Source organism: bacterium, assembly GCA_035527515.1.
Lineage (GTDB): Bacteria > B130-G9 > B130-G9 > B130-G9 > B130-G9 > B130-G9.
Map to the genome: position 1 here is coordinate 1 of DATLAJ010000053.1, position 57,671 is coordinate 57,671.

At 55.8% G+C, this 57,671-nt stretch carries 51 protein-coding genes and 1 tRNA gene (1 of these 52 running past the window's edge); 35 read left to right on the forward strand and 17 right to left on the reverse strand.

What is annotated here, in order from left to right:
• The 7 genes from VM163_03385 to VM163_03415 form a co-directional block, all read left to right on the forward strand.
• Positions 1-399, forward strand: a 399-nt coding sequence (locus tag VM163_03385) for a tetratricopeptide repeat protein (protein HUT02913.1), incomplete at its 5' end; no start/stop codon positions are given.
• A gap of 246 nt (positions 400-645) precedes the next feature.
• Positions 646-1,518, forward strand: a complete 873-nt coding sequence (locus VM163_03390; protein ID HUT02914.1) for a hypothetical protein — start codon at positions 646-648, stop codon at positions 1,516-1,518.
• Between the two features lie 9 nt (positions 1,519-1,527).
• Positions 1,528-2,214, forward strand: coding sequence for a hypothetical protein (locus tag VM163_03395; protein HUT02915.1), 687 nt, complete (start codon positions 1,528-1,530; stop codon positions 2,212-2,214).
• Positions 2,198-2,572, forward strand: coding sequence for a hypothetical protein (locus VM163_03400; GenBank protein ID HUT02916.1), 375 nt, complete (start codon positions 2,198-2,200; stop codon positions 2,570-2,572). Before VM163_03395 ends, VM163_03400 begins: the two co-directional genes overlap by 17 nt.
• An 8-nt stretch (positions 2,573-2,580) precedes the next feature.
• Positions 2,581-3,753: an FtsX-like permease family protein gene (locus tag VM163_03405; GenBank protein HUT02917.1), complete on the forward strand. Its 1,173-nt coding sequence runs from the start codon at positions 2,581-2,583 to the stop codon at positions 3,751-3,753.
• 4 nt (positions 3,754-3,757) lie between these two features.
• Positions 3,758-4,450 (forward strand): ABC transporter ATP-binding protein, encoded by a 693-nt coding sequence (locus VM163_03410; GenBank protein HUT02918.1) that lies wholly within the window; start codon positions 3,758-3,760, stop codon positions 4,448-4,450.
• Positions 4,443-5,132: an ABC transporter ATP-binding protein gene (locus tag VM163_03415; protein ID HUT02919.1), complete on the forward strand. Its 690-nt coding sequence runs from the start codon at positions 4,443-4,445 to the stop codon at positions 5,130-5,132. Before VM163_03410 ends, VM163_03415 begins: the two co-directional genes overlap by 8 nt.
• Positions 5,133-5,323: 191 nt before the next feature.
• Here VM163_03415 and VM163_03420 read toward each other — a convergent pair whose 3' ends face one another.
• Entirely contained in the window at positions 5,324-5,491 is a 168-nt protein-coding gene (locus tag VM163_03420; protein ID HUT02920.1) for a hypothetical protein, read from the reverse strand.
• A 173-nt stretch (positions 5,492-5,664) separates the two neighbouring features.
• Between VM163_03420 and VM163_03425 the strand changes: the two genes are divergently transcribed.
• Positions 5,665-7,554, forward strand: a complete 1,890-nt coding sequence (locus tag VM163_03425; protein ID HUT02921.1) for a right-handed parallel beta-helix repeat-containing protein — start codon at positions 5,665-5,667, stop codon at positions 7,552-7,554.
• 451 nt (positions 7,555-8,005) lie between these two features.
• Here VM163_03425 and VM163_03430 read toward each other — a convergent pair whose 3' ends face one another.
• Positions 8,006-9,046, reverse strand: a complete 1,041-nt coding sequence (locus tag VM163_03430) for an HD domain-containing phosphohydrolase (protein HUT02922.1) — start codon at positions 9,044-9,046, stop codon at positions 8,006-8,008.
• A gap of 646 nt (positions 9,047-9,692) precedes the next feature.
• Between VM163_03430 and VM163_03435 the strand changes: the two genes are divergently transcribed.
• Positions 9,693-10,310 (forward strand): hypothetical protein, encoded by a 618-nt coding sequence (locus VM163_03435; GenBank protein HUT02923.1) that lies wholly within the window; start codon positions 9,693-9,695, stop codon positions 10,308-10,310.
• A gap of 9 nt (positions 10,311-10,319) precedes the next feature.
• Here the strand turns inward: VM163_03435 and VM163_03440 are convergent, their stop codons facing one another.
• Positions 10,320-11,144 (reverse strand): outer membrane lipoprotein-sorting protein, encoded by an 825-nt coding sequence (locus tag VM163_03440; protein ID HUT02924.1) that lies wholly within the window; start codon positions 11,142-11,144, stop codon positions 10,320-10,322.
• A gap of 438 nt (positions 11,145-11,582) precedes the next feature.
• The gene (gene queA, locus VM163_03445) at positions 11,583-12,617 is read right to left on the reverse strand and encodes a tRNA preQ1(34) S-adenosylmethionine ribosyltransferase-isomerase QueA (protein ID HUT02925.1); all 1,035 of its coding nucleotides are present in this window, start codon (positions 12,615-12,617) and stop codon (positions 11,583-11,585) included.
• Positions 12,618-12,835: 218 nt separating this feature from the next.
• On the opposite strand from queA, the gene VM163_03450 reads away from it, so the two are divergent.
• From VM163_03450 to VM163_03460, 3 genes are read left to right on the forward strand one after another with little or no spacing between them, the layout of a single operon-like run.
• The gene (locus tag VM163_03450; GenBank protein HUT02926.1) at positions 12,836-13,435 is read left to right on the forward strand and encodes an SIS domain-containing protein; all 600 of its coding nucleotides are present in this window, start codon (positions 12,836-12,838) and stop codon (positions 13,433-13,435) included.
• Positions 13,428-14,381 (forward strand): hypothetical protein, encoded by a 954-nt coding sequence (locus VM163_03455; protein HUT02927.1) that lies wholly within the window; start codon positions 13,428-13,430, stop codon positions 14,379-14,381. The genes VM163_03450 and VM163_03455 overlap by 8 nt, the downstream gene beginning before the upstream one ends.
• Positions 14,381-15,805: a radical SAM protein gene (locus VM163_03460; protein ID HUT02928.1), complete on the forward strand. Its 1,425-nt coding sequence runs from the start codon at positions 14,381-14,383 to the stop codon at positions 15,803-15,805. Before VM163_03455 ends, VM163_03460 begins: the two co-directional genes overlap by 1 nt.
• Before the next feature lie 44 nt (positions 15,806-15,849).
• Here the strand turns inward: VM163_03460 and VM163_03465 are convergent, their stop codons facing one another.
• From VM163_03465 to VM163_03515, 11 genes are all read right to left on the reverse strand, one after another.
• The gene (locus VM163_03465) at positions 15,850-17,163 is read right to left on the reverse strand and encodes a restriction endonuclease (protein ID HUT02929.1); all 1,314 of its coding nucleotides are present in this window, start codon (positions 17,161-17,163) and stop codon (positions 15,850-15,852) included.
• Positions 17,163-19,442, reverse strand: a complete 2,280-nt coding sequence (locus VM163_03470) for an AAA family ATPase (protein HUT02930.1) — start codon at positions 19,440-19,442, stop codon at positions 17,163-17,165. The genes VM163_03465 and VM163_03470 overlap by 1 nt, the downstream gene beginning before the upstream one ends.
• Before the next feature lie 41 nt (positions 19,443-19,483).
• Complete coding sequence (locus VM163_03475) at positions 19,484-20,632, reverse strand: glycosyltransferase family 1 protein (GenBank protein ID HUT02931.1); 1,149 nt, start codon at positions 20,630-20,632, stop codon at positions 19,484-19,486.
• 65 nt (positions 20,633-20,697) lie between these two features.
• The gene (locus VM163_03480) at positions 20,698-22,032 is read right to left on the reverse strand and encodes a response regulator (GenBank protein ID HUT02932.1); all 1,335 of its coding nucleotides are present in this window, start codon (positions 22,030-22,032) and stop codon (positions 20,698-20,700) included.
• Between the two features lie 172 nt (positions 22,033-22,204).
• Positions 22,205-22,765, reverse strand: a complete 561-nt coding sequence (locus tag VM163_03485; GenBank protein HUT02933.1) for a phosphatidylglycerophosphatase A — start codon at positions 22,763-22,765, stop codon at positions 22,205-22,207.
• A complete protein-coding gene (locus VM163_03490; protein HUT02934.1) occupies positions 22,701-23,282 on the reverse strand; it encodes a hypothetical protein in 582 nt (193 codons plus the stop codon). Before VM163_03490 ends, VM163_03485 begins: the two co-directional genes overlap by 65 nt.
• 38 nt (positions 23,283-23,320) lie before the next feature.
• Positions 23,321-24,100, reverse strand: coding sequence for an ABC transporter permease (locus VM163_03495; protein ID HUT02935.1), 780 nt, complete (start codon positions 24,098-24,100; stop codon positions 23,321-23,323).
• A 126-nt stretch (positions 24,101-24,226) separates the two neighbouring features.
• Positions 24,227-24,553 carry a thioredoxin gene (gene trxA, locus VM163_03500; protein HUT02936.1) on the reverse strand — a complete coding sequence of 109 codons (327 nt, stop codon included), beginning with the start codon at positions 24,551-24,553 and terminating at the stop codon, positions 24,227-24,229.
• Positions 24,554-24,593: 40 nt separating this feature from the next.
• Positions 24,594-24,667 (reverse strand) — tRNA-Glu (locus tag VM163_03505).
• Positions 24,668-24,843: 176 nt separating this feature from the next.
• The gene (locus VM163_03510) at positions 24,844-26,559 is read right to left on the reverse strand and encodes a carbamoyltransferase C-terminal domain-containing protein (protein ID HUT02937.1); all 1,716 of its coding nucleotides are present in this window, start codon (positions 26,557-26,559) and stop codon (positions 24,844-24,846) included.
• A gap of 265 nt (positions 26,560-26,824) precedes the next feature.
• Positions 26,825-29,539, reverse strand: coding sequence for a hypothetical protein (locus VM163_03515; GenBank protein ID HUT02938.1), 2,715 nt, complete (start codon positions 29,537-29,539; stop codon positions 26,825-26,827).
• A gap of 435 nt (positions 29,540-29,974) precedes the next feature.
• Here VM163_03515 and VM163_03520 point away from each other — a divergent pair, with 435 nt between their 5' ends.
• The 15 genes from VM163_03520 (at position 29,975) to VM163_03590 (ending at position 46,180) form a co-directional block, all read left to right on the forward strand.
• Positions 29,975-30,553 carry an RNA polymerase sigma factor gene (locus tag VM163_03520; GenBank protein ID HUT02939.1) on the forward strand — a complete coding sequence of 193 codons (579 nt, stop codon included), beginning with the start codon at positions 29,975-29,977 and terminating at the stop codon, positions 30,551-30,553.
• Positions 30,519-31,406, forward strand: coding sequence for a zf-HC2 domain-containing protein (locus VM163_03525; GenBank protein HUT02940.1), 888 nt, complete (start codon positions 30,519-30,521; stop codon positions 31,404-31,406). The genes VM163_03520 and VM163_03525 overlap by 35 nt, the downstream gene beginning before the upstream one ends.
• A 49-nt stretch (positions 31,407-31,455) precedes the next feature.
• On the forward strand, positions 31,456-32,739 hold the full coding sequence (locus tag VM163_03530) for a tetratricopeptide repeat protein (protein HUT02941.1): 1,284 nt from the start codon (positions 31,456-31,458) through the stop codon (positions 32,737-32,739).
• Positions 32,736-34,454 (forward strand): type II secretion system ATPase GspE, encoded by a 1,719-nt coding sequence (gspE, locus tag VM163_03535; GenBank protein ID HUT02942.1) that lies wholly within the window; start codon positions 32,736-32,738, stop codon positions 34,452-34,454. Before VM163_03530 ends, gspE begins: the two co-directional genes overlap by 4 nt.
• 61 nt (positions 34,455-34,515) lie before the next feature.
• Positions 34,516-35,778, forward strand: a complete 1,263-nt coding sequence (locus VM163_03540) for a type II secretion system F family protein (GenBank protein HUT02943.1) — start codon at positions 34,516-34,518, stop codon at positions 35,776-35,778.
• Between the two features lie 21 nt (positions 35,779-35,799).
• Complete coding sequence (gspG, locus tag VM163_03545; protein HUT02944.1) at positions 35,800-36,219, forward strand: type II secretion system major pseudopilin GspG; 420 nt, start codon at positions 35,800-35,802, stop codon at positions 36,217-36,219.
• 11 nt (positions 36,220-36,230) lie between these two features.
• Positions 36,231-37,037, forward strand: a complete 807-nt coding sequence (locus tag VM163_03550) for a prepilin-type N-terminal cleavage/methylation domain-containing protein (GenBank protein ID HUT02945.1) — start codon at positions 36,231-36,233, stop codon at positions 37,035-37,037.
• Between the two features lie 10 nt (positions 37,038-37,047).
• Positions 37,048-37,530 (forward strand): type II secretion system protein, encoded by a 483-nt coding sequence (locus VM163_03555; GenBank protein ID HUT02946.1) that lies wholly within the window; start codon positions 37,048-37,050, stop codon positions 37,528-37,530.
• Entirely contained in the window at positions 37,527-38,312 is a 786-nt protein-coding gene (locus tag VM163_03560; protein HUT02947.1) for a prepilin-type N-terminal cleavage/methylation domain-containing protein, read from the forward strand. The genes VM163_03555 and VM163_03560 overlap by 4 nt, the downstream gene beginning before the upstream one ends.
• Positions 38,309-39,454, forward strand: coding sequence for a hypothetical protein (locus VM163_03565; protein HUT02948.1), 1,146 nt, complete (start codon positions 38,309-38,311; stop codon positions 39,452-39,454). The genes VM163_03560 and VM163_03565 overlap by 4 nt, the downstream gene beginning before the upstream one ends.
• Before the next feature lie 29 nt (positions 39,455-39,483).
• Positions 39,484-41,631 carry a pilus assembly protein PilM gene (gene pilM / locus VM163_03570; GenBank protein ID HUT02949.1) on the forward strand — a complete coding sequence of 716 codons (2,148 nt, stop codon included), beginning with the start codon at positions 39,484-39,486 and terminating at the stop codon, positions 41,629-41,631.
• Positions 41,628-42,185 carry a type II secretion system protein GspM gene (gspM, locus tag VM163_03575; protein HUT02950.1) on the forward strand — a complete coding sequence of 186 codons (558 nt, stop codon included), beginning with the start codon at positions 41,628-41,630 and terminating at the stop codon, positions 42,183-42,185. Before pilM ends, gspM begins: the two co-directional genes overlap by 4 nt.
• A gap of 31 nt (positions 42,186-42,216) precedes the next feature.
• Entirely contained in the window at positions 42,217-42,927 is a 711-nt protein-coding gene (locus tag VM163_03580) for a hypothetical protein (GenBank protein HUT02951.1), read from the forward strand.
• A 161-nt stretch (positions 42,928-43,088) separates the two neighbouring features.
• Positions 43,089-45,560 (forward strand): type II secretion system secretin GspD, encoded by a 2,472-nt coding sequence (gspD, locus tag VM163_03585; protein HUT02952.1) that lies wholly within the window; start codon positions 43,089-43,091, stop codon positions 45,558-45,560.
• A gap of 23 nt (positions 45,561-45,583) precedes the next feature.
• Entirely contained in the window at positions 45,584-46,180 is a 597-nt protein-coding gene (locus VM163_03590) for a hypothetical protein (protein HUT02953.1), read from the forward strand.
• Here the strand turns inward: VM163_03590 and VM163_03595 are convergent.
• Both VM163_03595 and VM163_03600 read right to left on the reverse strand, forming a co-directional pair.
• The gene (locus tag VM163_03595; protein HUT02954.1) at positions 46,105-46,620 is read right to left on the reverse strand and encodes a DNA adenine methylase; all 516 of its coding nucleotides are present in this window, start codon (positions 46,618-46,620) and stop codon (positions 46,105-46,107) included. The genes VM163_03590 and VM163_03595 overlap by 76 nt on opposite strands.
• A 536-nt stretch (positions 46,621-47,156) precedes the next feature.
• Complete coding sequence (locus VM163_03600; protein HUT02955.1) at positions 47,157-47,963, reverse strand: DUF3800 domain-containing protein; 807 nt, start codon at positions 47,961-47,963, stop codon at positions 47,157-47,159.
• Positions 47,964-48,468: 505 nt separating this feature from the next.
• Here VM163_03600 and tgt point away from each other — a divergent pair.
• From tgt to VM163_03640, 8 genes are all read left to right on the forward strand, one after another.
• On the forward strand, positions 48,469-49,587 hold the full coding sequence (tgt, locus tag VM163_03605) for a tRNA guanosine(34) transglycosylase Tgt (protein HUT02956.1): 1,119 nt from the start codon (positions 48,469-48,471) through the stop codon (positions 49,585-49,587).
• Between the two features lie 40 nt (positions 49,588-49,627).
• A complete protein-coding gene (gene yajC, locus VM163_03610) occupies positions 49,628-49,999 on the forward strand; it encodes a preprotein translocase subunit YajC (GenBank protein HUT02957.1) in 372 nt (123 codons plus the stop codon).
• A gap of 97 nt (positions 50,000-50,096) precedes the next feature.
• The gene (locus VM163_03615; protein ID HUT02958.1) at positions 50,097-51,236 is read left to right on the forward strand and encodes a glycosyltransferase family 4 protein; all 1,140 of its coding nucleotides are present in this window, start codon (positions 50,097-50,099) and stop codon (positions 51,234-51,236) included.
• Positions 51,226-51,981, forward strand: coding sequence for a polysaccharide deacetylase family protein (locus VM163_03620; protein ID HUT02959.1), 756 nt, complete (start codon positions 51,226-51,228; stop codon positions 51,979-51,981). The genes VM163_03615 and VM163_03620 overlap by 11 nt, the downstream gene beginning before the upstream one ends.
• 40 nt (positions 51,982-52,021) lie before the next feature.
• A complete protein-coding gene (locus VM163_03625; GenBank protein HUT02960.1) occupies positions 52,022-53,854 on the forward strand; it encodes an ABC-ATPase domain-containing protein in 1,833 nt (610 codons plus the stop codon).
• On the forward strand, positions 53,832-55,406 hold the full coding sequence (secD, locus tag VM163_03630) for a protein translocase subunit SecD (GenBank protein HUT02961.1): 1,575 nt from the start codon (positions 53,832-53,834) through the stop codon (positions 55,404-55,406). The genes VM163_03625 and secD overlap by 23 nt, the downstream gene beginning before the upstream one ends.
• 24 nt (positions 55,407-55,430) lie before the next feature.
• Positions 55,431-56,642 carry a protein translocase subunit SecF gene (secF, locus tag VM163_03635; protein ID HUT02962.1) on the forward strand — a complete coding sequence of 404 codons (1,212 nt, stop codon included), beginning with the start codon at positions 55,431-55,433 and terminating at the stop codon, positions 56,640-56,642.
• Between the two features lie 10 nt (positions 56,643-56,652).
• Positions 56,653-57,671 carry the 5' portion of a RelA/SpoT family protein gene (locus VM163_03640; protein ID HUT02963.1) on the forward strand. 1,288 nt of this gene lie beyond the right edge of the window, so only the first 1,019 of its 2,307 coding nucleotides appear in the window; its start codon is at positions 56,653-56,655; its stop codon lies beyond the right edge, outside the window.

Consider the following 57,671-nt stretch of genomic DNA (forward strand, 5'->3'; position numbering starts at 1 on the left):
GACTACCCGCCGGCGATCTCGAACATTGGCACAGCCTACTTTCTCGCTGGCGACGCCACCCGCGCTGAGGCCTTTTTATTGCGCGCGGTCCAGCTTGCGCCAAACCATGCCTCGTATCGCGCAGCGTTGGCGGACATTTACACCAGCCAGGGAAGGTTGAGCGCTGCCGAGGAGCAGCTTCTCAAGGCCCAGCAGATCGCCCCCAACAACAGGGACATCCAAAACCGACTTCTCTGGCTCCGTCGCCAGCAGGGTGACATACTCAATGGCGACTGTTTCTTAAACATGTCCCCCGCGACGAGAGGAACCGCATCGCGGAATAGGATGTTTGTACTTAAGGAACTCGAGGATGACCGAAGTGGCGCGCCTCGTCTGATAACGGCGTCTAGTGTTACTTGATAGCATGTGCCATGCCTTATGGGTCGGAAGTGAGGGGATCATTCAAGTGTGGTGTGTAGCTGGGCTTTTTTTGTGCGTATAATCTACCACAATGGTGGATTTCATCTCGCTACGAAAACAGGACTCCTTGCGGTGTTGACAGTAATTCTCACCACAGTGCCTTGTCTGGCCGCCACTGATTCCCTTTACGCAGAAGTGAATTTTATTGGGGGATATTCATCGACCGAACGGTGGCTTGGAAAGAGCATGTCGCAGAAGAACGCGCTCGGCTTGGAATACTTCCGCAGATTCTCGAACGAATACGGCGATTATTTGACGTGCGACTTTCAGGTTCGGCTCGCATACGATTCAACTGATCCCCGTAAAGACGCATGGGCAATCGAGGTCCACAACGCTTGGGCAGAATATAAGATAGGCCTGGGAAAGAAGCTCAGAGCAGGCCATTTCGCTCCAGCGTTTGGGCTGGAGCCGCTCGTTGACACGCATGGCACTATTCTTCAGACGCTGGCCCCAATGAACATCGGCTTCAAAAACGACTGGGGCGTGGGCTTTTCGGGATTCCTCGGCGACTATGACTACCAGCTCGCCGCACAGATAGGCTCTGGGATGAGTATCCGCCGGAGAGATTCAAGCTGCTTGTTCACTGCTCGCATTGGCACACCCGCCGACAGTGACCTCCAATACGGATTGAGCTTGCTCTATGGCGAGACCTTGAAAGCGAAGGGCATGGGCACGATCCCCCGGCCTGAACTCGCTCAAGACGGCGCGGTTCTCAAAAAGAGGGTCGGCATGGACGCTCAATACCTCTTTGGCTCTTATCTGTTCAAGGGCGAGAGCGTCTATGGCGAGAATGACGGGATAGAGGTTGTGGGGGCGCTAATCGAGGTTGACTATACCGTTCCCGAGATTCAAGAACTCAAAATCCAGCTGCAGGGCAGCTTCTGGGACCACGATCTCTCTGAGAGATATACCGAAAGCGTCCTGCTGTCCGCCGGTCTGGAATACCAGGTCAATTCTGACCTCGCCCTTCGAGCGGCGTGGTCCACCGATAGTCTGTCCAATAACGACATGCAAGAGGAGCAAGTGTTCTTGCAGATGTACTATTTTGCACCTTTCTAGGAGAGAAAAATGACAAGCAAGACAATCGCAGGTATCTCGACATTAGTGTTAGCTCTGTTTCTCTTGCAGGGAGTAGAGCTTCATGCCGCAGTAGGCTGCTCACTAAATGACCCGGACCGCGACATCAAACGGATTTTCCCGAAATCGACTGGCTATCGAACCCAGTTCATAACAATCGCCGAACGAGGCGGACAGCCGCTTCTGAAGCAAGTCGAGGCGAAACTGGGAGACAAGCTCGATCCTGTGTATGAGGCGATTGACGTGGGATACGCGTACTATATGGTGCTAATGGGCAAAGATGTGATCGGATACGTTCACGGAGTAAATGAGAAAGGTATGTTCGGGGGCATGCAAATAATCCTGGCGACAAACCTCGATGGCCAGATCGTGAACATGTATTACCAGAAGATCTCATCGCCCGAGTCGCGAAGTTTCAGGGACAAGGCATTTGCGGGCCAGTTCGTGGGTCTGTCGCTTTCGGACTTTGTCCATCACGACGCGATACAGGAAGGCGCACGCCCTGCGGACAAGGTGGAAGCGATCAAGGACCCCAGCAAGAAGAGTCGCAATGATTTTCTCGCAACGCTCAGAGGCGTAAAAAAGAACTTGATACTGCACAACATCTTCAACTTAAGTACAACTAACAGTGAATCCCAGGGGATACAGAAGGAGAAGAAAAATGGAACTAAAGAATAAGATAGTCGTATGGGCGTTAATGAGCTTGCTGGTTGCTGCCCTTTCCGGCTGTGGGGGCGGCGGTGAGAAGTTTGGCGCGGAGATCACGATTGTTGAGACCACCAAGGTCGGCGACATTCTCGCCCGGCCGGACGACTTCGCCGGCAAGACAGTGAAGATAGAGGGTCAGATAACTCGAGAATGCCCCGGCGGCCATTGGCTGGACGTCAAGGATGAGACGGGAGTTACATACGTTGATCTGGGCCCATCGGGTATCGTCCTCCCACAGAAAGTGGGGTCAAGGGTTACCGTTGAGGGGAAGGTCCTTAAGCGCCCAGAAAGGACCATGATAATCGGGAAAGGCGTTGAAATAGAATGAAACTCTTAATGATAGCTTACAAGAACCTAAAGCGCCGAAAGCTCCGGTCTTCTTTTACGATCGGCGGCGTCGCGATTGCGGTGGCCGTGCTCGTCAGTCTGCTCGGCTTCAGCGAGGGCTACAAGAAGGCGTTGACGAGCGACATAGACAAGATGGGCTATCAGATTCTCGTTACAGCCAAGGGATGCCCTTATGAAGCAGCTACACTAATGCTGAAGGGCGGAGGCGGGCTTCGCTACATGGAGCAGGACGTCTTCAACTCTATCGCCAATGACGAGCGCATCGACAAGCTTACGCCTCAGCTGATCCACACGATCTTTGATCCAGAGCGCCTGGAAGGGCAGGGTGGATTCGCGATGTACATAGGTATCCAGAAGTCGTATCTGGAGCTCAAGCCCTGGACCAAATTCAAATCGGGCGCGTGGTTCACGAGGGATGACGCCGACGAGGTCATCATGGGATTCGAGGCGGCCGAGCTGGAGCAGCGCTCTGTGGGCAACAAGATATTCATCCCCGGTATCGAGAAGATCCTCACCGTGGTCGGCGTCTTCGAGCGGACAGGAACGCAGGACGACGGCGTGATCTTCCTCCCGCTCAAGAGCGCTCAGACGATCTTTGCTCTAAAGGACAAGATCAGCGGCATCGGCATAAAGCTCAAGAATATCGAAGAGCTCGGGCAGTTTGAGGAGGATATGTATGCGGTTCCCGGAACTCAGGTGATCAGCATGGCTCAGGTCAAGGGCACATTGCTCAACCTCGTCTCAAGCGCCAAGATCCTCGTAACCTCCGTCGCCGTAATCGCGGTTTTCGTAGCGGCCATCGGCGTAGTGAACACAATCTTGATGTCGGTGTTCGAGCGAACCCAGGAGATCGGAGTCATGAAAGCCATCGGCGCATCCAAGCTCGACATCTTTCGCCTGATCTGGATGGAGACGGTCATCATGTGCGCGCTGGGCGGACTGGTTGGCGATATCGGCGCCCTTCTCGGCGGGAAAGTCGTTGAACGCATCGTGAAGAGCCTTCTCCCGTACGCGCCGGAGGGCCAGATTGTGCTCATCACACCGACCGCGCTTCTGATCTCACTCGTTGGCGCAATCCTTCTCGGCCTCTTCGCGGGCATCTATCCCGCGTTCCGCGCGTCCTCCATGCGCCCGATTGAGGCAATCCGGAGCGGGGAATGACGCCATGAGAGATGCCATTATTAGGGCCGAGAAGCTCACGAAAGTATATGAGCTTCCCGCTGAGAAGATCATCGCGCTGAAGGAGATCGACCTGGATGTCAGTCCGGGTGAGTTTCTTGCGATAATGGGCCCATCCGGCGCAGGCAAGACGACGCTTCTGAACCTCATCGGCTGCCTGGACGGGCCGACGTCGGGTTCGATCTACGTCCTTGATCAAGAGCTCTCCCGGCTGAAAGAGAGGCAATTGGTGCTGCTCAGGCGAAAGAACATCGGCTTCGTGTTTCAGGATTTCTTTCTTGTGTCAAGTCTGACCGCGCTTGAGAACGCGCAGCTTCCGCTGATATTCGCCAGGATGCGACATGACAACGGCCGGGCTGCGGACCTCTTGGAGAGGGTGGGCCTGGCCCGTCGGCTCGACCATCTGCCGCACGAGCTCTCAGGCGGCGAGATGCAGCGGGTCGCCATCGCGAGGGCGCTTGCCACGGGCCCTCAAATACTCCTGGCGGACGAGCCGAGCGGCAACCTCGACACGAAGACCGCAAGGTCAATCTTCGAGTTGTTTAGGCGCTTCAACGAGGAGGAGGGTGTTACCGTGCTCGTTGCGACCCACAATACCAGACTTGCCCACGCCGCGGACAGAATCGTCCACCTGGCGGACGGCAGGATCGAGGGTGAGGAGGTGTTGAAGAATGGCTAAGGTGATCGAGGCGAGCGGGCTGAAGAAGCACTATCGCCGAGGGCCTGAAACAGTCAAGGCGCTGGATGGCGTCGATTTTGAGATCTCCTCCGGCGAAATGGCAGCCATAGTGGGACCCTCAGGTTCCGGTAAGACGACCCTCATGAATCTCATCAGCTGCCTCGACTCGCCAACGGCTGGGAAGCTCTCGATAGCCGGCCAAGATGTGACCGGATTCGATGAGGCTAAATTGATAGGCATCCGCCGCAAGAACATAGGGTTCATCTTCCAGCGGCCCCATCTGATCCCTACCCTGACAGCGAGGGAAAACGTCGAGCTACCGATCATCTTCAGCAAGCAGAAGACCGATAGCGATGCCATCTCGTCGAAACTCAAGGCCGTTGGATTAATCGAAAGGGCTCATATCCAGGTCAGGATGCTCAGCGGAGGTGATATGCAGCGGGTGGCGATTGCGAGGGCGTTGGTTCTGAATCCGAGAGTACTGATAGCGGACGAGCCGACTGGCAGATTCTCCACCCAGGTGCGTGATACCATGACGGACCTCTTCAAAGAACTGGCCGCTTCCGGTCTTGCCGTATTCATCGCCACTCACGACCTCGATCTCGCCGAAAGCTGCGACCGGATGATTCACCTTCAGGACGGCCTGATCGTCCCAAAGGAGATGTCTAGCCTATACGCGTGAGGAGTGCTCGTCGGCGGTCAGTTATGGCCAGACAGATCATGACCTGCCTCCCCTTTCCTCCTTTTCGCTCTGATAACTCAGAGATGTCGCCCCTGCAGACGCCGGGCAGGTTCTAAACGCCCGTCAGTCAAGAGGGTATGAAGAGCTGCGGCAGGCATGTGCGTTCAGGATGCCTCGGTCAACTGGGCTTCTTAGCAAATGACCCACGCGATGCGTGAGATGGGCAGGTCGCCGCAGGTGGTGGAGCCGGCGACGGGGAAGCCAAAGCCCGTGAGAATCGCTGTGATGTCGGGCGCGGGCTGGTTCTTGGAGTAGCTGCCGTAGCCGCCGACGATCAGCCGATTAGAAAACCGCGTCAACGGCGTGGATGTCAAGCACCTACACAATTTGCTCGATTTATGAGTAATTAAGTCTGATTTTGCAATGAGGAGCGAGATATGCGATACTTTTTGAAACTTGCTCTAACAACTGGGGTACAATCGTTAAGATGAGTGAGGATGTGATTCGACAAAACAATCAAGGAGGTCTGAAGATGGGTCGTCGTATTTTTCCTCAAGCGAGAACCACTGCACTGGGCGCTGCTGTCCTCCTGGTTGCGTTGCTTCCTTTGATAGCTGCCGCCACGCCGACGATAACTATCGATACGGACGCTGAGACTTACGTCGCTGGCGACACGCTCGAGGCTAGCCTCTCGGCGCAGAATCATGAATATGGCGTGAACGTAGATGTTTACGTCGGGCTGATCCTGCCGGACAGCAGCATTTTAGTCTATGGTCAACGGGGATGGACGGACCAGTTCGAGCCTTTCATACCAAATATCTACATCCCATCACCATTCGATTTCGGGCCGATGACCATTCTCACGCTCGAGGTCCCGGACGGGATTCTGGGTGACTTCCGGTTCGCCGCAGGACTCACCTACGCCTCGACATCGGAGTTCATCGGCGAGATTAGTTTTGCACCATTTGGGATCGAGAGTACTCATCCAGCGCCAACGGCCTACATCGATGCCATATTGCCGAATCCAGCCACACAGGGCGAGGACGTCATTGAGTTTACGGGGCATGGCCTCGACATGGATGGCACGATTGAGGGATACGAGTGGAGTTCGGACATTGATGGCGTTCTCAGCACAGATGAGGACTTCTCTATGAGCGCGGATGACCTCTCGGTTGGAACGCACACTATTTCATACGAAGTTCAGGACAACGACGGTCAGTGGTCCGAGCCGGATACCGGCTCTCTAATAGTTCAGCAAGGCGGCCGTCATTACTTCGTTGATGCCATAGCGGGCAGCAACTCTGACCCCGGAACCGAGGCAGCTCCCTTCAAGACGATAACGCATGCGCTTGCACTAGTCGTGGGCTCCGAGGCGCGACCGGCAGTAATCCACGTGTCGGCGGGGAGATATGCCTCGGACAGCAATGGGGAGACGTTCCCGCTTAACACAAAAAGCTGGGTATCACTCCGGGGAGAGGACCGCGAGACCACCGTGCTTGATGCTGCGGCCGCGGCTGACCATGTCATCTTTTGCGAGGGCTCAAACAACCTGAGTATTGAGGGGTTTACGATAACGGGGGGCCATGCGGACGGATCGACCGAGGACAGCGACGACTGCGGCGGGGGGATTCTATGCCTTAGGAGCGCACCGAACATAAAAGGCAACGTGATTACCGGCAACTGGGCAGGTTACGACGGCGGTGGGATAGGCTGCCTTGAGGAGAGTTCGCCCACGATCGAAGACAACACCATCAGTGGCAACTCCGCCCTTGCCAGCGGCGGGGGGATTATCTGCAAACGAAACAGCTCACCCGACATCTCGTACAACACGATTGAAGATAACCATGCAGAGGACGCCGGGGGTGGCATCCGCTGTCTCACTTATAGTTCACCGACGATCTCATGCAACACAATCCTAAACAACTCCGCAGATGTATGGGACGGAGAAGGCGGGGGGATAGCTTGTGAAGACCACTGCTCCCCGAGGATTTCCAATAACGTAATTGCCGGAAACGAGGCTTACTCGGGAGGTGGGGTCTTCTCCCTCAATAGGTCTTCGCTAACGGTCTCCAACAACACGGTCGCGGACAACTCAGGAACTTATGGGGGTGGCATATTCTGTGCGGACAGTTCGCCCAAGATCACTGATTGCATATTTTGGGGTAATGGGATCGATCTCTGGAGCTGTTCTGCGAGTTATTCTTGCATAGAGGATGGGGATGAAGGAAAGGGAAACATCAGTGGCAATCCCCAGTTTGTGAGTGGCCCTCATGGCGATTATTATCTCAGCACGAAAAGCCCATGCATAAATACCGGTAGCAGGTCAGCCAAGGACGCAGGCCTCTCCGACCGGACAACGCAGACCGACGGCACGCCCGACTCGGGGACCGTAGATATGGGCTACCACTATCGGTTACCCTAAGATTCCCCCTAAACCGGCGTGCGGCCTGTTCGGCCACGCCTACGTGAGGGCAGTTGGCATCACCGCGTAAATGGCCAGTGCGATGGAAGTTCCTTTTCTGTTGCTCTGTCTTTTACCGCTATGTGATTCCCTGCTTCCGGGATGCCCCCTCGGTCACCCCAATAATCAGTTTGAGCAAAGCGAGCGGTATCCATTTGGGGCGCGGCGCCTGGCAGTGCCGGTTGGCCAATCGCAGCAATTCGATTCACACGGCCAAGGAACTCGCCCCGAAAATGGCCCCAGACAAGTAGACGGGCGCCTGAGACGTAACAGACTCCCGTAACTGATTCAGGTGATTCTAAGCCGGGGCCGGACACAAGTTGCGCCAGTCTCAGTCGAGGCTTTCCTGTGCTGCGCGAAGCTTGCGCAAATGATTCACCTCGACATTCACTCAAACGGGGATCGCTGAGCTCTATGGGGTCATATCCCCATACTTCTGGCTAACCTCCAGAAACACCTGTAAGGACTGCGCAAATGCTTCCAGGACACTCGGATCGAAATGCGCTGGCATTGTCCTTCCATCACCCTCAAGAATGATTCTCGCACTTTGTTCATGGGTAAGAGGCCCTTTGTAAGGCCTCTTGGACCTCAGCGCGTCATAGATGTCAGCCGCTGCGAATATCCTTGCAGCGACAGGGATATCTTCTCCCGCCAGACCGTTATAGCCGGTGCCATCATATTTCTCATGATGGAAATAGGCTATGTCTCGCGCCATCACCAGTTCTCCCCTGGTTATCTCCAGGTCGCCCACGACTGCATTTAGGGTATCGCCTCCCTTCTTGGCGTGCGTTCTCATGATCTCGAACTCATCGTTGGTTAGCCCACCGGGCTTCAGAAGCACAGAATCAGGGATGCCCACCTTCCCGATGTCGTGCAATACACTCACAGCATAAATGTTCTCAACGAAATCGGCGTCATGTCCCAAACACTCCCCAATCACTCTCGAGTACTCGCGGGTCCTTTCGAGGTGCGCCCCGGTCTCAGGGTCCCTTGATTCAGCCAATTTGGCCATAGCGAAAATCGTAGCATCCTTTGTCGCTGCGTATTCCTTGGCAAGAATAGCTATCGTCTTGTGATGTAACTGGTCCAGAAGGCAAATTGGCTTCAGAATATCGTTACTGTATCTCCCCCAAAGAACGCCGGCATACGCATCCTCGAAGTCGTGAAAGGCATCGAAGAATACGTTCGGGCGAACATCCGCAGCAGCCGTCTTCTTCCCAATTACGGAATTGGCGTTGAAATACGCCTCAAGATCGCCCCTAGAAATATGCTCTATGAAGGCATCCACCAGCATCTCAATGCCTTTCTTCAGAGGCGCGAATTTCGGAGAATCTCTGTCAGTCTGCTCCCGTACCCAGTTCTCTACGATCTCGCCTCGTCTCTCACGAAACAAGGAGCCAATCTCCTTCAGAAGCGCTATCCTGTCTTCTGCAAAAAGGTCCTTCCTACCCATTTACTCACCTCGATTTGTGTATGCGTGTATGTTAGTCTGTCATTGACCCGTGAGCTTCGCGCGCTCAGACGAGCTTGCCTCATTGTAACACAGATTCTATCATCCCGGTCTCCAAATGCAGTTTCAGCGCTCCACCCCAATAGTCAAGTTGGTCGGGATCGGGCGTTGACCCTGGATTGTGGGTAATGTTGGATTGATTCATGCCATGTGGTGTGCGAAAGATGCGCCGCACGCTACGATCTCCGACGCGCGATGAGCTGACGAGTCCCTCATCGCCCGGCGCAAGCGGTGGCGATGCAGACGGCTATCATTGTCCTGACCCCCGAATTCATTCGGGGGATCTGGGGCAACCCGACACCCCCTCTCTATCCTCTTCAGATGAGGATTTGGGGGAGGGCGAGGAGGTGCCTCGCATCCTCAGGCCACCCGACTGGAAGTCGGGTGTTAATATAATGAGAGCGATCTATATCACCGCGTTGAAACGCGGTCGAGCTGACCACGAAACTCTACCTACAATCCAGGGTCACACCCGGGATCGGGCGTTTTGCCGCTGCCACGCGCTTGAGATTCTCATGCGAGGCAACTATCTTGCTGATCGCTCTCTGAAGAGAGAGAAGACGTAAACGTTTACAGAGACATCCCTGCCGTGAGCCAGCCCATCAAATCAACTGGCGCCACCAACTATAACAACCTGGCGTATATAGCCATCGCCGAGCAATACTTCAGAGATTCCATACAGGTAATTCGGTATCGCCCCAAGGCCTATCTCAACGGTGTGATGAAATCCTGGCTAATCTACTTCACGCCTCATGGGCATTTTGCCACTCTGGAGGCGCCCCCGGCTCTTTCTTTGCTCAGCCGCATCTACGACACGTTCTTCTACGGCAGAATACCTTACGATATGTCCAAAACAGGAGTTCTGCCCTTTTGCCTTATGCCGGGCTATCACGTTTACCTACTTCTGTTTGTAGGTCTGCCGTTCTTACTCGCCTACGGGCTGATGCTATCTCTGAGCGGAAGGTCTGCCGGCGCTGCGCTCAGCCGCAACCGACGAATCGTGATCGTTTATATGTGCGTTACCATAGCCTTCGTAGCGGTCCCCGCAAACCTGCTAGAGCTGACGGAGAACAACCGGTATAGGTTCTCGACAGAACCGTTTTCGTTGGTATTGCTGGGCCTTTTCATCCAGCTCTTTCTAATACCCCGCCTGAGCCGAGCTCTGTCGAAAAGACGCCCGTCTGTGCCAGAAGACTCAGACCTCTGACAGAAACCGTCAGTTGCCCTGCATGCGCTTGATCATCTCTTGCATCTGCTCCATGTTCATCTCCTGCTTGCCCTGCTCGCCCTCCAGCTTGCTCGCATCAAACAAGTCATCGGACAGGCCCACGTTCGTCTTGATGCTCTTGGTGACTATCTTGGTCTGGGGCACGCCTCCGACGAACACCTGTTGCAGGAACGGCATGGTGAAATCACCATAGACCTTCCGGAAATCCGAAAAACGCATCTCGGCCGGCTTGTCCTGCATCTTCAGCTCACCCTTGAGCATCTGATAGTTGGCGGTATCTACCCATACCTTCGAGAAAGGCAGAGACCCAGAAGCCTCCGCACCGGTTTGATTCACATCGATCACGTAAGCCTCTCGACCATCGACTTTCTCCTTGCCGACCAGCCGAACTCTGTCCTTCAGCTTATCAGACCATTGAATGCGCGGCGTCGCGTCCTTCACCTCACTTGGCTTCAGACGCCTCTTGCCCACAAAGGGGCTCACCGTCCAGGTGTCCTTCCCGTCGAAGACCACAACGGTCGTCATCTTCGGCATCTGGCCACCACCAGCACTGCCCGAGGACGTCATCTCGACGCGATACTTATCCCCCTTCCACATTGATTTCATCGCCGAAGTAACCTCTTGCCCGCCCTGAACGATGATCATCTCCTGCTCGATCTGCCAGTCCTTGACAGACGACATGAACTTATCATGCCTGGCCGATACCCTCTTAAGAATCTCGGCGCCAGTAATGCTCATCGCGCAATCGCAAAGCGCAAAGCTCACCGCAAGGGCGACAACCAAGCTCACAACATAACGTCCTGTTGGTCTCATAGCACAGCTCCTTTCAAACTCAGTTGCAATTCAACAGCACCCACTATATCACATTTGATACATAAAAAGCAGGTTCGAAGGCCGCCCCAATAATCAGATTGATCGTTTCTGAAGTTGAGTTCTGAAGTTGGCTGGCAGATAGGCACGGGAGTTCATGTTGAAAGCCGAGTTGCTGCTTCTTTCAGCTAACGGGTGCGAACGAGGGGTGCAGACTGTAATCCCCGATAGGGGATACCGTGGGTAGCCGTGCGTGCAACGCAACGGGGAGGTTAGAAAGAGGGATTGTAGCGCTATTCGCACCGTCAGGCTACGCCTGCGGCTACCCATGGTCTGCCCTTCGGGCAGGAGCTTCTGCCCTCCATCCGCGAGGCAGCCCCAACGTTCCCCGCTCCAATCTGATTACTGGGGGCCCGTATATCGCCACTGCCGCTTTACAACCTAAGTGATAAGCATCGCGTCCCCGAAACTCAGGAATCGATAGCCGCTCTCGAGCGCCTCCGCATACGCCTCAAGAATCGCATCGCGCCCCGCGAATGCACTCACGAGCACGAGCAACGACGAGGCGGGCTGGTGGAAATTGGTGACCATCGCATCCACGATGCTGAACTCATAGCCCGGAACGATGTAAAGGTCAGTCTCGCCCTCGCAGGGCACAACCCTCTGCCCCTGTGCGATCGTCTCAAGCGCGCGAACGCAGCTGGTGCCAACAGCTATGACGCGCCGGCGCTCATCCCTCGCGCGGTTGATTGTGTCGGCCGCGAGCTCGCCCATATAAAAACGTTCCGCCGGCATCCTGTGGTCTTCGATGTTCTCCGTGCGGATCGGCCTGAACGACCCAAGCCCAGTGTGAACGGTGATCGACGTGAACTGGATGCCTAGGCTGCGCAGCTTGCGCATGTAGTCGTCCTCGAAATGAAGCCCCGCTGTGGGCGCCGCTACCGCTCCAGGATGCGCACAATAGACAGTTTGATAGAGCTCCTCGTCCGCCTCGTCCGGACCATCTGGCCGCCTAATGTATGGAGGCAGCGGAACCTGAGCCACTCGCTCGAGCGCCTCCTCAACCCTCGCACCGTCCGCCGAAAGCGAGACGATGAGCCTGCGCTCTTTTCTATCGAGCACACGGGCGCGCAGGGCGCCCTCGCCGAAGATGAGCTCAGAGCCCGGGGTGAGCCTTCGCGAGGCCTTCCCAAGCGCCTCGAACGTGCCGTCATCAAGCCGCCTCAACACGAAGAGCTCCACCTTCCCACCGGTCGGGGCACGCCGGCCCAACATGCGACACCTGAGAACTTTCGTATCGTTCAGAACCAATAGGTCGCCTGGACGGAGGAACTCGTGCAGCGAGTAAAACCGGGTGTGCACAACTCGGCCGCTCGCCCTGTCAAGCACGAGCAGTCTCGCAGCAGTTCGGCTCTTCAGCGGAAATTGCGCGATCTGCGATTTGGGCAGACCATACTCGAAGTCGCTTCGCCTCATCCAACGCTACCCTTACAGTTATCCAAGCCAATCAACCAGTAATTCTTTAACTCACGCAGAGGCCGACATGATACAGACACATGATGCAGACTAAGAGGAGCTCGGAACCGTATCAACCGCGATTCATTATCGTGCTTGCCCAGTAACGGCTCAATGGCTATATTGGATGGCAGCTATTGTTACAAGTATCAACCAGATGAACACAGGGACATCAGTGCATGAAAGACCTTGACCGGAGCGGGCTTGAGCGGCTCGCGCGGGAGAAGTCCGAGGAGTCCTCGGCGCTTCTAAAGAGCTTTTTGGACCGAAACGCCGGCACAATCGCACGGGCCGCAGAGCAGTTGGCCAGCAGATTTCAAGATGGCCAGAAGCTGCTGATATTCGGAAATGGCGGCTCGGCGGCCGATGCGCAACACATCGCGGCAGAGTTTATAAATAGGCTCTCGATGGAACATCGCGCCTTGCCCGCAATCGCGCTCACAACTGACACTTCCGTCCTGACCGCAATCGCCAACGACCGCTCTTTCGCACAGGTTTTCTCGAGGCAGATCGAGGCGCTGGGCCGAGAGAACGACGTGGCGTGGGGTATCTCTACGAGCGGGCAGTCGGAGAACGTCCTAAGTGCTCTTTTAACGGCTAGGCAGAGAGGTATGCTGACGATATTCTCGACCGGCGAGGGCGGCAAAAGGGTCGAGGCCGATTTTCTCTTCGCCGTGGAGCATAGCTATTCCGCCCGAGTTCAGGAGGTCCACCTCGTGCTTGCGCACATTCTCTGCGAGCTTGTCGAGACGATAATGTTCGGTGGCAGCAATGGCTAGGAAACCAATCGAGCCGTTTGACCTGAGCCGGGTTCGTCCGACTAGCCTCTCAGACCGCAAGAGCAAAGTTAGTCTCACAACGTTGGCTAGGCCCTACACAAAAGGAGCGTTTTTTGAGGATTTCCTGGACTCCCTTCCGGATGTGCTCGCAGCCAACGATTTCAAGAGTGTGGTTGACGCCATTTGCGAGGCGCGCAGGCACGGGCGGCATTTCGTGTGGGCCATGGGGGCGCATTCGATCAAATGCGGCCTTTCGCCAGTCATCTGCGACCTGATTCGTCGGGACATCATAACGGCGGTGGCGCTGAATGGGGCGGGGATGATCCATGATTTCGAGCTGGCGTTCATGGGAAAGACGTCGGAGGACGTGGCCTCGCAGCTCGACACTGGCGAGTTCGGAATGGCGAAAGAGACGGCGGAGTTCTTGAATGGCGCTGCCATTGCTGCCGCCAACTCGAACCAGGGCCTCGGCCTGACGGTGGGCAAGAGCATCCTTGATCAGAAGCTGCCGTATGCGGAAAAAAGCATACTGGCCACGTGCGCCCAGGCAGCGATTCCCGCGACCGTTCACGTCTCGATCGGCACGGACATCATTCACATGCACCCGTCGGCCGACGGCGCAGCTATCGGGAAGTCCTCATTTCTCGATTTCAGGCTCCTGACGTCCGTCGTAGCGCAGCTATCGGGCGGAGTATTCTTCCACGTTGGCTCGAGCGTTATCTTGCCCGAAGTTTTCTTGAAAGCGTTCGCAATCGCCCAAAACACCAGCGCCAACCTCAGCAATTTCACCACAGTGAACGTCGACTTCATCCAACATTACCGCCCGACGCAGAACGTGCTGAGGCGCCCAACGGCTTCCGGCAGGGGCAAGGGCTACGCCATCACCGGGCATTTCGAGATAATGCTGCCTCTCTTCGCCGCGGCCATAATCGAAAAACTTACCTGATGGCGCGAGTCGCCTTCATTCAATTCACGATGATCGACAACCTCGGCCCGATGATTCTGTGCGCCGAGCTGAAGAGGCATGGACACGAGGCCGAGATAGTCATCGCTCCCGAGGAGCCAGGCTACCAGCGGCGACTCCGAGCGAATCCGCCGGACATCCTAGCATTCTCCTGCACCACTGGAGCACATCTCATTGCTCTCAAAGAGATAGCCCGCCTCAAGCCTGTTTTCCCCAACGCCATAGTGGTGATGGGCGGGCCGCATCCAACGTACTTCCCCGAGGTCGTTCGGACGAATGGCATCGACGTAATCTGCCGCGGCGATGGCGAGGAGGCGATGGTTGACCTTGCCAATGCGATCGATTCGGGCTCAGACTTCACGCACGTCGAGAACTTGTGGGTGAAAATCGACGGCGAGGTCTTTGAAAACCCACTCCGCCTGCTGAATCAGGACCTCGATTCGATTGCCTTCCCCGACAGGGAGTTCTATCACCGCTATCGGTCCGTGCGTGTCTATCCCAGCAAGCTGTTCATCGCCAGTCGCGGCTGCCCATTCGAGTGTTCATTCTGTTTCAACCACAGCCTCAAGAAGATGTACGAGGGCAAGGGGCGCTACGTGCGACACCGAAGCCCGGAGAACGTGGTAGAGGAGGTAGCCACGGTCAAGAAAGACTGGAAATGGCTCAAGACACCATACTTCGCGGACGATTCGTTCCTTCTCGACAAAAAATGGGTTGAGGAGTTCTCCGAGCTATACCACAAACGTATCGGCCTACCGTTCTTGTGCCAAATCCGCGCAGACCTGCTCGACGAGGACATCGCCAAGACCATCAAGGCCGCCGGCTGCCATTTAGTGTCGCTGGGCGTTGAGAGCGGCAACGATTTTCTCCGAGAGGAAGTGCTTGGCAAAACCGTAACGCGTGAGCAGATCGAAAGCGCAGCCGAGATTCTGAAAAAGCACAACATCCTGTTCAGAACCTACAACATGCTGTGCCTGCCCGGCGAGACGCTCGATATGGCCCTGGAGACTGTCTCCATCAACGTCAAGATCAGGGCCGACTGCCCCTGGGCCTCGATCGTGCAGCCCTATCCCAGAACACAGCTTGGCCAATACGTTGTTGAGCACGGCCTCCTCAATGCAGATTTTAACATGACCAAGATGAGCGCATCGTTCTTCAAGGGCACCCTGTTTAACCTACCTGAGAAAAAAGAGATCGAGAACCTTCAGAAGCTCTTCTACGCAGCCGTCAAGTGGCGCATTCCTCCGCGCGTGCTAAAGCGCCTCGTGAAGCTCCCCCACAATCCGCTATTTGAGGCGGTATTCCGCATAACGTATCTATTGAACACAGCCAGGGCGTATAGGATGCCGCTCTGGTTCACCGCCTGGCTAGCGTTCGAGATGAGAAAGCTCTACACAGAGAACTAAGCCCGGATCACTCATAAACGGCGAAGGCGATGCCGCCGATGGGATTAGCAAGAACCAAAGGCGAGCAATTGTGCGTACCGTGTCCGATTCCTTCGTGCCTGGGCAGTATTCGGTTCAGTAACATACTTCTCGAGGCGAGAGAGATTGACCGCTCTGATAATCACTTGGCCGCGCCCGCTGCCATCTATCGGGTTTCGGACCCAAATCCTCTGCTCGCGCCGCTCATGAAGCGCGGGGTAGAGGATTGTGGCCGAGCCATCTTGACCCCGAGTCAGGGCATAGATTGCGAGCTGGTACAGCATATTTGCCGTCGGCGGATTTGCCCAGAGGTCACGGTATTTGGCGTCCAAAAGCGCCATCGGCTTGCCATTTCTCGAGACGGCATAGTCCGGACGCGGCGTAGGGTCACGGCGCCTCATCGGGTTGTAGGAGGCGTAGAATCCCATAACGTTCTTCAGGCGGAACTGTTCCATGACAACGCAATTTGGAAGATTCTCTCGCAAGAAGCGGCCAAGAAGCGCTTGAAAGAAAAGATTCATGTCGAAAAGGAAACCGGGCAGCTCGATCCTCTGATCGGTAGATTCGAAATAGATGCCCTTCGCGTCCAGAAGCATCTGGATGATCGCAATTGACGGCTCGTATGCCACCGTCAACCTGCTCGATCTGCGTCGCAGGCGCCTCATGACGTTTTGGTCGAGGCGATCAATGGCCGAGACATTCTCTCTTATCTGAATGATTAGCCCTGCCAGGCGACGTTTCAGCCGCGGATCATCCGTGAGCGAGGCGCCGAGGTAGAGACCCTTTAATAGAACCTGGTTTATTAGACAATCTTGCAGTCTCGGATGATATGTGCAGGGAAGTGTTGCGGAGGTTGTTAAGCCCTTCTGACGCACGAATTGCTGAAAGTCGATCCTGCCGCGAGGGCTTGCGAGGGCGGCGTTCCTTCGGACATATCTGCGGTGCAAGCCTCTGGCTACCAGTTCGCTGGCCTCCTGGGCCAGCTGGTGCAACAGAATATCCTGAAAAGCAGAATCCGCAATTTGAAACTCGGTGTCTGGCAGGAGCTTCAGGTCCCGCAGACCATAGGCATACCGCAGCAGCCTCAACAGCGGCATTCCCTCGATCTTGGGACGAATCGTTATTGAGAGGTTCCCGAGGCGCAGCCTGCCGACGTACGAAAACGACTGGAGCCATAGCCCTTTATTGTGAACATCAACGATGCGGAGAACGTTGGACTTCGAGAGCTTTTCAGCCAGTTCGAGATCAGCGCTGTCTTGGCCGAGATGTTTGCTATGCAGAGCGCTCCCTGGTTCAGGCGAAAGCGTCTCCCATTCCTTGAGCTCCACCGGGATTCGCATCAGTTGTCTTGGCCCTCAGGCCCGCTACCCCCGTCGTCTTCATCGTGGTCCTCTTCAACTTCGCCTTCCTCCAAAGCAATAGCTTTTGCAGACGCAGCCAAATCTTGCGTTATCGTAAAGAGCGCCTGGATCAGTCCGTCTTGATTCCTAGGCTCGAAGATGTCGTCGCTAAGCTGTTGATTCTCCGCATCAACAAAGTCCGGTCCAAGAATCGCCTCAAGTTTGGCGTAGTCCTCGTAACAGTATTCCTGAAGAAGCGGCAGAATATCATCCCTGAGCACCCTGGAGAACGTAGCGAAGTCGGGCACAGGCCGCTCGCTCTGCATAAGATAAGCGTGCCCAACCTGAAGGTTGCGAGCATCGCGCCCGATATGGTCAAGGATGCGCCGGTTCAAAGCGTCAAGCCACAGCTCAAGCGATAGCCCCTCAATACGCGGTCCTTTCAAAAGCGAGCTGTCCGGCATGAGCTCCACAAATCCGAACCTGCGCCTCAACGCTGTGTCCAAAAGGGCAATCGAACGGTCGGCAGTATTCATTGTCCCGATCACATACACGTTTGCAGGCACACTGAAGCGCTCGCCTGAGAGCGGCAGGATAAGTTCCTGGCCTCGCTTGTCCTTCTCCAGAATGGTGAGAAGTTCGCCGAAGATGCGGGGTATGTCTCCCCTGTTGATCTCGTCGATAATCAGATAAAACTTGCTGTTCGGTGAGGCCTCTGCATCTTTGCAGAGCTTTTTGAATATCCCGTCCCGCAGCTCAAACACCAGCTTGCCATCAATCTCGCTCGGCCGAAATCCCTCGATGAAGTCCTCGTATCCGTAAGCCGGATGAAAGCAGCAAGTCCGCACGGTGCCCTCTTGGCCCTCAATTGTCGCCTTCTCCTGATCTGAAAGCTGATCATAAGGTTTTCCGTATGACGATCGTGCCGCCAATTCCCGTGCCGCGCGAATAGCCCAGTAGGTCTTGCCCGTGCCGGGTGGACCATACAGGATCACCTGCCCCTTACGCCGGAGAATCGACTCAATCCTCTCAACGATTGGATGAGGCCTCTCAACGATTGAATGGGGCCGCGGAGGCGGTATGATAACGCGAATGCGCTTTTCGATTGCCACGAGGTTTTCTGGATACTTCCCTAGCTTCCAAACCGTGGTCCGCAGACCTTCATTTTTGTTCGGCATCTGCCATTGGTCCAAAGAAAGCCACTCAACCGGGCGTCGATGTGGGAAACCGGATGACGCGTCGTACTCGTATCCTCCGGTTACGCGCCCAACGCCAAGCACTTTTCGGCCTTCGCACGCAACGACCAGGTCGCCTTCCAAGATATGAGCAAGAAACTTGAAGACCTGAGCAGCCCCTATTCCAACACTTTGGGCAGTTCCTGGGTAGTTCTCGGCCATGAGCTCTTTCAACGCATCTTTGGATCGTTGGTCGCATGCGTAGTCCCTGAGGTCCCCGAGCTTTGCCCAACCGATTGAGACGAACTTCCCATCTCTCATCTCGCCCCAATAGCTCCGTCCAGTCCGCCCGTCCGTCGTGCCGATTCGCCAATAACGGTGCGGCTTTCCGTTTCTCGCGTTTAGCACGCTCGTGAGATGGTTGATCGGCATCTCTAGTTCCGCAGCCAAGTCCACATATCTCCCCGCACAGAGAAAACGGCCTTCGCCCTCTGGCGGCAACTGAAGCAGCTTGATCAGGTGGAAACGCTGGTAATGGGCAGTATGGAAATCGTCAAGCTTGTTGGGATAAAGCAGACTGAAATACTTGTGGGACCAGGCCTTGTCCGCCACGGTGGGAGCCTGTTCGCTTAGGTCGCGCTGAAGCTGCTTGTAGTCATCGTCCGAGGCGTTCGTGGGCAGGGCGTCAAGCACCTTGCACGCGTTGACAAGCTCACCCCGCTGGCGACGGGCGATCTCAACAGCCTCCTCAGTCGAGATAGCGACTTGCTTGGTCGCGGTTCCTGTCGTCCATTCATGTGTCTCTTTCCTCAGGAAAATCTCGAATTTCAGGGCGTTGCCACCTGCAATGCTCCCGAACCTGGCAGGAAGCTCATCATCATTCTTGAACTCTAACCAGAACATCAGACTGTCGGGCTTGGGTTCCCCGTGCATCGTGTTTAGTAGCGCTTCCCCGTCAAGCTGAAGAAGTTTCTCAGGGCCGAATCGCTCGCGAAAAAGGTCATAGCACTGTTTCAGCTTGTCCTTCGAAAGCAGCTTGCCCTCGTTATTCAGCTTCTCGTAAGTAGCGAGGAGCTCCTTCTTCAGCTTCTCATTCAGTTCCATCTTGCCTCACTCCTTATCAGTCGTCGTTGCGGCTACAAGTATCATACACGACCTAGCACCTCTTGATAGACCGCAAGCGTCTGTTCAGCCGTCCGCCTCCAGGAGAAGGTGCTGGCCCTTTGCAGGCCGTTTTCCTTGAGCGCGTCGTATATGTCAGGGTCCATTATGACGGAGGCCATGACATCCGCCATGTCCAGCGGCTCGTAGGGTCTGAAGAAGGCGGCGGCGTCTCCTGCGACCTCCCTCAAGGCGTGGATGTCCGAGGCGCAGACCGGCACGCCGCAGGCCATCGCCTCGAGCACAGGCAGGCCAAAGCCCTCGTAGAGCGTCGGGAACACGAAGAGATGCGCTCCGGAATAGAGAACGGGCAGCTTGTCGTGAGGCACGGCGCCGAGAAAGCGGACAGACTGGGCGAGACGATTCCGTTTCACGTAGTTTTCCAGCACCGCCCTTTGCTTGGGGTGGTCTCCAACGATAACGAGGCTGTGGTCGCACTCGAGGCTCATTTTTAGGTTCTTGAACGCCTCGAGCAGTCGGGCAACGTTCTTGTGCTCACGGAGGCTCCCCACGTAAAGGATATAGGGCGGCTCGATTGCGTAGTCGGTCTTTAGCCGCTGGATAACCTCCTCAGGAGGCTGCGGCTTGAATATCTCTGCCACGCCATTGTAGATGACGCTTATCTTATCCTCTGGGACGTGCAAATGCTTGACGATCTCGGCCTTGCTGGTATTAGAGGCCGTGATGATCCTGTCGGCGACGCGAGTGGCGAGGCGCAGCATCGACTTGGCATAAAGCCGCGCCGTTTTTGAGCGCAAGAGCTCCGGGAAGAGCAGGTGATTGATGTCGTGAATTGAGATCACGTAGCGGCACGGCTTGAGCGGCGATGACGCGTAGTGCAACCAGTGCAAGAGGTCGAGGCGCAGCTTCCTGGCCTTTAGCGGGAGACGAATGCTCTCCGAGATGGAGTAGCGTTTTGCGCTCTCTCTCACCACAGTGAAGTTGTGCCCGGGCTTCTGAATCTGCGCCGGATCGCCGAGCAGAGAATACTCGTCTTCGGTATCTACAAGAGCGAGGTTCTTGATGAGGTTCGATGTGATCGTCCCGATGCCGTAGTCCAGGATTTTTCTACAATCGATGCCGATTCTCGCTGGCGTCATAGGCTCTGAGGTCAGAAGGTCATCTTCGGGCATAGCTTCCGCAACGTTGTCGGGGCTATTGTGGCGGCATGATTGTTCTGTCCGCCCGGCGCCCTTTGTCAGTTTTCCCCGAGGTTGGACATAATCTCATCGAGGTCGAACATCTTGCCGTCCGTGTTGGCGGCGCTTGGCGCCGTGCGCTGAATGTTTTCGAGCTTGCTGACGATCGAGGCGATGCGGTCGGCGTTCTCCAGAATCGATTTTGCCTTCTGCTTAATCGCCTCGTCGCTCGCGGCAAGCATAGTTTGAAGCATTTGAGCCGAAAGCAGGATGCTGCACAGCGGGTTGTTGATCTCGTGATTGACGGTGGCCACCATCCGCTCTATCGTCTTGAGCCGCTCGGTCTCGATTAGCTTCTCGTGCGCCTGTTTGAGCTCATTCTGGGCCTCGACCGCGCGCATGTAGAGCTTGGCGTTCATGATGGCTATCCCAGCGTATTCGGTGAAGCGCTCCAGAATGGCCGTGTGCTCCTCGGTTATTGGCCGTCTCGACTTGTGGTTATCGACCGTAATAGTGCCGACCACGACGTCCTTCACGACGAGTGGGATTTTGGCCATCGGCCCTGGGAACAGCCTCTTGGCTTTATTTGCGGTTTCGCCCTCGCCGAAGTCGCCGTCAGAAAAATACTTCGCCTTGTGGTGGACGACCTGCTTGGCCCACGGCGCTATCTTGTCGTCTGAAAGTGGCCACACCTTCTCCGCCAGCACCACCTCATACTTGTCCTCGGGGATGCCCATCCCCATCACTGCCTCCTCGAGCTTCCGGTCCCAATCAATCAGCGAGAGAACTACGCGGTCAAACTGCACCGCGTTGGCTATGCTCAGGAGTATCTCCTTCAGGACCTTGTCCAGCTCGAGCGAGCTCGCAATAGATTTGGCGATATGCTCAAAGGTCTCGAACTGCTCGGCCTGCCGCGCTAGCTGTTGGTTTTCGCGGCCAAGCTGCTCGTTTGCCTTTTCTAGGTCTTCGATCCTGGCGACCACCCGCTCGTAGAGCCGCTTGTTGTCAACAGCGTCTCTCAGAGAAGTCACTGTCCGCGAGAGCTCAAGCGGCTTCTTGAGGAAGAACGATGCGGCGTTGTTCCACGCTCGCAGGACCTTGCCAAGCGTGGGTTTGGCCGACGCAACGATCGTGGGGATGTGTCCCTCGGAGGTTGCGCTCTCGGCGAACATGTCAAGCCCGATGCGGGCGGCGAACTCAACGTCAAGCAGGACAACGTCGCAGTCTCGCTGCCTCAGGCAAGCTCTTATCTCATCCGCCGACGAGAAAGACACCACCTCAAAGCCTGCACCCGCCAACGCCGGCTCAATATGGGCGACCGATTCCGGCGTATCTACGATCAGGACTCTTGCTGGAGCATCTGTCGTCTCGGTGGTCTGCATTTTGTCAGCCAAGTTTCCCTCTTCACAGAATCACGTACAGCCTTGCTCAATTAGGTTACTACCCACTCACCCATAGTCAACCCTTTTGCTCGCAGCATAAATACGAGCTGGCGGAAACGCTGCCATTCACGCTTGCCGAAGCTCCAACGAGTGCAGCAGCACACCCCCAAGATAGAGAGTGTGGTCAATAGAAGAGCGAGATGAGCCACATGAACAGCCACAGCGAGGCATTGGCCATGACGCCGGCGATGACGTCGTCGATCATGACACCGTGTCCGCCCTCTATTCGCTGGACCTTCCTAAACCCTGGCTTGACAATGTCGAAGAACCTGAATGCGAAGAACCCCGCGATGACGAGACGCCAGTCCAGCGGCATGTAGAACATGGTTATCATTGCGCCGACAACCTCGTCGATGACGATTCGGCCGTCGTCCTTCTTGCCTGATATTCTTTCCGCCCGGCCCGCGGCCCACACGCCGACAAAGTAAACAGCCAGAATGGCGATGAGATAACCCCAGGCTGGCACGCCGAGCACCGACGCCATGATGAAGATAAAAAGGCCCGGGATTGTCCCGAACGTGCCGGGCACCATTGGTATCTCGCCGACGTAAAAGGAGGTTGCGAGGACCTCTGCGATGTGGTCGCTAGGCGTAAGCGCGGTTTCTTTGTTCGGCACGCTGTTACTTGGGTCCTTCGTCTTTGTCCAGTTCCTGATTGAGACCCTCCAGATACACGTCCCCCTCAATCTCTTTCGTCTCCGACGCGACCCTCGTTTGCCACTCCTTGATCTTGGCCGTATAGGAGGTCAGGTAAAGGTATGTCCCCAGCGTCAGAAACGCCATCGCAATAAGCCCGTACACCAGCAAGTTGTAGTTGTAGGACAGCACAAAGATCACGAAATCAAGAAAGAGGCAAAGGCCTATCCCACGCCGATTCGTAGCCCTGATCATTGTCCGCGCCTCGGTGTTTCTCATCCTTAGGTCAAACAGTTCCGTCTGTTCTCTCTTGCGGACTTTCTTGGCCTCCTCGTCGGCAAGCTGCGCCCCGATCTGAGTCTCCTTGAACGCAGCATCAAGCTCCTCCCTCATCTCGGCGGCGCTTCTTTCGCCTGTCGGCCCTGAGGCCTGCGCGACTTTCTTCACCAGCTTGCCGTTGCGCTCGCCGAACTCCTCCCCACAATACGGGCACAAATATATCTTGTTGGCGGCAGAGTAGTTCATCTTGTTGCCGCATTCGGGGCAAGGTTTTCTGTCATTCTGCATGGTTACTTATCTCCTATGGTCTCAAACAGCTCGAAACGCTAAAGCAACATGAACGCCTTCGTCAGGACCAAATCACTGAGCAAAACCAGCACTGAGGAAAGAACCACGGCCCTCGTGGTGGAAATGCCGACGCCCCGCGTGCCGCCCAGCGTCGTCAGCCCCTGATAACACCCTATTCCAGCGATTATCAACCCAAAAAAGAAACACTTGCCTACGCCACTTAGGACGTCCTGAGGCGCCAAAAAATCTAGCGCACTTGAGAGGAAAAAACTGGCCTTAATCCCCAGTTCAAGGGACGCGATGATCATCCCGCCCAATATCCCAAGAATGTCCCCGATCAGGGCGAGGAGCGGCAGCGTTATCATTAGCGCAACCACTCTCGGCATGACGAGCCGCTTCACCGGGCTCGCACCCATCACTCTGAGCGCGTCGATCTGCTCGGAGACCTTCATTGAGCCTATCTCCGCCGCTATGCCGGAGGCAACCCTTCCCGAGACGATGAGCGCCACCAAGATCGGCCCAAGTTCGCGGGTGATCGCCACTACCAGGACCTTTGCCACGTAGGACTTTGCGCCGAACCTGATGAACGCCGAGCCTGTCTGGAGGCAAAGAACCATACCCGTAAACAACGAGGTGAGGCTTACGATCGTGAGAGACTTCAGCCCCACGCTCTCCATCTGCTCGACGATCGGGCCTATCTCGAACGGAGGCTTGAACAACGACGCGAGCGCCTTGCCGACGAGGACTGCGCTCGCACCAGCGTATCTGACGGTCTTAATTATTCGAGCGTCGAGCGACTCAACTGTTGACGAAGCCAATCTTCAAAGCCTCTTACGCCCTTGCCCTAGTTTGGTAGATCACGGAATGTCCGCAAAGGACCTTGCTGGCTTTTTGCTTGCCGCAAGGCATCCCGGGCGGGACCGACAATTGCTTTGGGGCCACGATCACCCGATCGCCTTGTCTAGCGTTTTCCTAATCCTATCGACAGGCACCACCCCGACAATCGAATCAACCTTCTCGCCGTCCTTGAAAATCATCAACGTCGGTATCGCACGGATGCCGTAATTGGCCGACGTGTTTGGGCACTCATCGACATTTATCTGGCCGAACTTAGCCTTGCCCTCGTATTCCACGGCCAGCTTTTCAACCAAAGGGGCGATCATAAGGCACGGGCCGCACCATTCTGCCCAGAAATCGACCAACACCGGCACGTCGGATTGGAGAACGTCCGCATCGAAATTCTCATCAGTAAAAGCTGGTAAGTTGGACATCTTCCTCCTCTACTCAAAACTACATTACGCTCAAAAACTATGCCCTCAAGGGGATTTGAACCCCTGCCGCCGCCGTGAAAGGGCGGTGTCCTGTCCTGACTAGACGATGAGGGCAGACATCGGTATCTTGTCAAACATACAGTAGTGGCACTCGGTGCCCAAGTCAACTTGACGAACGGTGCGAGCGCGTCACGTGCGCTAGGCCGCGGAACATTTGGGGGGAGGAGACAGTTCGACATCCTATCGTGCGCCTCGCACTGTCACTGGCAGACGGAAACTCAGTCGCGCGATCAGGCCTTATGCGCCATGAAATCGCCCATCACTAGGTAGTCAATTTGCGTGTTGAGAAAGCACGCAATTGCGTCCTGAGGAGTGCAGACAATCGGCTCGCCGCGAACGTTGAACGAGGTGTTCAGGACAACTGGAACCCCGGTTATCTTCTCGAACTCGTCAATCAGCTTGTAGTAGCGGGGATTGACCTCCTTGGAAACGGTCTGAACGCGACCTGTTCCGTCCACGTGGGCGGTTGCTGGGATGGCGTTGAGTTTCTCGGGCCGAATCCGATAGACCTTGAGCATGTAAGGCGCCGGATCGTCCGACTCAAAGAACTCCCCCAATCTCTCTTCCTTAATCGAAGGAGCAAACGGACGGAACGACTCGCGGTGTTTGACGCGCCTGTTCAGGATATCCTTCATCTCTGCCTTTCTGGGGTCGGCAACGATTGACCTGTTCCCGAGCGCCCTCGGCCCGAACTCCATGCGTCCCTGGAACCAACCGACAATCTTCCCGTCGGCGATAAGCCTCGCCGTGTCCTGCTCGACGGCCTTAACCCGTGTGTATCTGAGCCCGGACTGTCCAAGCGCGAGCTCGATCTCCTCGTTTGTAAACGAGGGGCCGCCATAGGCGTGGTTCAAGGGCACTCTTTGGGGCTCTTTCGCGTATTTGTGGTAGAGGAACATGGCAGACCCAAGCGAGGAGCCAGCATCGTTGGCCGCAGGCTGAATGAAGACACTCTTAAAGGGCGTGTTCTCCAATATCTTGCCGTTGGCGACGCTGTTCAAGACCATACCACCTGCGAGGCAAAGGTCGGGGCACCCGGTTCGCTCGTATAGAACGTTCAACATCCTGAAATAGTGCTTTTCAAGCGACATCTGGAGGCTCGCGGCAACGTCCATATAGACCTGCTGCATCTCGCTCTCAGGCTTGCGCATTGGCGCCGTCTCCCTTATGAACTTGTCGGATACAGTCTTGAGCAGTCCATAACGCTGGTAACCGATGTAGCTGAAATCAAAGTCATACTGACCATTACTCGTCGGCTGAACGATCTTGTCGAACAGCCCCTCGAATCTCGGCTCACCGAATGAGGCCAGCGCCATGACCTTGCCCTCCCCGTTGCAGATCTTGAACCCAAGATACTCCGTAACTGCGCCGTAGAGCTGGCCGAGCGAGACCGGGAACTTGACCGTCTCGAGCTTCTCGATCGTGCCGCCTTTGCCGTGCGCCATGAGCGTGCTATCGCGCTCTGCGTAGCCGTCCGCAACAAATATCGCCGCCTCGTCAAACGGTGAGACGAGGTAGCAGCTTGCGGCGTGTGCAATATGGTGATCGACGAAATGGAACTTGGGTGTGGCGGCGTCGCTACTGCTACCGCCGAACTGCCTGAATAGATACCCTTTGGCCCGAACCATCGACGTGATGCGCCTAACGAAGGGATTTATCGCCGCGTCCTTCTTGAACAGCGAGAATGAGAACGGAAGGAAGCGGACGAACGGCAGCCATTTGTAAAGTATCTCTTTGTAAGGGTTCCAGAAAAAGCCTACGTGGTCTAGGTCGCTGAACCCGATGCCAGCGAAATCCAGGCAGAACCTGATGGCGTTTTCAGGGAATTGATAGGTATGCTTCTTGCGGTTGAAGCGCTCCTCTTCCGCGAACGCGACCACCTCACCATCCTTGATGATACATGCGCCCGAATCGTGCAGAAACGCGTTGAATCCTAAGACATACATAATCTCAAAACTCCATCAATCACACATTCTTGCGGTCTGCCACTGAACAAGGCCGGACAACAGTCAAACACGGTCAAATACTATATTGAATCGGTTGCGGACTTAGCAAGTGCTAAATCATGGTCCCCGGAGATTGAGAAACGGTAGGAACACGCGGTTCCCGGCTTAAGGATACAGGTTACCTCGCTGTTCGCAATTTGGGGCCGACTCAACACGAACAGTCCCGAAAGTTCCCACCGGCTCACTCTGCGCCGCAATATTTGGGTTACGGCTCCACTGTAATGTACGGATACACGTTGCTGACGTTGCCAGCGTAGTCGAACGCGACAATCTGAAGCATCACGATCCCGACAGGCCTCGAGTTCGCCTCGAGCGTGAAGGTTCTAACGTAGAACCCATCGCCCGGCGTGTCGTCTGTCTGCGAGCCATCGTCCAACATCATAATCCCCGTCGGCATGCCATCGACGTATATCTCAACACGCTCCAGGTCGCTCTGACCGTCTGGATCAATGACAAGCGCCTTGAGCAGAACGTTGCTCGTATCAGAGATATCGACGATGGGCGGGTAGAACCCCCCAGCGAAGATAACTGGCCTTGAGTTCGCCAGCACCAAAGGTGCCGAGCGCTCGCCAGCTGTTCCGCTACATAGCGACGCAGCTAAGATGCCGGTGGCATCGTCCGACGTCGTGGTGCCACAACGGTCTATGAGCGCCTGCACCCTCCACGGCACATCGGTTGGGTTGAACTGAGTGGGGATGGCCGGCGACCTGGATCTTGACTTGTCTGTTATCGCGAGATATGGCCAGACCGGGCTGAAGTTACCATAAACGTCCTCAGCAGCTATTTCGTATATGGGTAGCATTCCAACTTGGCCGGCCTTAGGCATGTACTCGTGGTAGTAATAGACGCCGCTTCCCTCGAAGGAGCCGATATAATCGAGAAAGATGCCGATCGGGTAGTGCTTCCCGTTCGCGGCGTTCATCACATACATCTGGACATTCCTGATCATTCCCATCCCCTCGCCGAATTCGACGAGTGCCCAGGCCTCAAACTCCCCGAGATCGGACACGTGAATCCCAGTGTTGCCCCAACCAGCCATTACTACGGCCGGAACCGCTGAGCACGCGAACGACCACTCGGCAGTCGCCATGACGTTACCGTTCTTGTCCGCGGCGTTGGACGTCAGCGTTACTGTCTGTCCCTCCGCAAACGAACTTGGAGGCGTGAATGTGCAGTTGATGAGGCCGTCATCGCCAGGCTCATCTTGCTCCTTGACGAGACCAAGTGATACGTCCAAACCGTCTATTGACAAGGTTATGGAGTTCTGGTTCACACCGACTCCCGAATCATAGACCTTGAAGAAAATGTCGGTATCGACCGAGACGTTGTATGCGTTGTTAGCTGGTCGCCTCGAGGTCAAAACAGGTGGCGTGTTGTCAACCGTTGTGAAAGACCAGCTGGTCTCACCTGTTTTTCCCACCATGTTACGAGCCTTCCCCCTGACAGTGTATTTAGCGCTGTCGCCCAAGCCGTGGTCGAACCACACGTGGTAGCCGTTCTCGATGGCGGACTTGCTAGCGGGTTTGCTCTCGCCGTTGATCGACATCTGAATTGAGCTGGGGTCCACGCCATAGAGTGCATCATCAACGTCAACGCTTATCGTGTATTGGCCGACAGGAACGTTAGTGGCACCATCGCTTGGGTCTTTATTGACGAAACTGGGGCCGCCCTGGCCTATCGTGAACCTGAGCTCGCCCTCGAAACCCTCCTGTGTGCTACACGTCTGCCGCGCCGTGAAGCGCACGTTCACCCATTCGTCCATGTTGTAGGACGTTGGCCGGTTGTATGTAACGTGGAAGCCCTCGTGGTCCTCGAGCGGATCGAACGTCGCGCTATTGGTAACCTCCTGCTCACTAGCATCGGATTGCTGCTGTACATAAAGCCGCATCGATGACTCGTCGATACACGACTCGTCGTCGTAGATGTCGAAGTATATCGGCGTGTCCTTATCAACTCCCGTCTGACCATCGCTCGGATATGTGTTGTCCATCACCGGCGGCGTCGTGTCCGCTGCCGCGGTGCTGAAGTGGTAATCCTGGGAAAGAGCATTGCCGGTTCTATCTTCACACGTGATTGTATAGACATATACGGCACCGGGGGAGGTTGCCGTCCAACAGCCGAACGAGCCGATCGAGCCGTTCGGTGGCCCGAAGGTAACGTGGTATCCGCCTGTTATCGGCTCCATCGTCGTGTCAACGTACGGCGCATCCCCAACCCGATCGATCCCTATCGTGAAGACCTCAACGCCGCACGGGTCAAGTAGGTCGAACTCGATCGCGGTGCAGAGGGCTACGTCAGTTGTGCCATCTGGCGGCGAGAAGTTCTCAGCCGTTGGCGGCTCGTTGTCGGTCGGGTCAAGCTCCAAGACCCAGGTAACGAGTTTTTGGTTGTAGTTCTGATAGTCGGCCACGCCTGCTTCCCAGTTGTATATCTCGAAATCGTGGTCGATCACCACTGCAAGCGGGACCTTGCTCTGTTGCAGGCTCTGATACAGACTGTTGGTGGACGTGCCCCATGCCGCCTTATCCGGATCGTAGAGAATTGGGAACGTGGCGTTGGGCAAGCTGGGTCGCATACCTAAGATGTCGTTCCGCGATTCTCTTGCGAACCCACCGATAGCAAAGAATCTGAAACAACCAGCCGATTGGTATGTTGTCCATAGGCCGTTTGTGAGATTTGTTAGTATGTCCCTTTGCTGTGCTGCATCCTGCGCCGGGGTGAAGAAGAGAAGAACTATAATCGCGCCGTCGTAATTCGACAGCGTGATCTGGTCACCATAGCTTGCTGATATTGGATTGATATCCTCAAGCGTGAAGTCCTTAGCCGGGTCCCCCGCCTGCGCAAGTGCGGAAAACGGCGACAAAAGCAGCGCTGCGAGGACGAGCAGAGCAGCCCCGAAACCCAGAGACTGAATAGACATAATAACCCCTCCAAACGTATTGCGTGCGCCTCGGCCGTCTGTCGAGACGAAAAATAACCTAAGCTATACATTGCTAAGCAAAGTTGAATATAATCGAAAGGGCGATTCACTTTCAAGTGGTTTTTGAGAGTGGGCGCAGCTTACGAAGTTGTTTGCGAAGAGGGTAACATGGGGTTTAGGCTGTCGTTGCATTTTTCAGTGTGGCAGGGCTGCGTGTTCAGCACGCAACCAGTCGGATGTGGGGGCACTCTCTTGGGGCCTTCGTATATAGCAGTATCGTGTGTAAGGAGACGCAGAGTTTGCCGCGCCCAAGCAGATCAGTCGCTGCGAGACACCCTCCGAAGGGCAGGGCGTTCCCTGGGTCTGGAACCAGTGGGTTGGGAACCAGCAACCTTGGGGATATGTTTTACATAATAACACCGAAGCGAGTAGGTAATGCCGTTAACAGACGATGAGCTGATCGATCAAGTTCGCGCGGGTAACCTGAAGAGCTTCGAGGAGCTCATCGACCGTTACCGTAACCAGGTCTTCAATTTCGTGTATAGGATTCTTGGTAGTCGGGATGAGGCGGAGGATATACTACAGGACACGTTTATGAAGGTTTATGAGCACCTACCTCGATATAAGAAGCAGTCCAGGTTCTCAAGTTACTTGTTCACAATAGCGCACAACCTGTCGATGAACAAGATCAACTACCAGAAACGTTCTCAGATGAAATTGGAGACGCTGTCGCAGTCGGGCGAGGACAGTAGTCAAGCGGATAGGACGCCAGACGCGTTACTGAGGGAGAATGAAACCGCAGTTGTTGTACACAAGGCGATTGAGAAGTTGCCACCCAAGTATCGGGCAGCTTTGGTGCTGAGCGAGTTTGAGGGTTTTTCTTACAAACAGATTGGCGACGTCCTCAACTGCTCAGTGGGCACGGTGAAGTCTCGTATTTTCAGGGCAAGGGACCTTCTGAGAGGATATTTGAAGGGTTATGAAGAGCAGGGCATGCAGGAAAAACTTAACTAGAGTTTCGGCGTTCATAGACAACGAGCTATCGCCAGTCGAGCGCAGAAGGCTCGAGGCGCATCTTGCGGTGTGCCCCGGCTGCTCTCGCTACTTGGAGGAGCTGAGGGCCGGTTCGGCGCTGTTGAAATCGCTTCCTGCCGTCGAGCCGAGGCAAGAGGCTATCTCGGAGCTTAAGGCTAGGCTTCGCATGACCGCCCACATCGGCGAGGAGAACGTCTGCGAGATGATGCCCGTGAGGCTTTCCGCCTACATAGATAACGAGCTGCCGGGGCCTGAGCGCCAGCTCGTCGAGCAACATTTGGCCGTCTGCCCTGATTGTTCACGCTACCTGGAAGAGCTGAGGGCGATCTCCAGACATCTCAATCTGCTGCCGGAGATTGAGCCAAGCCGGGCCGCTGTTGAATCGCTCAAGGCGAAGGTCCGCTCGGCGCACATGCCCGTCCGAAGGAGTTCAGCGCCGGTCTTCGCTTTCCCGCGGTTCGCTCACGCCCGTTTGGGGCTCGCGGCAGCGGCGGTGGTCTTGTTGGCAGTTGCTCTGTATGTGTTCTCGCCGTTTGAGCACGGAGGTAATATGGCCGGGACTTCGGTCAAGCCCACATCCTTTGGAGGCGCCGCTAGGGACATGGCGGACGCTGATCTCAAGACTGGGAAGGACCGCCTCCTTGCAGAGCTGGCGTTGAACGAAGGCGGCAAGGCTCAGAGTGCAACGGGCTCCCGTGACAGTCTCGAGGTGTTTGACCCCGCGCAGAGTGACACCCGCGGACGCATTGTGCACTCCATCGTCTTTGGTGAGCGGCGGGCAACACGCGCCCCTGTGGCGTCTCACGTATTGTTTGTGAGTTACGGGGACTGATACTGATGGGTCAGATTGACGGCAAACTCGAATGCATTGGAGGTCTGGCGTGACAACTTTACTGGTGCGTGTCGCATTTGTGCTTGCGTATTTGTCGTTTGCGGTCTCCCTCTATGCTCAGGGTAGTTATGATCTTGGCAACCGGCTTTTCGCGGAGGGCCGGACCGCAGAAGCGGCCGAGACGTATGAGAAGTCGCTGCATGAGGGCAAGAGCGAGGTCGCGGCTCACTGCCGGTTCATGCTTGCCAGCTGTTTTGAGCAGATGAGTGATTTTGAGAAGGCCGAGAAGAACTATCGGCTCGTTTGGCAGCTTTTCCCGAGGAGCCCCTGGGCGGACGATGCCCTATTGCGGGTAGCAGCTCATCTCAGCAAGTCACGGGACATCAACGATGTGAAGGCGGCCAAATCCTACCTCGTGAAGATTCAGGGGCTTTATCCCCAGTCATCCTTGTTGGCCGACTCGCTCTGCCTTCTAGGTGAGGACAATATCTTGCTGCACGAGTTCGACGAGGCCCAGAGGAATCTGACCGAGGTCCTTGACAAGTATTCGGACAGCGGCCTTGCGACTCGGGCGCATTTCGCACTCGGGAGGCTCTATTCTGACGATGAGAATGAGCTTCGGGACCTTGACCGGGCGCTCGACGAGTTCAGACTCGTGGTCGAGGAAAGCCCGGATAGCCCATGCGCTCCGTGGGCTTATTTCTCGATTGGTAATGTCCTACGTTCGCAGAAGAAATGGGAGCACGCCAGGCCCTATTTCCAGGCTGTTATTGAGCAATATGACCGGACGTTGTGCGCGGCCGCGGCGAGGCCGATGCTCGTTCTTTCACAGGTCGAACGAGACCAGTTCCTGCGGGGACGGGACTCTTTTGAGCAGTTGCTGGCGATAGTCAATCAAGACCAACGGCCCGTTATGCTGAAAAAGGTGGTTGTCCTGCCTCAACCAAGACAAGTTACGAAGCTTGAGATCGTTTCGGATGAGGCCTACTCTGACGAGGCCCGTGCGATCTACAAAGGAGATGTCAAGGTATCGGCCGGCAGGATGCGGATTTTTGCCGACTATGTTGTCTGTGAGCTGCGTAGCCAGGTGGTGCGCGCCTCTGGCAAGAGCACGAGGTTGCAGTTCGGCAAGGAATTCGTGCTGGATTGCAAGCAGTTGACATTTGACGTCAAGAAACAGCGGGGGGTAGCTTCGGGCGACGTGAGGTTCGTAGAGGGTGGGTCTGGGGTGTTGGCCCTGGGTTCCGGCTCTGGGCCAAAAGTCAAGGTAGTCAAGAGCCTTGTCTTCTTGATTAAGGACGGCCAGGCGCTCTCACTTTCGGAGAAGGAATGAAGTTCTCCTTCGAGACGCCGTCTATGCTAAATCGCCTGCTTGTTCAGACCGGCAGGGTCTCGGAGGAAGACCTCGCGGAGGCTCTTGTTCAAGGGAGCGGATCGAATGACGGCGCGGTTGAGGCGCTGTTGGCTTCGCAGAAGCTAACGGAGGATGGCCTCGCGGAGGTCCTTGCCGGATACTCAGGTTGTCGCCATCTCAAGTATGATGAGTTCCCGGACGAGTATGTAGAACTGCCATCGCTTCCCCCCAAGTTCCTAAAGGAGCATTTGATACTACCGCTTCGGTTCGAGGACAGCAAACTCGTCCTGGCAACGGCCGACCCGCTCGATAAATACACGCAGGACAACATTAGGTTGAGCGTTAGCAAGGATTTGAAGATACTGGTCTCATCCCAGCGAGACATCATGCGCGCGCTTGAGGACCGTTTCGGCGACGCGACTATGGGCGAGATCATTGAGGACCTCGATGAGGAGGACCTCGAGCTTATCGCTTCCGAGGAGGACGAGGACATCAGCCACCTTCGGGACAGAGCCTTTGAGGCGCCAGTCATCAGGCTGGTCAATCTGCTGATCTCGCGTGCTGTTGACTCGGGTGCTAGCGACATTCACATCGAGCCTTTTGAGGGTCAGCTGAAGATTCGGTACAGGGCGGATGGTGTTCTTCACGACGTTGAATCTCCGCCTCGGACATTGGAGTCTGCAATTGTTTCGCGGATCAAGATCATGGCGGACCTGAACATAGCGGAGCGGAGGCTTCCTCAGGACGGCAGAATTGGTCTGAAGGTGGGTGGTAAGAAGATAGACCTTCGTGTCTCCACGGTTCCAACGCTTCACGGAGAGAGCATCGTCATGAGGGTGTTGGACCGGGAGAGCATGGGATATAATCTCTTGAGTCTGGGTTTTGACAAGAGGACGCTTGACGAGTTCGAGTTTCTGATCCGCAGGCCCCACGGCATCGTTCTCGTTACTGGGCCGACCGGAAGTGGCAAGACGACGACTCTCTACGCTGCTCTGGATAAGATCAACTCCCCCGACAAGAAGATCATCACGGTCGAGGACCCTGTGGAATACGAGCTCGTGGGCGTCAATCAGATCGAGGTCAAGCCGAAGATCGGCCTGACATTCGCCAATGGGCTTCGGTCGATCGTTCGTCAGGACCCCGATATTATTCTCATCGGCGAGATTCGAGACATTGAGACGGCGGAGATTGCGATACAGTCCGCCCTTACTGGCCACCTCGTTTTCAGCACTGTGCACACGAATGACGCTCCGAGCACTATCACGAGGCTGCTGGATATGGGCGTAGAGAACTACCTTTTGTCCTCAACGGTGGAGGGAATACTTGCCCAGAGGCTCGTGAGGCGACTGTGTCCGCAATGCAGAGAGGCTTATCCGCCGTCGAAGCTGGAGCTTTCTCGGATTGGGATTCACGACTTCAAGAACATACCCAAGACGATTTACAGGGCGGTTGGCTGCGATGAGTGCAATCGCACGGGCTATAAGGGGAGAGTCGGCATCTACGAGCTGTTAGTAATGACGGATGAAATGTGCTCGTTGGTCTTGGAGAGCGCCGCCGCGCAGAAGCTTAAACAGGCAGCTTTGCGGCACGGGACCCGGACGCTGCGGGAGGATGGCTGGCAGAAGGTTGTTGACGGGATAACCAGTATCAGCGAGGTCCTGAGGGTTACCCAGGAAGAGCTGGTTGAGGTCTAGTGAAGTGCAATCTGGTCTGAAGAGGTTGCTGCCGCACCACATTGTCAATTGGAGATGAGCATTGCCGGTCTTCGTATATAAGGCATCTGACAGGCGGGGAAACGTAACAGAGGGCACGATGGATGCCCGGGAGCGTTCTCTAGTTGTTCAGGCCCTTCAGCAGCGAGAGCTTTTCCCGCTCAAAGTTGAGGCTTATGTGTCCAAGAGAGGCCTTTCACTGGAGCTGAACCTCAAGCAGCTCACGGGCCGGATACGCCGGCGTGATGTTCTGGCGGCGACCCAGCAGCTGGCCACACTGCTAGAAGCATCAGTGCCGTTGGACAAGGCGCTAGGGATAACGATTGACACGACGGACAGAGAGCGGTTTCGGCGTGTTCTCGAGAACGTTCGCAAGGGTGTTCAGGGCGGGAACTCGTTCGCAGACGCGCTTGGGAAGTATCCGAAGGTCTTCTCGAAGCTCTACGTGAACATGGTCAGGGCCGGCGAGAGGGGCGGCGCCTTGGAGTCGGTCATGCGCCGCTTGGTGCAGTTTTTGGAGAGCTCTCAAGAGATGCGTGAGCACATCATCACTTCAATGATCTATCCACTTCTGTTGGTATTTGTCGGTGGTGCGGCGGTTGTGATTCTAATGATGTTCGTGATCCCGAAGTTCGCACAGATTTTTGAGGACATGGGACAGGCTCTTCCGCTCCCGACACAGATTCTCATGTCGATCTCCAACGGCTTTCAGTCGTATTGGTGGGCGATTTTGGGGGCACTTATCGCAGTTGTTGTGGCGACACGGGAGACGTTGAAGAACGAGCGGACGGCGCTATCCTTTGACCAGTTCAAGTTGAAAGTGCCTATCTTGGGAGAGCTTTTGCAGAAGATAGAGGTGGCGCGCTTTGCGCGCACGCTCGGAACGCTGCTGGAGAATGGTGTCCCGCTGATACAAGCTTTGAAGATAGTGAAAGACGTCATTACTAACCGAGTCATATCCGAGGCGTTGTCGCGGGCCGCTATCAACGCCAATGGCAAGGGCACGAAGAGTAGAGATATCATATCGTCGATAACGAAAGGGAAGGGCATATCGCGCCCACTTACCGAAAGCGGCGTATTCCCACCGCTTGCGGTAAGTATGGTAACGATCGGCGAGGAGAGTGGGCAGCTCGAGGGGATGCTCGGAAAAGTTGCCGACATCTATGAGGTGGACGTAAGAAACACGCTCAAGAGGCTTATTTCGCTCCTGGAGCCGATGATGATCCTTGTCATGGGCGTAGTAGTCGGCTTCATCGTCATTTCAATGCTGATGGCAGTATTCAGCATCAACAACATTGAGATGTAACGGAGATAGGAGAAGGAGAAGATGCTACTAGCTAGATTGCGGGCGCTGTCTATGGCGATAAACCGGCGAGATGCAAGGGGGTTCACGCTGATAGAGCTTTTGGTCGTTCTTGTGATATTAGGTCTTCTGGGCGCGATTGTGGTCCCGGCCTTCGTGGGCAAGACCGAGAAAGCTAAAATCCAGTCCACCAAGACGCAGATAGAGATGTTTGGCACGGCCTTGGACATCTACAACGCTGAAGTTGGGCGATATCCCAGCTCGCTGGAGGAGCTGATCTCGTCGAACGCTACCAATTGGGACGGGCCGTATTTGAAGAAAAATAAGATCCCAAAGGACCCCTGGGGCAACGACTACTCCTATGAGCTGGTTGACAACGGCCGCTCGTACAGGCTGAACTCCCAGGGCTGCGAGGCGTCTGGCCCGATCAATAGCTGGGATTAGTGTTGGGCGAAGTGCTAGGTCCCGAATCCAGAGCTCTTGATTCTGGATACAGGTCTGGGATTCGCTGTTCTCACACCCCGGCCGGTAGTCCGCAGTTTGAGCCTTGCAGTCCGAATCTCACGGTTCGGCTGCGGGGGTTCACGCTGATCGAGCTTCTGATCGTCCTGCTGATCGCGGGGCTTATGGCAGCGTTTGTCGTCCCCGCGTTCGTGGGCAGCATTAGGGGCATGCGACTAAAAGGAGAGGTGAAGCACCTCGCGGCCGCACTCAGGTTCGCCCGAAGCCAGGCTGTGTGCAGCAAGGGGCTGGCAATCGTTAAACTGGACCTCAACAGCGGGACCTACGACCTGATCATCAAGAAAAAGGAGCAGCGCCGCGGCGGGTCCGGTCGGGCGAGCGGCTCCGACCTCTTCGGAGCTGAGGCGGGTACTGCCGGCCTCGGTGGCGGCTCCGCAGCTCTCGGTGGCGGCTCCGCAGCTCTTGGCGGCGGGTCGCTTTCGACATCAAGTGGTCTCGGTGGGGACTCGGCCTTCGGCGCCTCAGAAGGCGCGCCCGAATCGAGAGGCAAGTGTGGGGAGAGCCCCTTGGCTCAATTGGTCAAGAAAACAAGAAAGCTCAAGAAAGGCGTCAAGATGGCGAGCTTCACCTACGGTGATGAGAAATACGAGGACGGTGTCTGCAACGTTTTCTTCTTTCCCCGAGGCACATCGACCGGCGGCCTGATCGAGCTGGAGGGCGAATCAGGTCGGTCATTTGTTATAGAGATAGAGCCGGTAACGGGCTCGGTGAAGATCAAAACACCAGAGGATTATTTGTGAGAGTGTGTAGATGACCAAGGGACGAGACCAGTTGTTTGGGCGCTCGGGCTTCACGCTCTTAGAGGTGATGGTGGCCCTGGCCATCCTAGCGATTGGGTTGGTTGCTATCATGCAGCTGTTTGCAGGGTCGTTAAGGCTTACCAGGATCGATAAGGGGTTGACCAAAGCGGTGTTCGTCGCCCAGCAGGTCATGGACGACCTTGTCTTGAGGAACGGTCTCGAGGACGGCTACGATGATTCGGGCGAGGAAGAGGGCTATTCGTGGACAGCGCAAGCAGAGAAGCTTGTGGGAGAGGACATGGACCCCGGCAACGAGAAGGACATGCAGACGGCGGACTTCATCGAGCAGATAGGCGCCGACGACGCGATCGTCCCGGTGAACGTATTTAAGCTCACGGTTACAGTTACATGGCGAAATGGGGACAGCCCAAACGAGCGGCATTACGAGCTCACCAGTTTGAAGACGCTCGCATTTCGTGAGGAGGCTCAATGATGCGCTCAGCGTTTAATCGCCGCGGTTTCACGCTTCTTGAGCTTCTTATCGCAAGCACGATCACCGTAATCATCGTGGCAATAATCCTTGCATCGTTTCAGGTTGCCTCGAAGGCATGGGCGACCGGCGAGCGGCGAGGGAACAGCACACAGCGGACGAGGGTGGCGATTTCGCAGATGGTTGAGGACTTAAAGTCGTCTTATCCCTTCAAGGTGAGGATGTTTGAGCAGGGCAGCAAGATACGTTCGACTCAAGTTCTTCTCTTTTCGGGGCAACATGACAGCATTAGTTTTGTGACGAAGGAGGCCGGACTTACGGGCGAGGAGAGCTCGTTCGGGCTTCGCGCCGTAACTTACTTAGTGAACGAGTCTGGCTCAGAGGATGAGAAGGGTCTGGTGATGCGGGAGGGCAATCCGTTCTCGGAGAAGCCGTTTGAGGAGGGTGTGCTGTATCGGCTCGATCCCGATGTAACCTCGATGTCGTTCAGATATTTTTATGATCCCAATATCCGCCTCCGTTTTGAACAGGTTCTGCGGAACGATTCTACACTTGAGCCGGGCGAGTGGTTGGACACGTGGGATTCATTTAGCGAGACGTCGTCGGACATGGCCTATTCTGTTGAGCAGTCGAAGGAGATCGAGCGTTATCTGCCGAAGTCGGTCGAGATTACGATGACGGTTGATCGCGATGGGGAGGAGGAGACTCTCGGTCCGTTTGTGGTGCCGATCTTCAATCGGCAGGTCTCGTTGGCCAGCGGGCTTGCGGAGGTGGAGGAGCAGTGACCGGGTGTTCGCTGGCCAGAGCTCAGGTGGCGCGTTTTCAGAGGGAATGTCAAAGGTGGAAGGCGTCCTGGTTTGGTGTCAAGAGTCGATGCCTGGGGAGCAATCGGGGCGTCGCGCTGTTGATGACGATATGGATAATGGTGCTGTTGACAGTTATGGCGCTTGAGTTCTCTTTCGAGAAGAGAGTTGACCTTTTAGTTGCGACGAATTTCAGGGACGAGGCGCAGGCATATTATCTGGCTATGGCGGGGATCAACGTGGCGCTAGCAGAGGTCCTGTCGAAGGAGTACTACTTTGGGTCGCCGGACGGGTCGGGCGAGCTTTATTTTGTGTCTCGGCAGGTGACGTGGGATGAGTCGGGCGAGCTCGAGATGGACGAGGCCTCGCCGTCGCGCGAGGGGATTCGGCTTGGTCGAGGCTCTTTCGACTACCAGATCGTTGACGAGCGTCGTAAGCTTGACATCAGGCTTTCGAGCAATGACGAGAGGTTCAGAGACCTCATTGTGGACTCCGGAGTTGATGACATGATTGCCGACACGATAGTCGACTCGATGAAGGACTGGCGGGACGCGGACGACTTTCACAGGGCGAACGGTGCCGAGGATGATTATTATCAGGCGCACTACGAGGAGCAGGGGATGAGCGAGCCATATTTGTGCAAGAACGCCAATTTCGACTCGGTTCGAGAGCTTCTTTTGGTTCGCGAGATGACGCCGGAGATACTTTTTGGCACTGGTAATGTTGAGAAATATGGGTTCCGCAAGGAGGAGAGCGGGGGTGTCGGCCAGGACCACGAGTTCATCGGGGTGTTTGACCTGCTGACCACTTGGGGCGGCGGGCTTTATTACGACACCGCCTCGGACGACCTTCTCTCGGGGCTGACGACTGATGCGAGGGCTCAGCAGGAGCTGGAGCAGAGAGAGAGCGGAGATTGGACCAATGCTCGCGCCCAAACTCATCGCGTTACGTCCACGAGATTCACGATCTCCTCAACCGGGCGCATTGCATCATCGGACGTTACGCGGACGATCGTGGCCGTGGTCAAGAAGGTTGGCAGTCTCAGGCGGCCTAGGGTCGAGATCATGGAATGGCACGATAATTACGTTGGCTCCGTTTACGCCCAGTTTGGGTCGGACATATAGCCTCTAAAGTAAAGGTCAAGAGGAGCTAAATGGTATCACTTCAGTCCAGCCTGAGCATACTCTTCAAAAGGGACAAGGTTATCCTGACCCACCTCGGCAAGGGCTTGACGAGATACACTTTGATCGACTACGAGGTGATCGACCTTGCTCGCGTTGAGGACCATTCCGAGGACCACATCGACATGCTCGTGCAGAACGGCATCTCGCACTTCCTCGAGGAGCATCGCATAAAGCCTGACAGTGTGTTGATCGGTATCCCGCGGGAGAGCGCTTTCTTCACATTTGCCGAGCTGCCCAGAGTTCAAGGTGTCAGCCTCGGGGAGATTCTTTCCTACGAGATAGAACGGCACGTGCCGCTGCCGGCGGATTCGGTCTGTTTCGATGCCCAGGTGGTTGAGCGAAACGAATCTCAAAACAACATGCTCAAAGTGGCCATTATCGCTGCGCGACGGGACCTCATTTTGCGATACGCCGGTATCGTAGAACAGATCGGCCTTGCGCCGTCCGCGATCACGGTCTCCACCCTCGGGCTTGTGGATTTCTTTGCCCGGTTCGGCGAACTGACGGACGATGCCACCTGCGCTCTCGTTGATTGCGATGATGGCAGCGCTGATGTGGTCATCTTGAGGGGTAAGGAGCTCATGCACTGCCGGTCAATCGATCTTGAGCACGGGGGACTGAGTTCAAGTTGGCAGAGGCTAACGCCGAAGAGGGCACTTCTCGGCGAGAAACTCATGGAGCGGGGGCTCATAACGGAGGAGCAGCTTCAGCTGGCTCTTGCTGAACAGCAGAAGGCGGGCGATGCACTGCTGGGTCAGGTATTATTTCATTCTGGCTTTATTTCTGAGGAGGACCTCGCAAAAGCGCTCTCGGGCCAGGCGCCAGGCGCTCAGGCAGCCCAGGGCTCCGGTGGGGACGACGGAGAGACGAACTTGGCGGTACAGGGTGGGGATTCGGTTGGCGTTCAGAAACAGGGAGAGATCAGAAAAGCTCAGGCCATCCTCGACGAGCTATCCTCATACGCAGATGAGAACGGCGGTAACGTTTACATCGACGAGCTATATCTATCTGGTGAGTATCGCACCGCTCTTAATCTCCAGGGGACGCTTGTGGAGCTGGGTTTTGCGGGCCGTGTCAGGCTGCTTCAGCCGCATCAGAAGATACGCTCGCTCGTGCCGCCGGAGAGGGCGAGTTCTCTTTGCTCTGCCATAGGCTTGGGCATGCGCGACTTCGAGGAAAAGGTCGGGGGGGCTAACCTTCTGCCGGCGGAGCGCCGACCGAGGCGCAAGCTCTATGGGAAGCGATTCATGATCGGTCTTTCAGTTTCGCTGTGCATTCTGTTAGTGGCGATTCTGGCCAGTAGTATCGCCAGGGAAAAGATGGAGGTCAGTTTCCTTGAGTCGAAGGTTCAATCGCTCCGCAACGAGGTGAAGCTGATCTCCGCGACTCGGCATCAAGTGGCGGCCTGGGGGAACCTATTGAAGGAGCTGAAGTCGCTATCTGAGGAGACTCTCAATCCCCTCTTGGTGCTCAAGGAGCTCGACAAGCGTCTGCCTAGTGCTGGGCCGGAGAAGGTATGGTTGAGCAATTTCCGGCTCAAGGATCAGAGGCTGTCGATCAACGGTCGTTCGGGCAAGCCGGAGGAGATACTCGCCAAACTGGAGGCGTCTCCGATTTTCAAGAACCCTCGTTTTGAGGGACGGATAACATCAAGTAAGGACAGCGAGCAATTCAGTGTTGTGGTCGAGATCGATATTAAGAACCAGTGGCAGTTGCTCAACGAACAGGAGGGGCTTGAGAGAGAGCAGGAGCTGATAGGTCCTCTGCCTGCCCCTGAGGATATGCTGATAGGTCCAGGTGAGAACGATGAGGAGAGTTACTACGAGGGGCCGGACGAGTCGCTGCAGCTGCCGTTTCGTAACCCAGAGATGGCTACTGGGATGGATAGAACGTTTCGATCTTCTGAGTCTGAGTTGCCGTTCAGGAATCCGTTGCTGCGTGGGCAGGCAGGTCGGATGTTTGACAATCGACTTCCGGCGACAGGCTCGACGAATTCCGTCACTGAAGGCACATCGCATGACGAGGAGGATGCCGAGGGAAACGGCGAGGCAGATGACGAATCGGATGATTCGGAGGGGGATTCGGAGGGGGATTCGGAGGGGGACGAGGACGAATGAAGCTGACCGCACGGGACCGGAAGGTTCTCATAATAGGCTCTTTGGTGATATCTGTATTCGTTCTCATCAGATTCGCTATCGTGCCGCTATACCGCTACAGCCGGAAGACGTCGGACGAGATTGAGAGCGTTCGGTTTCAGTATGAGAAGAGCGCACAGTTGATCTCGCAGAGGGCTGCGCTCGATTACGAGCTGAACGAGCTGAAGAAAATAGGGGCTAACTTCGAGGCGCTGCTTATTCACGCCAGAAATCCGAACGTTGCGGGCGCGAAGTTGCAGCAGACGCTGGACGGTTTTCTCCAGCAATCGAAGCTTGAGACACGGAGTAAGAAGATAATGAAGGCCGAGGAACGGGCCGGTTTCATCTCAGTGCCTGTGGAGCTTAGCGCGGCCGGCTCGCTATCTCAGTTGAGGGATTTTCTGACGAAGGTGATGAACGACAAGATGTTGCTTCAGGTAACGAAGCTGACGCTTAGACCTGAGAACCAGCGTGACCCCAAGAAGATATTCATTGATATAGAGGTTGTGGGATATGTCCTCAATGAATTGCCGTAGGGTTTTCTGACAGGTGTTTCGGAAGCTTTTCGTGATAAATCTATCGCTATTTGCGGCTGCTGTTGGTGGGGCGGTTTGGCTCGGCGAGATATGGCAGGGTCCGCTCGGGGAGGAGATCAAGGCCGACCCCGTTCCGCCCAAGAGGATCGAGCGTGAGCAGTATTCATTCGATAAGATGGCTGCCGGCTTGGGCTATGGCCAAATGGTTGACAACGACCTCTTCAGACCTGACCGGAAGCGATATATCCCGCCAGAACCCTCGCCGACCCCAGGGAAAGATGACGCCCAGGAGGACAAAAAGCCCAATTTCGAGGTTTTGGGGATCATGCTTCTCAACGACAGGGTCAAGTACGCGATAGTGGCGGAGATACCCGCCAAGAAAGCCCAGGCCCCAAAGCCCACGAGACATTATCGTAGGCGTAGCAGTCGCAGGAGCAAGCCTACGCCAACGCCCACGCCGAGCGAGCTGCTCCAGGCGAGCTCCTACAGGGTGGGTGAGGAGGTCAAGAACGGTTGGTATATATCAGAGATCAGACCCACTCTCGTCGTGTTCTCGAACGGCAAGGAGAGCTTTGAGGTAGAGGTTACAAAGTCAAGCATTCCTCAGGCGGCCGAAGAAGAAGAGAGCAAGAAGACCGGGCGGCAGCCCATAAAAAGGAGAACGCCGGCGTCGCCTCCCAGCAAGGATGAGGCCACTCAGCGTTTTCTCGATGCGTTAAAAAAGGCGGGGAAGAGAAAGTGAGGGATGGCCGAGGCTATTCTATGGATGGCGTGCCCTGGCCGGTGTCGGCTGGTGAGGGGATGGAGCGATTGTTTGTGGAGCGGATGTGCTCGTCTGTCTGTTCTAGTGTAAACGAGGCCCCTGCAATTGTTAAGCACACACATTGACCCTAGGGGGTGAGTATGTTGAATAGGCAAATCATGTTGCCCCGGCGCCTGCGCAGGTTTGGACTGTGTCTTGTGCTCCTTGTGGCAGCGCTTTTTACAACAAGTTGCGTTCACGTTTTCAAGCAAGAGAAGTTCACAGGGGGCCCTGCTATTGCCGGGCCGGAACAGGACGTTGTTCAACAGCGAGAGCAGGAGCCCGTTGAGGAGAAGGCCGAGAGCGGGCCGGCGGAGCGGGGGAATATCCTGCCCCAGGTGGCGGCCTCAACGTCAACGGTGGCAACGAAAGCAGTCGGCAAGGCCGAGGTTGAGGAGGAAAGCGATGAGCCAGAGGAAGAAGGCGTGTCAGGCGATACGGTCTTGTTCACGGCTCAGAGCAAACCCCCGAGGGGCAAGCTGCCCGAGAGCCTCGAGGAGCGAGAGGCCTGGCCTTATCTTACTCTGGAGAGCGCTCCTATCGAACAGGTGCTCGAGATGTTCATCAAGATTATGCCCGAGCGCGGCACCTTCAACTACATCGTTGACCCCAGCGTCAAGAGCAAGAAGATAACGACGCGGTTTTGGCGCCCTGTCAGGCCGGACAACCTGTGGTTCATTCTTCAGTCCATACTGACTATGAATGGGCTTGCGATGGTCGATTCAGGCCGGGACTTCTACAAGATCGTTCCCCTGCCTAGCGCCAGGCAGCTGCCGATAGAGACCTACGTGGGTCGCTCAGGCGACCAGCTAGAGCTCGAGGATACTCTCGTAACACAAATCGTTCCCACGGAGCACATACCGCCGTCAGCTTTGCTGAAGCTGATCAAGCCGTTTCTCTCGAGCGTGGCATACGAGGTTACGAACGACGACACGATGCTTCTCATCATCACTGACCTTGAGTCTAACATCAAGCGTGTGATGACGTTCATCAAGCTGCTGGACGTGCCGACGGCCACCGAGAGGCTGAGAATCTATCAGGTTCAGTTTGCGGACGCGGGGGAGGTTGCGTCGATTTTGGACAAGCTTTTCTCTGCCAAAAAGACCTCAACATCTTCTTCCTCGACGTCTCGGCGGTCGAGTCGCAGCTCGAGGTCCAGTAAGACGTCCACGGAGGCTTCCGGCACCTTGGGCGGCCTGGGGGAAAAGCCAGTCATCATCACCGACAAGCGTTCCAACTCGTTGGTTGTGTTGGGCCGAAAGGCTGCCCTGGAGGCCATAGAGCAGATCATCGAGATGTTGGACGTCGATGTTTATGGGGCCGAGAAAACATACGTTTACTACCTCGAGAACGCCGAGGCAAAGTCCTTGGCGTCGCTCCTCAGTAGCCTCTATTCCAAGAGCAAGACGAAGTCCACAGGTTCGCGGGCGAGTTCCAGCACACGCAAATCCCCCTTTCAGAGTAAAGTCCGTGAGAGCGGAAGCGCCGGGACCAAGCCCGGTTTCGGCACCGGGTCGGTAATCGGTGATGTCAACATAGTTGCCGACGAGTTCACCAACTCGCTTATTATCGTAACCGACCCGGCCAATTATCCTGAGATTAAGCGGACGATCGAGGCGCTGGACATTCGGCCCAAGCAGGTGCTAATCGAGGTGCTTATCGCAGAGCTGACGCTGGACAAGACGACGCAGTTTGGGCTCGAGTGGTCGCTCAAAGGGCAGGGTAGCGCAACGGTTGGTGGTGAGAACTTCAACGTGGTTTCGGATATTGCCCAGGCGTTGGGTGTGCCGTCTGGCAGCGGGTTTGTTTTGAACGTTGTCGATGCCCAGAGGCTTAAAGGTCTCCTTAATGCCTACGCGAGTCAGTCCAAACTCCACGTCCTCTCCACGCCGCGTATTATCGCCTCGAATAACCAGGAGGCGAAGATATACGTCGGGAAGGACGTTCCCATCGTCACGAGCGAGACCTCGAGCAGCTCAACGTCGGTGAGCTCATTCGACACGAGACGAACGATTCAATACAAGGACACGGGCATCATCTTGGACGTCAAGCCGCATGTGAACGAGAAGAAGACGATCAAGCTGGAGATCAACCAGACTGTTTCGGATGCGCAGACCAACAAGATCGGTGGCTCAGATTCACCGATCGTGAACCGTCGGGAGGTGAAGACGACAGTTTTCATGGATGACAGGAGCACGCTTCTCATCGGCGGCCTGATCAAGAAGAACGTCAACACGGCCAAAGAAGGCATTCCGCTTCTCATGGATATTCCCTGGATTGGGAAGCTTTTCTCCTCTACCTCGGTGATAGAGACGAATACCGAGCTGCTGATATTGATCACGCCCACCATTATAGAAACAACGGCTGAGGCCAAGGCCGCCATTTGCGATTATGAGACCAGCATGAAAGAGCTCTTCGATGAGATCCGCAAACGGAAGGGCGCTATCTGGGAGCGAGAGCCGCCTGCGGACGAGCAGACAGGTGAGCCGAAAAGTGGCGCCAATACCGAATCGAAGGCCGGTGGCTCCAAGGGCTCGACCGGCAAGGAAGCGCCGGAGAAGTCAGAGGATTGATTGACACAGATCAGGAGGCATAAATGCGTAAGAGTCTATTGATTATCGGTCTGTTGTTCCTTGCCGGAACGGTTGTTCTGACAGGCTGCTCGAGGCGCGGTGGCACTGGCGACGATGATTCGCAGTCAACCATCTGGGGGCTACAGATAACGAGGATCGAGTCGTTGACTGGCCTGCCCTACGTAGAGTCCAGCGTGAACGCGAACGATCTCGGCACTGATGACAACGCTGTCGTCTATGTGCTCAACAAGTATTCTGATTACTATCTCGATTCGGAGGGCAACATCGACCCCTCATATAACGTCCTTGTCACCAAGTATCTCGTCGAGATAGCACTGCCCAACTATGCCCCGTTCACTTTCGAGAGGAACATATACTCTCAAATAGCTGCCTCAACCGCGGACACGGAGACGTCGCTTACGGTCGCGGCTGTGCCGGCAGAGCTCAAATCTCAGATAGCGACGATTGTTGATGCGGAGGGTGGGGCGATCGAGGGCACTCTAACCATCCGCCTCGAGGGCAAGTTTGGCAACGGCGAGGATGCCTACACGACCGGCAAGACGCGACTTAGGATCACCTCGCAAGGCACCGCACCTCTGGGCGTCTCTATCGTGAGGTAATCCCTTGGATTGCGCTGTTCCACGCGGTAGTTGATCCAGAGCGCCTCCGCCCGAGGCGCTTTCGAGGAGTGGCATTTCTTGGTGGGTGCGTCGATTCTCCGGAAAGAGGAATACAGCTGGTCCGTAAGAGGGCAACGGTATCCCGACAGCGCGACCTTGCCTTTGACCTGGATCAACACTTCAGCGAGCCGCTTGTGCTCGGCATCTGTCATTTCGTAACTGTAAGCCTTTAGCCTCTCTTTCTGGTCTCTCAGGACGCGGAAGAAATTCACGACCTCTCCATGTATGTCGTTGTATGTTTCAATAGGCGAAGGTTCCCGGTTAAGAAGAACTGCGGCCGATCCCCCAAAAGGTTCGCAATAGTGGTGACACTTGGGCAGTAGAGGCAAAAGCCATTCGAGATGATTGTATTTGCCGCCATACCAGCCAAAGGCGATCATCCGACGGGCTCGTCTATTCCTATTCGTGCCCGTGACTGGTGCGGTTTCGGTCTCAGGAAGAAGCTTCAATGCTGTCTTCCGGGCATCCTCTGCACCGCGAAGAGGACCGTGGAGACTGCCGTTCAAATGTATAGCGGAAGGTTTTCGCACCATTCTCACAACTCATATGCTTCTGAGCGACATCCGGTCATGGATGCGCCGAGCTCGTCAAGAGTCCATGTTAGTGTGGCGCCCATCCAAGTCAAGAGCCTTTCGCGATTAGGAACCAATGAGCCACAACCTCGTGCTTGAACCGGAAGAAGGCGCCGGAGCAGGGGGTCCGCCGGATGCCGTTCCCGCGGCGATTGCTCGCATCACGTGGTGCTTTGGATATTAATCCCGCGGCAAATAATGGACGCCGTGTCCATAACGAGATTCCGGGCTTGCTTTTCCTAAACAGGTAGGTCATATTATCTGCAATCCGGAATTCCGGAGGTGGATGGTATTAATGCCATCGGGGCCCGCAAGGGCCCTTTTTATTTCTGGCGCACGGCTCTTTAAGGCAACAGCTTCTTCCCGAATATCCTCCCGTCGTAATGGCTTTGATAGTATTTCTGCTGTAAGATGGCGATGACTCTGTTCGCAAACGGCGCTATCTCTTTTCGGAGCAGCCCGTAGTCCTTGAGTATCTCGTTACGACTGGGATGAGCGATGAGGTCCGCTAATTGAAGTCCTGCGATATTGTTCGCCTTGGGCTTAACCTTGAGTTGCTTGCTGGTCAGCCCTGCCTGGAAGCGTTCAGGCGAAACATAGTCACTCCCCCCTTCCCAAAGCCTCGCGAATGATCGCTTCAGACGCATATCCTCCTTACCTCCCCTCGCCTCTGCCATGGCATCACCTTGGCTATTAGAATTCTCTAAGAAGAAGACGAATCTCTCCAACATCACGTTCAAGCAGTAGTGATACGGCTCATATCTCCAGGTTGTATATGTCTCTTTATGTCTTTTTTTATTGATGCAAATTGATATAACCGTGTATTGCCAGGACTTGAGGAGCTCCAGAAGATCGTCATCGAATCGCTGTCTCAATTGTGCATCTCTGAGTTTCCCAAATGGGTGCTTTGCGTTCATCAGGTCTTTCCGATGGAGTATCAATGGTTCGTCAGGGTGAGGGTCGAAGTATCTGGTCTTGAGTGCTTCCATTTGTGGATACAGCGTGGTTTTGACGTAGCTCAGGTCAATGATCACGCCGGTCAGACTCAAGAACTGGTGGTTGGGATTGTCGGAGCTCTCTAGATCAGGATTTCCAACTTCGTCTATATACATCCGATAAACAGGGTTCCGATTATCCCTTTCTTGAATCATGCCTCCAATAATGCTTGTGGCAGTCGCGGATTGTCAAATTCAACGGCAAGCAGTGCGCAGCCGACTTCACGCGTCTTTCCAGAACCTTGCTGTAACGCAAGGAAGAAGGCGCCAGAGCAGGGGGTCCGCCGGATGCCGTTCCCGCGGCGATTGCTCGCATCACAAGCGGCAGCCATTTATCTGGGACGCCGGTTACCCTGCGACTCGTGCGACCGACCCGACGGCTCGCGCGGACCACGCTCAAACGCCCCCATATTTGGTCTTGCTCCGAGCGTGGTTTACCTACCATACCCGGTCACCCGAGCCGATGGTTACGAGCAAAGCCTTCAGCTTGGAAAGGGACGCGGGACTGTGTTATAGAGGCGGGGTGCAGGAGAAGAGTTTCCGAAAGATGCAAGCGGCGCGGTGTTGGCTGCGAAACCGGGAGTTTCCTCTTGGGTGGCAGCATAACTGCAGCGCCTAAGCGACATGGCTGTGCCGGCGGCGGCCCCGAGGTTACAGGAAGATGTTGAGATTTGAGATAGAGGCGAAGAGCGCCGGGTGCGGTGCCAGGGTGGGTAGGCTTTCGGTGAACGGCCGGACGGTTGAGACGCCGGCCTTCTTTCCGGTGGGGACGCAGGGCACAGTGAAGGGCGTCCCGCAGAAGGAGCTCGTCGCGCACGGGGTGCAGGGCATTCTCTGCAACCTCTATCATCTGTATCTGCGGCCTGGAATCGGCGTCATCGGGGCCGCTGGCGGGCTACACAGGTTCATCGATTGGGACGGACTGATCATAACTGACAGCGGAGGCTTTCAGGTTTATAGTCTGAAGACGCTCAGGAGGATCGAGCGAGAGGGGGTTCATTTCGTCTCTCATCTCGACGGCTCGTCGCACCTATTCACGCCTGAGAGGGTGATCGAGATGCAGGCTCGGCTTGGCTCTGACGTGGCGATGGTTCTGGACGAATGCGTGGCATACCCGACTACGTTCGACTACGCGCGCCGGTCGATGAACCTGACGCTGGAATGGGCGGAGCGTTCGGCGCGGAACGTTGGTCAGGGTAGCGCGGTCTTTGGGATCGTTCAGGGCGCAACTTTCCCGGAGCTTCGGGTGGAGTGTGCTCATAGGCTGGTGGAGATGGGGTTCGACGGGTATGCGATCGGAGGGCTTGCAGTTGGCGAGGACAAGGAGACTATGTTTGAGATGGTGGGTGTGTGCACAGACGAGCTGCCTTTGGATAAGCCGCGATACCTAATGGGCGTGGGTTTCCCGATGGATGTGGCGAGGGCTGTGTCGCAGGGGGTGGACATCTTCGATTGCGTGATGCCGACGAGGAATGCTCGAAACGGGACGCTCTTCGTGGATGGCGGCAGGCTCGTGATCAAGAACGCGAAGTATGCTCGGGACGAGAGGCCCATCGAGGAGGGCTGCGATTGCTACACCTGCCGCAATTTCAGCAGGGCGTATCTGCGGCATTTGTACATGTCGGGGGAACTTCTCTCGCCGATGTTGAATAGTATCCACAATGTTCGGTATTATATGCGATTGATGTCCCGGCTTCGGGATGTAATACGAAATGGCCAGCTGGAGGGTTTCTTGGCCGAACTCGAGAGCAAACATCAAGAGGAGATTGACATTGTTTAAGTCAGCGTTGTTGCGAACTGTGCAAAGATGTGCCGCAAGAATGGTATTCCAAGCCTTAGCGGTCTTTTCACTTCTTGCGCTGATCGAGTCGTCTGCCGCCGCGATGGCGACCGGCGGCAAGGGTGAAGGGGGAGGAGGCGGCATGTCCGGACTGGTGCTTGTATTTGCGATCTTCGGCATTATGTATTTCTTGCTCATCAGACCGCAGCAGAAACGACAGAAAGATGTTAAGCAGATGCAGGGCAACCTCAAGGTTGGCGACAGAGTAACGACAAGCGGCGGCATACACGGCACGGTCGCGGCAGTCTCCGAGAACACAGCTAGCATCAAGGTCGCGGAAAAAGTTAAGATTGAGGTTGATCGAAGCGCCATAGCCGGCATCATGTCCGCCGAGACTGGCGCCTCGAAGTAACGTTGGCCTGGCGGGCAGGCAACCCACCCCTTGCTAGTGCCATTTGGGCGATGGCATTCTGCGGTCGAACGCGGGACATAAAAATTGCAGCGGTATTGTGGTTAGGGTCTTATACATAAGCGGGACGAGCAGGCCCGGCGGCGCTTGGGAAAGTCTCAGGGATATTGTTTTCGGCCTCGAGCGAGGCCGTTTTGAGCCTGTCGTCGCCTGTTCGGGGGAGCCAGCGTGGCACGGCTCTCGGGATGGAGTCGATGTCGTGTCAATCAAGATGCCGATGTTTAGGAAGGGAAAGAGCATATTGCACATTCCGCTGGCAATTGGGCGCCTCAGGCGAGCGGTTCGTTCGTATCAGGTCTCGCTTTTGCACGCCAACAGCGTCTGGGACGTCCCATACGCGCTTTGGGCTGCAAAGCCGGTCGTGGCGCCGGTCGTGGCTCACGTGAGGACGGAGATCGACCGGGACAAGGCGAGGAAGTATGGGCTGCATAAGAGTGATGCCGCCATCTGCACGTCTGGCAGAGCGGTGGACGTGCTTTCGGGCTTTGAGAGTCTGACGGGGAGAGTTTTTTACGTTCCTAACGGAGTTGACCTTCAGCGGTTTGCTCGCACAACGCCCCGGGGCGAGTCGCGCCGGCGGTTTGGGTTGGATGACAGTGCGGTTGTGTTCGGGGCGGTTGGCCGCATCGATCGGCTGAAGGGGCTTGATCTCTTGGTCGAGGCTTTCTCTCGCATTGCCGGGGTCCTCGAGCGCGCAAGGCTGCTCATCGTTGGGGATGCGAGGGGCAAGGGCAGCTCGTTCGAGGACGAGCTCAGGCGGATGGTTGAGCAGTTAGGGCTTTCGAAGCGGGTGATATTCGCTGGCCATCAAGACGATCCTGTTCCATCTTTTGCAGCGCTGGATGTGCTTGTCATGCCAAGCAGGACGGAGGGCTTTGGACGTTCGGCAGTGGAGGCGATGGCGATGGCAAAGCCGGTCATCGCGTCTGACGTTGGGGCGCTTCCGGAGATCGTTGACGATGGGCATAGTGGTTACGTTGTCCCCGATGGCGACGTTGATGGGCTTGCCAGCAGAATGAGCGAGCTCGCCGTAGATTGCCAGAAGAGGGAGGCGTTTGGCCGAGCTGGCAGGGCGATGGCAGAGGCGAGGTTCGACCTGAAGACTATGCTCAGAAGGCTACAGAGCATTTATGATGTCCTGCTCGGAGGCAGCGACAGGGGCCGAGATAGTGCGAGCTAGAGTTCCCATATTCATGTTCCACCACGTTGCGCCCGAGGGCTCATCTGTGCCTCGTTCGCCGTTGGTTGTGAGGAGTTCAAAGCTCAGGGAGACCGCCGAATGGTTCCTTGGTCACGGATACGAATCGATTACTGTTCAACGGCTTGCGGAGCTTCTGAGGGCCGGGGACGCTGCCTCATTGAGGCGCAAGTTTGCTCTCACGTTTGACGATGGTGCGAAGAGCAGCTTTGAGCAGGCTTATCCTGTGCTTTCAGAGATTGGCTGCACAGCGACGTTTTACGTTTTGACGAGCTGTATTGGTGGGCGGAGCAATTGGCGGAATAAGAGTCGGTCTTTTGAGATAATGAATGCTGAAGAGCTGTCGGAGCTCTTTGGGCACGGTTTCGAGATCGGCTCTCACGGATGTGATCACGTGGACCTCACGGCGCTTGCTTCTGATGAGATCGAGGCTCAAATGGCGGAATCGAAGGCCACGCTGTCATCGATGATAGGCGTCGAGGTCTCAACCTTCGCATATCCTTACGGGCTTTTTGACACTAGAGCCGTGAAGGCCGCCCGAGATGCGGGCTACATCGCTGCCTGCTCGACGTTGCGGGGTGCGGCTCAGGATTCTGAGCACATTTTTGCTTTTAAGCGTATTATGGTAACAGAGGGTACAGGTTCGCTCCGGCTACGCTACTTCATGAGCGGGCTTTTGGATTTCGAGCACCGCAAGGAGTTCGATGCGGCAGTTTTGAGCCGGTGACGCCGAGTGCCCCTGAGTGGTTTTTTGAAGCTGAGGAAGAATGTTACATAGCGACGATCTGAAGGCAAAACTCAAGAGCATCGACAGGTCAGGATATAAATCGTATAAGTCCCTTGCCGGTCGATACAAGTTCGAGGACTACGTCCTCATCTTCGACAAGGTGCAAAGCGATCCCTTTGCAGCACCTTCGCGTTTGCGGGTGCGGGTGCCGCAGCAAGTCGCTGGTTTCCCACAGGCGCTCTTTTCAACCCCGACTCGTCGAGTTGCGTTGGAGGATTTCCTGACGCGTCAATTTGAGGCGGTGAGCTCCGATTCGCGGCGCAAGATACGCGGCTCTGGCAAAAGCGGGACGCTTTCCATTGCGTCCTGCGGTCAGGAGGTCTTGGAGAGGAGCTCCGTCAACGTTACGGACGAGTATGTCGAGGCGCGGTTCGTGGCCGGGCTCCCAGCGGACGGGCGCATCATCCTCGGGAACGAGGCATACGCAATGCTTTTCGGGATTCTGCCGGACATAGTCCGGCAATCTCTCAAATACCAGAATCTGGACAAGAACGCGATGTCGAAGCACATCGATGTTGTGGAGGACCAGGATTTCATACGCCATAAGCTCGAAGAGTTGGGCCTCATAGCGTTCGTGGCGGACGGCTCGATTCTGCCGCGGCGAAGCGGGATAGACGACAGGCCGATGAGGGGTATCGTAGTTGACGTTGAAACGCTGGATGTCGTCAAGCCTGGGGAGATCGGTGCGGACATAGTCATACCGTTCAACTCTCCTTCAAGTCTGCAAATGGAGATTCAGACGCCAAACCGTGGGCCGGTCAGAGGGATGGCGCTTAGGCCCGGCGTTACGTTGATCGCGGGGGGCGGGTTCCATGGCAAATCGACGCTTTTGTCGGCGTTGGAGCGAGGCGTTTACAATCACATCCCTGGGGATGGTCGTGAGTTCGTTGTTACCGTGGATGGAGCGGTCAAGCTGAAGGCAGAGGAGGGTCGGAACGTTGAGAAGGTCGATATAAGGCCGTTCATCAACAACCTGCCATTTGGGCAGAGCACAAGGGCATTTACGACCCAGAACGCAAGCGGAAGCACCTCCCAGAGCGCCAACATTATCGAGGCGCTTCAGTTGGGCGCAAAGGTGCTTTTGATCGACGAGGACACATCGGCGACGAATTTCATGATAAGGGACGTCAGGATGCAGCAATTGGTCCCGAAGGACCGGGAGCCAATCACGCCGTTCGTGGATAAGATCAGGCAGATGTATTCTGACCTTGGGGTCTCCTCGATACTTGTCATGGGCGGCTCCGGTGATTACTTTGATGTAGCGGACGTCGTGCTAGTTCTGGACAAATACCTTGTGAAGGACATGACAGTCAAGGCGCAGAGTATAGCGATAGAGCACCGGACTCGGCGCGAGATTGAAAGTGGGGAGCATTTCGGTGAGCTGACGAAGCGGTGCCCTCTCAAGCGGTCGTTGAGCGCAGGGTCAGGTCGTAATGAGGTCAAGATCGACATCAAGGGCAAGGGCAAGATTCTTTACGGTGAGAGCGAGAGCGACATTTCTGCTCAGGACCAGTTGGTTGACTACTGTCAGACTCGCGCGATCGGCGATGCGATCTACTATGGTGTGTCCGAGTATCTGAAGGACCTCGACAGCAGCATGGCAATGCCGGACCTAGTAGAGAGGATTGACAGGGACATTTCTGAGCGGGGTCTTGATATCTTATGCCCGTTCGCTCGGGGCGATTACGCCAGGCCGAGGCGTTTTGAGATTGGCGCGGCGATCAATCGGCTACGTTGCTTGAAGGTTAGACAGTTGAGAGCAGAAGAAGAGGGCCAGGAAGGGGCTAGATGTGAAAAAGAACCTGTTGGGTAAATCGATCTTTGCTGTCGCACTGGTCGTGCTTGTCGGTTGGTGTGCATATCCTCCGAAGGAGAAAGTACTGCTTGGTCTTGACCTCAGGGGCGGGATACACCTTGTCCTTGAGGTGGAGACAGAAACAGCGCTCAAGGGAGAGCTTTCGGAGATGAAGGTCAGGTTGGCCGATCTGCTTCGTGATCACGAGATACCAGTTGAGTCAGAGCGTGTGGCGGATGACCTGTCGGTCCGATTCGTTTTGCCGAGCACGGGCGCCAAGGATTCGGCGTTGTCAGAGTTTAGGGACGAGCAGAGCCGCTTTGACGTTTATCCGACGAAGCTCGCGGGCAACAAGTGGGAGTTGAAGCTTACATTCAAGTCCGTTGAAGACAAGCGTCTCAGGGAGAACTCGGTCCGTCAAGCGCTGGAGACGATCCGAAACCGAGTGGACGAACTTGGTGTAGCCGAGCCGGTCATTCAGCGCATAGGCTTGATCGGTAATCGGATTCTGGTTCAGCTGCCCGGTGTGGTTGACCCGCAGCGCGCCAAGAAGATCATCGGCCGAACTGCGATGCTCCAGCTTCGGCTGTTAAAGGACGAGGCCCCCAGCAAAGAAGCGCTGCTGGAGAAGTATAAAGGCAGTGTCCCGGAGGGATACGAGCTGCTAAAGATGGCGCCTCCTCGGCGTGCCGCCGAAACAGTTGGCAAGGCGCGTTATGCGCTCGTTGAGAACGAGGTTCGGGTCTCGGGAGCTGACTTGGAGGACGCGAGGACGGGGCACGATGAGTTCAACATGCCGGCCGTGGATTTCAGGCTGACGAGGTCAGCCGGGAGGCTTTTCGGGAAGTTCACTCAGAAGCACATCAATGAGAGGCTCGCCATCGTTCTTGATAACGTTGTCGAGTCCGCTCCGTCGATAAAAACGCGCATCACGGAGAAGGGGCAGATCACGGGCAATTTCACGGTGCAGGACGCGGACGACCTCTCAGTGGTTCTCAGGGCAGGGGCTCTTCCTGCGAACGTCAGGTATCTTGAAGAGAGAACCGTCGGACCTACGCTGGGCCTGGATTCGATCAGACAGGGGACTACCTCGGTGATCATCGGGGGCGCGCTTGTGGTGTTTTTCATGCTGTTTTACTACCGTCTTTCAGGTCTGATCGCTGATCTTACACTGGTCTTGAACCTGATCTTGCTGATGGGTTGCCTGGCGCTATCGGGAGCTGCTCTGACGCTGCCGGGCATCGCGGGCATTATTCTCACGGTCGGCATGGCGGTTGACGCCAACGTCCTGATTTTCGAGCGTATCAAAGAGGACCGCCGGGCTGGCAAAACAATCAGAGCGGCAGTGGAGGGCGGCTTCAAGCGCGCTCTGTTGACGATCGTGGATTCTAACGTTACTACGCTGATCGCGGCCGTCGTCCTGTTTCAGTTTGGGACAGGCCCGATACGGGGCTTCGCAGTTACATTGATACTTGGCATTCTTGCGAGCATGTTTACGGCGCTGTTTGTATCGAAGTTGGTCTTCCAGATAGTGCTTCAAAAGTGCAGAATCAAGCGATTGAGCATATAATAGACCGCTCTTTGGAGAGAGAATATGGACATTATTAAGGACTCGAAATTCAAGTTTATTGAGAGCCGTAAGATCGCGTTTGCGTGTTCGGCCATTTTGCTACTTGCCGGCATCATCTCGCTGATCGTAAAGGGCGGCCCAAGTTACAGCATTGATTTCGAGGGCGGGACACTCATCCAACTGAAGTTCCTCAATCCAGTGGATATCTCTGTGCTGAGGCATAGCCTGGAAGGTATCGGCTACGGGGGCGCAACGATACAGGGGTTTGGTTCGCCCCGGGATGTCCTCATCCGGGTAAAGGATGTGGAAAAGTCCCAGGCAAGCGGGGATAGCCTTGTGCCCAAGCTTGTGGGGGTAGTTCGTGCGGCTTTTGACAAGCAGATAGGCGAGGGGCGCACGATCGACATAAATGCGATCAGTCCGAAGGAGCTCGCCCTTCACCTGAAAGACCTCAAAGCCTTCAAGAACAAAAGGGAGGGAGCGGAGACGCTTGCCGGAACAATAGTCGAGAGGCGAAACGCCCTCGGGGGGCTGTTTCCCAATGTGGACGCTTTGCTGTCCGTCCCTGGCATACCTGCTGAGGCAGTTGATTACTTCAGGGACAAGGCTTATGCCAGCGGTCTCACCGTGGTCCGTCAGGAGATGGTTGGGCCGAAGGTCGGAAAGGACCTGCGTGGGAAAGCTCTACTTTCGATATTCTGGGCCGTGCTCGGGATACTCATCTATGTCTCGCTTCGCTTTCGGTTTCAGTTCGCTGTGGCTGCGGTAATTGCCCTGATCCACGATGTCGGCATAACGGTTGGGCTGTTCTCGATCTTCAACCGGGAGTTCTCGCTCACGATCGTTGCCGCTCTTCTGACAATCGTCGGCTACTCGCTTAACGACACGATCGTTGTTTATGACCGTATCAGGGAGAACTCGAAGTCAATGAGGAGTCTGCCCTACGCCCAGCAGCTGAATGCCAGCATCAACTTGACCCTTAGTAGAACGCTCCTGACGTCGTTCACAACCTTCATTGTCGTTCTTGCGCTGTTCGTTCTTGGCGGCGAGGTCATACGTGATTTCGCGCTAGCGCTGATGATAGGAGTCATTGTGGGCACATACTCTTCTATCTTCGTTGCCAGCCCAATCGTGTACGACTGGGAGATGTACTCCAGAAGCAGACAGAAGAGAAAGCACATCGGCTCGGGCAAGCCGGCGGTTCAAGCTGCGGGCTCGCCTAAAAGACGAAGATAAGGGCTGAACGGTGGTCCTCAACAAGTCCGCCACAGATCTTAACATCGCGGCGGATTACGAGGCACGGCTCGCGGCGATCAAGCGAGCATTGCTGTCCAGGTATCCTGATACGGCGGCTGATCACGATATCGAGAGGGCGTTTCGGTTTGCCGCGGAATACCACAAGGGCCAAAAGCGAGCGTCGGGGGAGGATTTCATAAAGCACCCGCTCTCGGTGGCCGAGATCCTGACGAAATGGGAGCTTGCGCCGGAGCTCATCACGGCCGCGCTGCTACACGACGTGTTGGAGGACGCATCGCCTGCCGATGTGGTGGTGTCTGCTAGTCCAGAGATATCTGACGAGGCCCTCGCTAGACAGCGCTTTATCGAGACAAGAGAAAATCTAGGTAACGAGATAGCCGCCGAGTTCGGAAATGATGTGGCCGAGATCGTCCAGGGGCTGACCAAAGTCGACCGGCTTATGCTGGAGTCGAGGGAGGAAAGAACGGTGGAGAACCTCAAGCGGTTCTTCGCGGCGGTTGGCAAAGACCTGAGAGTGGTGCCGATAAAGCTAGCCGACCGGCTACACAACATGCGCACTCTGAAATCGCTGCCTGACTGGAAGCAGAAGAGGACGGCGAAGGAAACACTCACCCTGTATGCGCCTCTTGCGTACCGGTTTGGGATGGGCGAGGTTCAGTCGGAGCTGGAGGACTTGGCCTTCGAGTCGCTCTTGCCGGACATCTACAACAAGCTTGTTGAGAAGCTCAGGGCGACGGAGGACGAGCGCCTCGCCGCGTTGAAAGGTGCGGAGAAGGCTCTCCGTAAGCATCTAGTGGCCGCTGGCATCGATGCCAAAATCACCACACGGAGCAAGCATTACTACAGCATATATCGGAAGATGGTGCGTCAAGGACTGACGATCGATGAGGTCTTGGACATAGTCGGGATGAGGGTTATCGCCAAGACTGAGAGCGAGTGCTACCGGGTGTTTGGGGAGGTTCATTCCCTCTGGCGCCCCATCCCGGGCGCGTTCAAGGACTACATAGC

What these genes read in the sequence shown, in the direction of transcription:
- VM163_03415 (HUT02919.1), top strand. Translation starts at nt 4,443, where the DNA reads ATGGCTAAGGTGATCGAGGCGAGCGGGCTGAAGAAGCACTATCGCCGA.
- VM163_03470 (HUT02930.1), bottom strand. Translation starts at nt 19,442, where the DNA reads ATGGAACTGAATGAGAAGCTGAAGAAGGAGCTCCTCGCTACTTACGAG.
- VM163_03455 (HUT02927.1), top strand. Translation starts at nt 13,428, where the DNA reads ATGGCTAGGAAACCAATCGAGCCGTTTGACCTGAGCCGGGTTCGTCCG.
- VM163_03450 (HUT02926.1), top strand. Translation starts at nt 12,836, where the DNA reads ATGAAAGACCTTGACCGGAGCGGGCTTGAGCGGCTCGCGCGGGAGAAG.
- VM163_03465 (HUT02929.1), bottom strand. Translation starts at nt 17,163, where the DNA reads ATGCGAATCCCGGTGGAGCTCAAGGAATGGGAGACGCTTTCGCCTGAA.
- secF (HUT02962.1), top strand. Translation starts at nt 55,431, where the DNA reads ATGGACATTATTAAGGACTCGAAATTCAAGTTTATTGAGAGCCGTAAG.
- gspM (HUT02950.1), top strand. Translation starts at nt 41,628, where the DNA reads ATGAAGCTGACCGCACGGGACCGGAAGGTTCTCATAATAGGCTCTTTG.
- VM163_03425 (HUT02921.1), top strand. Translation starts at nt 5,665, where the DNA reads ATGGGTCGTCGTATTTTTCCTCAAGCGAGAACCACTGCACTGGGCGCT.
- pilM (HUT02949.1), top strand. Translation starts at nt 39,484, where the DNA reads ATGGTATCACTTCAGTCCAGCCTGAGCATACTCTTCAAAAGGGACAAG.
- VM163_03625 (HUT02960.1), top strand. Translation starts at nt 52,022, where the DNA reads ATGTTACATAGCGACGATCTGAAGGCAAAACTCAAGAGCATCGACAGG.
- gspD (HUT02952.1), top strand. Translation starts at nt 43,089, where the DNA reads ATGTTGAATAGGCAAATCATGTTGCCCCGGCGCCTGCGCAGGTTTGGA.
- VM163_03410 (HUT02918.1), top strand. Translation starts at nt 3,758, where the DNA reads ATGAGAGATGCCATTATTAGGGCCGAGAAGCTCACGAAAGTATATGAG.
- gspG (HUT02944.1), top strand. Translation starts at nt 35,800, where the DNA reads ATGCTACTAGCTAGATTGCGGGCGCTGTCTATGGCGATAAACCGGCGA.
- VM163_03515 (HUT02938.1), bottom strand. Translation starts at nt 29,539, where the DNA reads ATGTCTATTCAGTCTCTGGGTTTCGGGGCTGCTCTGCTCGTCCTCGCA.
- VM163_03395 (HUT02915.1), top strand. Translation starts at nt 1,528, where the DNA reads ATGACAAGCAAGACAATCGCAGGTATCTCGACATTAGTGTTAGCTCTG.
- gspE (HUT02942.1), top strand. Translation starts at nt 32,736, where the DNA reads ATGAAGTTCTCCTTCGAGACGCCGTCTATGCTAAATCGCCTGCTTGTT.
- VM163_03555 (HUT02946.1), top strand. Translation starts at nt 37,048, where the DNA reads ATGACCAAGGGACGAGACCAGTTGTTTGGGCGCTCGGGCTTCACGCTC.
- VM163_03560 (HUT02947.1), top strand. Translation starts at nt 37,527, where the DNA reads ATGATGCGCTCAGCGTTTAATCGCCGCGGTTTCACGCTTCTTGAGCTT.
- VM163_03405 (HUT02917.1), top strand. Translation starts at nt 2,581, where the DNA reads ATGATAGCTTACAAGAACCTAAAGCGCCGAAAGCTCCGGTCTTCTTTT.
- VM163_03510 (HUT02937.1), bottom strand. Translation starts at nt 26,559, where the DNA reads ATGTATGTCTTAGGATTCAACGCGTTTCTGCACGATTCGGGCGCATGT.
- yajC (HUT02957.1), top strand. Translation starts at nt 49,628, where the DNA reads ATGGTATTCCAAGCCTTAGCGGTCTTTTCACTTCTTGCGCTGATCGAG.
- VM163_03600 (HUT02955.1), bottom strand. Translation starts at nt 47,963, where the DNA reads ATGATTCAAGAAAGGGATAATCGGAACCCTGTTTATCGGATGTATATA.
- VM163_03490 (HUT02934.1), bottom strand. Translation starts at nt 23,282, where the DNA reads ATGCAGAATGACAGAAAACCTTGCCCCGAATGCGGCAACAAGATGAAC.
- VM163_03390 (HUT02914.1), top strand. Translation starts at nt 646, where the DNA reads ATGTCGCAGAAGAACGCGCTCGGCTTGGAATACTTCCGCAGATTCTCG.
- VM163_03475 (HUT02931.1), bottom strand. Translation starts at nt 20,632, where the DNA reads ATGCCCGAAGATGACCTTCTGACCTCAGAGCCTATGACGCCAGCGAGA.
- VM163_03590 (HUT02953.1), top strand. Translation starts at nt 45,584, where the DNA reads ATGCGTAAGAGTCTATTGATTATCGGTCTGTTGTTCCTTGCCGGAACG.
- VM163_03520 (HUT02939.1), top strand. Translation starts at nt 29,975, where the DNA reads ATGCCGTTAACAGACGATGAGCTGATCGATCAAGTTCGCGCGGGTAAC.
- VM163_03460 (HUT02928.1), top strand. Translation starts at nt 14,381, where the DNA reads ATGGCGCGAGTCGCCTTCATTCAATTCACGATGATCGACAACCTCGGC.
- queA (HUT02925.1), bottom strand. Translation starts at nt 12,617, where the DNA reads ATGAGGCGAAGCGACTTCGAGTATGGTCTGCCCAAATCGCAGATCGCG.
- VM163_03430 (HUT02922.1), bottom strand. Translation starts at nt 9,046, where the DNA reads ATGGGTAGGAAGGACCTTTTTGCAGAAGACAGGATAGCGCTTCTGAAG.
- VM163_03595 (HUT02954.1), bottom strand. Translation starts at nt 46,620, where the DNA reads ATGATCGCCTTTGGCTGGTATGGCGGCAAATACAATCATCTCGAATGG.
- VM163_03440 (HUT02924.1), bottom strand. Translation starts at nt 11,144, where the DNA reads ATGAGACCAACAGGACGTTATGTTGTGAGCTTGGTTGTCGCCCTTGCG.
- VM163_03400 (HUT02916.1), top strand. Translation starts at nt 2,198, where the DNA reads ATGGAACTAAAGAATAAGATAGTCGTATGGGCGTTAATGAGCTTGCTG.
- VM163_03525 (HUT02940.1), top strand. Translation starts at nt 30,519, where the DNA reads ATGAAGAGCAGGGCATGCAGGAAAAACTTAACTAGAGTTTCGGCGTTC.
- trxA (HUT02936.1), bottom strand. Translation starts at nt 24,553, where the DNA reads ATGTCCAACTTACCAGCTTTTACTGATGAGAATTTCGATGCGGACGTT.
- tgt (HUT02956.1), top strand. Translation starts at nt 48,469, where the DNA reads ATGTTGAGATTTGAGATAGAGGCGAAGAGCGCCGGGTGCGGTGCCAGG.